The sequence below is a fragment of the Acinetobacter sp. C15 genome, from assembly GCF_013420645.1.
GTDB lineage: Bacteria > Pseudomonadota > Gammaproteobacteria > Pseudomonadales > Moraxellaceae > Acinetobacter > Acinetobacter indicus.
The window spans coordinates 1-57,671 of sequence record NZ_VOXR01000008.1 but is presented as its reverse complement, the minus strand read 5'-3'; the positions used below and the strand labels follow the sequence as shown (position 1 = coordinate 57,671).

The window sequence follows — 57,671 nt, the reverse complement described above, 5'->3', positions numbered from 1 at the left end:
GGCCTCGCTAATTGTCATTGCGATGCTGGTGCCGCAAGGTATGGCTTATGCCATGCTGGCTGGTCTTCCACCGGTGATGGGACTGTATGCCAGTGTACTGCCGATGATCATCTATGCCTTTTTCGGCAGCAGTCCTACGCTTTCGATTGGCCCGGTGGCCATCATCTCCATGATGACCTTTGCCACTTTAAATCCCTTATTTGAAGTCGGCTCTCCGGTGTATATTCAAGCCGCCTGTCTGCTGGCGCTGATGGTTGGGGTCATTTCCCTATTGCTCGGTATGCTGCGCTTTGGCTTCCTGATCCAGCTGATCAGCCATCCGGTTATTAAAAGCTTTATTATTGCTTCGGCACTGCTGATTGCACTGGGCCAGTTAAAGTTTCTGTTTAATGTGCCGTTACAAGCCAACAATATTCCAGAATTTGTGCTGAGTGTCTTTGAATATATCGGCCTGATGCATTGGGAAAGCCTGATCTTTGGTATCGCATCCATTCTGTTTTTGGTCTTCATGCCGAAGTTTTTTAATCTGGAAGCAGTCAAACAGCGCCTCGGGGCCAGCGGATTTATTATTAAATCTTTACCGCTGGTGCTGGTGGTGGTCTCCATTGCCCTGGTCTATTTCTTCAATCTGCAACAGGTCGGCATTAAAACTGTCGGTGAAATTCCTTCCGGTTTCCCGGCGCTGTCGATGCCGTTCTGGAATCTGGAGCTGGTACTGCAACTGTTACCCGGCGCCGCGATGATTGCCATGATCAGCTTTGTGGAGTCATTATCCATTGCCCAGGCCACCGCCTTGCAGCAACGTAGCCAGCTGAATAGCAATCAGGAACTCATTGCCTTGGGTGCAGCCAATATTGGGGCCGGCCTCAGTTCAGCCTTTCCGGTGACCGGCAGCCTATCACGTACCGTGGTCAATGCCGATGCTGGCGCCAAAACCTCTATGGCTGGCGTGCTGTCATCTTTGTTTATTGTGCTGGTCAGTCTGTATTTCACCGGTTTTTTCCGTGATCTGCCACTGACTGTACTGGCGGCAACCATTATTGTGTCAATCTGGAAACTGGTCGAGCTAAAACCGTTTATCGACACTTGGCGTTATTCCAAGGCTGATGGTCTGGCGATGTGGATTACCTTCTTCGGCGTGTTATTTATTGATATTTCTACCGGGCTGATTATCGGGATTGTTTCAACCTTTATTCTGCTGCTGTGGCGTATTAGCCGGCCGCATATTGCCGAAATTGGACTGGTCGAAGGCACCCAGCATTTCCGTAATATCCAGCGTCATCAGGTCATCACCTCGGCCAAAGTGCTGTCGATCCGGATTGATGAAGACCTGACCTTTTTAAACTCCAATACCTTAAAAGGTTTCCTGATTAATGCAGTCAGCCAGAAACCGGAACTGGAGCATGTGGTAATTAACGGTTCCAGTATTAGTGCCATTGATTTAAGTGCGCTGGAAATGCTGGAAGATCTGGACAATGAACTGAGAAAACTGAATATCCAGCTGCATTTTTCCGAAGTTAAAGGCCCGGTCATGGACAAACTGCAACGCTCTAAATTACTGAATCATTTAAGCGGTAAAATTTTCCTGACCCATTATCAGGCCATTCGCGAGCTGAGTCCGGACATCACCTAAAATGCCGATCCTGTCTGCTTTTCAGGCAATTATTCGCCCTAAAAAGCAGGCATAAGCATAAAAATATGAAAAAATCATGACTTTTGAATGGCTTAATTTTTCGAATATTCTATTTAAAAACAGCCATTTGATTTTTATATGATTTTTTTTGTAAGCTATTTAAATTTTCGGTATAAAATACATCGCTAATTTTCCCCTATATTGTCCGTAATTCAGACAAGGCCTTCCTATGTTCTCAGCATTTCTGCGCTTGAGCTTAGTCACTCGAATTCTGATCGCTATCATTTTAGGTGTGATAGTTGCGGTGGCTTTTCCACAATTTGCGCCCTACTTAAGCCTGCTCGGCGATTTATTCATTAAAGCGCTTAAATCCGTGGCACCAATTCTGGTGTTTGTCCTGGTGTTATCCTCTATTGCCAATTTCAAGGTTGGCCATAGTGCGCATATCCGCCCGATTATGCTGATGTATGCCGCAGGTATGTTCCTGGCTGCCCTGGCCGCAGTAATTGCCAGCAGCCTGTTCCCAAGCACGCTGTTCCTGGATATTCCGGCCAATACCGACATGCAACCACCGGGCAGTCTGGCTGAGATTTTAAAGAATCTGCTCTTAAGTTTTGTGGCTAACCCGGTAACAGCAATTAGTGAAGCCAACTTTATTGGTATTCTGGCCTGGGCTGTGGCTTTAGGTGTGGCCTTCCGTCATGCAACAGACAATACCAAAGCCTTCCTGACCGATGCTGCAGATGCTGTGAATAAAGTAATCCGTCTGGTGATTAACTTTGCGCCGTTTGGTATTTTTGGTCTGGTGGCGGTGACTTTTGCCGAATCTGGTATGAGTACCTTGGTTAGCTATACGCAATTATTAACTGTGCTGATTGGCACCATGATTTTTGTGGCGCTGGTGATTAACCCGATGATGGTGGGCTTTGTCACTCGTTCCAATCCATATCCACTGGTATTCAAATGTTTACGTGAAAGTGGTATTACCGCCTTCTTTACCCGCAGCTCTGCCGCTAACATTCCGGTGAACCTTGATTTGGCCAAACGTTTAGGCGTACAGGAATCAACTGCCAGTGTCGCCATTCCATTGGGTGCTGCGATTAACATGGCTGGTGCTTCTGTAACCATTACTGTGCTGTCACTGGCGGCGGTGAATACTTTAGGCATTCAGGTTGACTTTAGCACCATGCTGATTTTATCCGTGGTCGCGACGGTTTCGGCTTGTGGTGCATCTGGTGTAGCCGGTGGTTCATTGCTGCTGATTCCGGTGGCATGTGGCCTGTTCGGAATTTCATCGGACATCGCCATGCAAGTGGTGGCCATTGGTATGGTGATTAGCGTGTTGCAGGATTCGGCGGAAACTGCACTGAACTCATCTACCGATGTATTATTTACTGCCGCAGTTGATCGTAGTTTGCGTTAATATATGCACGACGTCTGTTGATTAATCAATGAATTATGCCATTTCAAAAATTACCGCTCTGGGTTCAGCTGGGTGCATTTTTTCTTTCTGTGAATGCAGGAATCATTAATGTTCTAGGACTGGTGACTGTATTGCACCAGTCTGTTTCCCACATGACCGGTAATGTCAGCATGCTGGCAATGGCACTTTTAGACTGGCAATGGTCACAGGTAATTTATCTGTTTCTGGTCGTTGTCTGTTATGTGATTGGTTCATTTTATAGTGGACTTATCTTGGGAAATAGCCACTTTCTCCTTGGACGCCGTTATGGGCTGCCGCTGAGTTTAGTGGCTATTTTTATTCTGCTGTGCTGGATTTTACTGCCGTATTTCCCGCGTTATGCACTGCTCTGGGCCTGTGTAGCGATGGGCGTTCAAAATGCCATGATCAGCTATTACAAAGGCACCATCATCCGGACCACGCATTTATCCGGGGTATTGACCGATTTGGGTCTGGCCTTGGGCTATCGCGTGCGTGGCCTGCATGTTGGCAAACGCCGGGTGATTTTGCACCTGCTGATTTTAATTGGCTTCTTTATTGGCGGTCTGGTTGCGACAGCGGTTTATCCTTTATTACAATTAAACTCTTTCCTGGTGCCGGTGGCTTTAAGCTTTAGCTTAAGTCTGGTGTACTGGGTGATTTATTTTCGTTATCGACATTTTCAGAAATAGTTCGGACATTTTCTCATGGTCAAAAATGCATTACAGGCACAGTTACTCAAAGCAGGTTTAGTCGATAATAAAAAGGCTAAAAAACTGTCTAAACAGGCGGTACATGAGCAGCGCACAGGTGTGAGTAAAGATGCTGAAGTAAAAGCCAAAATCGAGCAGGACAAACAGCAGAAAATGGCCCGTGATCAGGCGCTGGAACAAGAGAAAAAAGCCGCCTTGCAGGAAAAAGAGCTGAAAGCTGCCATCATGCAAATGATCAACCAGCATAAAATCCGCGACACCGATGGCGACAGCGTGTATCAGTTTATTGATGGCACCATTAAAAAAGTCTACATCAACCAGCAGATTTATAATGCACTGGTGGCCGGAAGTCTGGTGATTGCCAAGGAAAATGAAGCTTATGCCTTCTTGCCAAAAGCGTTGGCGGAGCGTATTAACCAGAAAATGGAAGGCTTTATTCTGGTGAATAATTCACAAAGCAACGCGGATACCACCGATGAAGAAGATCCGTATGCTGCTTATGTCATTCCTGATGACCTGATGTGGTAAGCACTACAAAGAAAACCGGCTTGGGCCGGTTTTTTTATGGGCTGTTTCATGTGATTCAGACCCGATTGAACGTAAGCAGATGCACAGGATATGTATAAAAATTTTATTAGAGGTTATAAATTTAAACATAAACCTTTAAACTCTATCACATTTTTAAAATGAATTAAGCGAGGATCACTTGGAACAGTTTGACGTCATCCAGAATCTGCAAGACTGGATAGATCAATACCCATGGCTAGAAATGCTGTCATCTCTCAGTATTGTGATTTTATTGGCGATTATTGCCAATTTTATTGCCAAGCAAGTGGTGGTACGCGGCATTCGCAAGCTTATTTCCAAACTTCCTTTTGCCCACAACGAAATTATTGCCGAACACAGCGTTATCCGCCGTATTGCCAATATTGTGCCGGCGATTGTGATCATGAACGGGATTACCACCGTTCCGCATTTGTCCGATAAAGCCATCACCTTTGTGCAGATGGGCGCGCAGGCCTTTATCTTCCTGACCATTGCTCTAGCCATTGGCGAATTGCTGAATATCTTTAATCTGATTTACCAGCGTAATCCCAAGTCACGCAATAAACCGATTAAGGGCTATTTGCAGCTGGTCAAGCTGATTATCTTTATTGTCTGTGGTCTGATGATTCTGGGCACTTTCCTGAAAAAAGATGTATTCACCTTGCTGGCCGGTTTTGGTGCCATGGCTGCGGTGCTGATGCTGGTGTTCCAGAATACGATTTTATCGCTGGTGGCTTCGGTACAGATTGCCTCTTATGACATGGTGCGTTTAGGGGACTGGATTGAAATGCCGTCTTTAAATGCCGATGGTGATGTCATTGATATGTCATTACATACCGTCACGGTACAGAACTTTGACAAGACCATTACCACCATTCCGACCAATAAATTAATTACCGACACCTTTAAAAACTGGCGCGGTATGCAGGAAGCCGGTGCGCGCCGGATTAAACGTTCGATTCATATTGATCAGAGCAGCGTGCATTTCATGAGCGCTGAGGAACAGGCCAAGCTGAAAGAATTTATTTTGCTGGATCAGTATTTAAATACCAAGGCAGAAGAACTGGAAAAGTTTAACCAGCAACTGAACAACCATGCCCAGTACAATCATCGTCGTCTGACCAACTTGGGGACGTTCCGTGCCTATGTTGAGTTTTATCTTCAGCAGCATCCAGGGATTAGCAAAAACCAGTCCCTGATGGTGCGTCAGCTACAACCGACCAGCGAAGGTTTACCACTAGAGATTTATGCTTTTACCAATACCACGGTCTGGAAAGAGTATGAAAATATCCAGTCAGATATTATGGATCATTTACTGGCAATTATTCCGGAGTTTGGTTTACAGGTGTATCAGGCGCCATCTGGAACCGATTTTAAAGAGTCGTTTAAAGCATCTTAAGTTTTTAGACTGAAACTAAACACATGAGAACCCACCGCTTGGTGGGTTTTCTTTTTCATCTTCCCTTTCGAATGTATCAGACTCATTTCCCTGTTCTTTCTTACCTAAACACTGCCCGCTGATGTTTACAATGACACAGCATTGCAGCACGCTGTTTTTACGTATACTGAAATTAAGTTTATAAAAGAAAGAGGTACATCCTGCATGAAAATTAAAATGCCGTTAATCTTCGCCAGTGTTCTGCTTGCACTTTCAGCTCCTGCCTTTGCGGATGATGACCAGAAAATTATTGCGCAAGCAGCAAAAAATATTATGACCACTGCGCAGGCACTGAAAGCCGCAGATGAAACACCAGTTACGGTGTATGGCACTATTCATAAACATATTAAAGATGAAATGTACCAGCTTCAGGATCAGACCGGCATCATCCATGTCGAAATTGATCATGATCTGGCGACACCGGCGCAATTGCTGAATCCAGGTAAAAAAGTCCGGGTGGTCGGTGAAGTGGATACACACCGTTATAAACCAACCGATATTGATGTAGTCGAGATTGAAATTCTGTAAGTTTCAGGCAGATATTTTCTGATCGAAGCTCGCAAAAAATATGAGGTTTCTTTCAACTGCAAAGCCTTATTTATCTGCCTGATTTTAAAGCAGCACCGCCCTGAAAAGTTTTACTTTTCTTTTAAACTGGGTATTCTTGGCAATAAATCTGTTGTTTATCTCGCAAGCGGTAATCGTGATCAGTAGCGCATTGAATAGAACATGCTCTTCGTCTGTACAAGCCGCATGGCCGATACCAATGATGATCATCAATCTGCTTGCTCAAAAGGACATTGTGTATGTTTAAGTGGTTCGAGAGCCTGGTTAATCCATACCCCACCAAAGGTTTAAATAAACCACTACCTACCCGTTTTTTTCCTTTTGTCTGGCAGGCCGCGCGCGGTGTTCGTCCGTACTTATTGCTATTGGTGCTGTGTACCGCAGGTGCGGCAAGTTTTGAAGCCCTGCTCTATGCCAAAATTGGCGAGCTGGTGAACTGGCTCAGTCAAAGTCAGCCAGATACCTTTCTGGCCGAACATCAAACCAATCTGACTATTCTGACTTTTATCCTGCTGGCCAATATTTTCTTTGCTAGTTTGCAATCCATTATCAAACATCAGATTTTATATAGTAATTTCCCGATGCGCCTGCGCTGGCGTTTTCACAACTTACTGCTGCGTCAAAGTCTGGATTTTTTCCATAATGATTTTGCCGGGCGGCTATCGGCCAAAGTCATGCAAACAGCGCTGGCGGTACGAGAATTCTGGATTATTCTGGGCGATATGCTGGCCTATGTGGTGATTTACTTTATTACCATCAGCGTGGTGTTAGGCGCCATTTCACCTATGCTGATTATCCCGTTGCTGGTATGGCTGGGCCTGTTTATTGCCGCAGCCAGTTATTTTATTCCACGTTTAAGCAGAATCTCCAATAGCCAGGCTGATGCCCGCGCCGTCATGACCGGCCGCGTGACCGATGCCTATACCAACATCCAGACCGTGAAACTGTTTGCCCATGCCGGCCGCGAAAGCCAGTATGCCAAAGAATCCATGCAGGAATTTATGGTCACGGTCTATAAGCAGATGCGTTTGGGCGCACAGTATGAAATCAGCATTAACCTGCTGACGGTTGTGCTGTATGTCGGTGTGCTGGGTACGGCGCTGTGGTTATGGATGAATGGCCAGGCAGAACTCGGCATTATTGCCGCCACCACCGCCATGATTCTCAAGCTGAACAGCATTGCTGAATTTATGATGTGGCAAACCTCGGCGCTGTTTGAAAATGTCGGTACCATTCAAGACGGGATGAAAACCCTCGGCCGCCCGATCACAATTGAAGATAAACCGGATGCCAAAACCTTGAATGTCGCGCAAGGTGAAATCAAATTTGAAAATGTCAGCTTTGCCTATAATGACAAAAACGTAATTGAGCAGTTTAACCTGACCATCCGTCCGGGTGAAAAAATCGGGATTGTCGGACGTTCCGGTGCCGGGAAATCGACCCTCATCCAGCTGTTACTGCATTTTTATCAGATTAATCAGGGCCGGATTCTGATTGATGGTCAGGATATTGTCGATGTCACCCAGGACAGCCTGCGTAAGAATATCGCGCTGGTAACACAGGACACGTCGCTGCTGCATCGTACCGTGGCTGAAAATATTAAATATGGCCGCCCTGATGCCAGCGATGAAGAGATGTATGCTGCAGTGGCCAAAGCCAAGGCTGAAGAATTTATTCCGCAGCTGACCGATTTACGTGGCAAACGCGGTTATGAAGCCTATGTGGGTGAACGCGGCGTGAAACTGTCGGGCGGACAACGTCAGCGGATTGCGATTGCCCGGGTATTCTTAAAAGATGCGCCCATTTTAATTCTGGATGAAGCCACCAGTGCGCTGGATTCTGAAGTTGAAGCCGCAATTCAGTCCAGTCTGGATGAACTGATGCAAGGTAAAACCGTTATTGCGATTGCTCACCGTTTATCGACCATTGCGCAGATGGATCGCCTGATTGTGCTGGATCAGGGTCAGATTGCCGAACAAGGCACGCATGATGAACTGGTGGCACTGAACGGAATTTACGCTCAGCTGTGGCAACGCCAAACTGGTGGCTTTCTGATTGAGCAACAACAATTAAAGCAAAAACAAGGAACCTGATATGTTGTATCTGGAAGATTTGAAGGTGGGTGATCACTTTGTCAGTCGTGACTACGAAATGACTTTAGAAGAAATTCAGCAGTTTGCCCACCTGTATGACCCACAAATTTTCCATACCGATGTGCAGCAAGCCGCGCAGCATCCGGTATTTCAAGGCATTGCCGCCAGTGGCTGGCATACTGCCGCGGTAACCATGCGTTTATGGACCGAATGTTTTCCGGTGGCACATGGCCTGATTGGTTCAGAATCCAGTCTGCGCTGGCCGCGTCCGACCCGTCCGGGTGACCTGATTCATGTTGATGTTGAAATTACCGCCATCAGTCCATCAAAAACCAAGCTGGACCGTGGTCTGGTCAGTTATGTGACACAGGCCTTAAACCAGCATGGTGAAGTTTTACTGATTTCGACCACCAAAATTGTGGTGTTCCGGCGGGATGCACAGGTGGCCTAAGCAGTCATTTTGTCAAACAATTTTTCTAGTTTTCCGGTTTTTTTCATGCCAATATAGGCAAGCAAATTTAAAAAATAATACTCATTAGTGCAATGGACCGTGCATGAAAACACTTTTACCGCGTCAGGATCAGGGTGTTCCTGGTGTTTATGGCTTACTTATTCTGGATGTTGTTTCCCGTTGGGGATATAACGCTGAAACCTTTTTTGCTCCCTTCCATCTGACCACTGAACAACTGGCCGATCCTGACTTTCGGATTCCGACCAGCATGGCCAATGACATGGTCAAACATGCGCTGTATCTCACCGGTGAATCGACGCTGGGCTATCATTTAGGCACGCAAATGCGCATCTCGATTCATGGCTTTATCGGCTATGCGATTATGACTGCCAATGATATTAGTGATGCTTTAATGCTGGCCAACCGCTTTATTCAGCTGCGGATGCCCTTTTTACAGCTGTTTTTCTCTACCTTTGGTGAAAAAGCCACCCTGCAGCTGCAAGGTGAAATTGATCTGGAACCGCTCAGAACCGAAATTGCGATTGCACTGATTATTGGCATGATCACCATGGCCAAAGCCATTACCGGCATGGAGCATCTTTCTGGTGAAGTCGATTTTGATTTCCCGGAACCGCTGGGCTTTGAAAAATATGCAGCCAAATTCCCGAATCACAGTTTCCGTTTTGACCAGCCCTATCTGATCTTGAGTTTTGACAAGCAGTATTTGGGGCTGAAAATGATTCATGCCGATCCTATTGCCAGCCAGATTGCCATTAACCAGTGCGAAGCCGAACTTTCTGCCTTGGGTGAACAGCGCCGCCTGTCGATGCGCGTGCGCGATATTCTGACCAATTCCGAACAGCATTATTTAAGTATCGAGCATGTCGCCGACCAGCTGCATATGTCAGATCGCACCCTGAAACGCCAGCTGGCAGCCGAAGGCACCTCTTTTTCTACCCTGGTTGATGAAGTCCGTTACCGGCATGCCACCTCGCTGCTGTCACGTACCGATTACACCCTGGAACAGATTGCCGATGAACTGGGTTATAGCGATGTCGCCAATTTTAGCCGCGCCTTTAAGCGCTGGAGTGGCCGCAGTCCAAGCAACTGGCGTAAAGATCCGTATTTATAAAACTTTTGTTTTTCTGCAAAAGCATGTATAAACATGCCAAAAATGATTTAAATAGTTAAGGAGTCATCATGAATCACCCTTCAGAACTGAAATATGCACGTACACACGAATGGGTACGCATTGAAGGTGATCTTGTTGTTACAGGTATTTCTGATCATGCTCAAGATGCACTGGGCGATCTGGTCTATGTCGAAGCACCTGAAGTGGGCCAGCAAGTGACCGCGGGTGAACAGGCCGGCGTGGTGGAATCTGTGAAAACTGCGTCTGACATTCACGCGCCAGTATCCGGCACAGTGGTTGAAATTAACCCGGCGCTGGAAGATGACCCGGATTTTGTGAATGATGAGCCGTATGGCAAAGGCTGGATTTATAAAATCAAGCCAGACAACCTGGCCGATGTCGAAAAACTGCTTTCAAGCAGCGAATATGAAGCCGGCTTATAAAAAATAATCTTGCAAGAAGATCAGCCTACGGGCTGATTTTTTTAGCTCAAAACCCCATTAAATGAATATAATTATCACAATAAGATAATTTTATTAATTAAATTTATTAAATAACATTAAAATTTACATAAATTATAGCAATACTATATTTTTACCATAAAATAATTTAAGATAGGCCTTGTCTCTCCCATATATCAATAGCGGCAGATCAGCACAACAACAAACGCCCTATTGATCCCAGCACAAAGGTTTAATATGTCAAACACCGCGTCACAGCCTTTATGGAACAAACCTTTTCTTCTGTGTTTTTCCAATAACCTGTTTCTGTTTATTTTCTATTTTGCCCAGACCACCATTTTGCCAATTTATATCCTGAATGAGCTGAACGGTTCACTGGCACAGGCCGGTCTGGCCATGACCCTGTTTATGGTGTCCTCTATTCTGGTGCGGCCATTTAGCGGGTTGATTATTGAAAAGCTGGGCCGTAAAAAGACCTTGTTCCTGTCCGAAAGCATGTTCTGCCTGCTGTCTTTTGCCTATATTTTTGCTGACAACCTGACCCTGCTGCTGATCATCCGTTTTATTCAAGGTATCTGGTTCAGTATTTTAACCACCGTTACCGTACCAATTGCCAATGACTTTATTCCGGAGCAGCGTAAAGGTGAAGGTATGGGTTATTTTGTTATGTCGGTGAATTTAGGGATTGTCCTCGGACCTTTGCTGGGCATTTCCTTAATCCAGACTTGGTCCTATAGCATTATTGCGACTGTATTGGCGGTGATTATCAGCCTGGGCTTTGCCTTCTGTTTTATGATCCCGCTGCGTGAGCCAGAAAAAACCGATACTGCTGCAACTGTTCGCCGTAAGCTATCGCTGCATGACTTTATGGAGAAAAAGGCTTTAACAGTTTCAGTGATGGCGATGCTGGTGGCCTTTTCCTATGCCAGTATCATGTCTTTTATTTCCACCTATGCCGAAGAAAAAGACCTGCTCAGTTATACCAGTATATTCTTTATTGTGTTCGCCATTTCCATGATGAGCCTGCGCCCGATTACCGGGAAAATTTATGACCGTTATGGTCCGCGCTATGTGATTTATCCTTCAATCTTAATGTTTGCCGCAGGTCTGGCATTGCTCAGCCAGATGCAGGGTGTGGTCAGTTTTATGGTCTCTGCGATCTTTATTGGGATGGGATTCGGCACCTTGCAACCATGTTTACAAACCTTGGCGATTCAGCGCGCGCCTAAATCGCGGATTGGCCATGCCACCTCAACTTTCTTCACCTGCTACGATATTGGGATTGCCCTCGGTTCGCTACTGGTCGGCTTACTGATTAGCTGGCAAGGCTATAGCATCACCTATCTGGTCTGTGCCGGGGTGGTGTTGTCGAGTCTGGTCTTTTATAAGTTTGTGGTTAATCACCCAGCCACAGCCTAAATTAAAAAAACGCCCCAATTGGGCGTTTTATTTTTTAAGTGATGCTAGATAAATTGCAGCTTAAGCACTCTGTTGAGGAGCAGATTCCGTATCTTCATCTTCCGGTTTTGGCTCTTCCAGCATGCTAAAGCTCATAGCTGCCGAAGCTTCGCTTGGCCGGTTACTTTTCAATTTAATCTGTAAGCGCAATTCATTCATCGAATCGGCATTACGAATTGCTTCTTCATAGGAAATCGCGCCTTCGTTATACAAATCAAATAGAGCCTGATCAAACGTCTGCATGCCCAGTTCACGCGATTTGCCCATAATCGACTTTAACTCATGGAACTGGCCTTTTAAAATCAGTTCAGAAATCAGCGGCGTATTCAGCATAATCTCGACTGCCGCACGGCGGCCTTTACCATCTTCGGTACGCACCAGACGCTGGGAAATAATGGCCTTCATATTGGACGACAGATCCATCAGCAACTGGTTACGGCGCTCTTCCGGGAAAAAGTTGATAATCCGGTCCAGCGTCTGGTTGGCGTTATTGGCATGCAAGGTGCCCAAACATAAATGCCCGGTTTCAGCAAAGGCAATCGCATGTTCCATGGTTTCGGTGTCGCGGATCTCGCCAATTAAAATCACATCCGGTGCCTGACGTAAGGTATTTTTCAGCGCATTGTGCCAGGAATGGCTGTCGACCCCGACTTCACGATGGGTAATCATCGACTTTTTATGCTTGTGCACATATTCCACCGGGTCTTCCACGGTAATAATATGCCCGGCTGAATTTTCATTACGATGATCAATCATCGCCGCCAAAGAGGTCGATTTACCTGAACCGGTTCCCCCCACCACCAGCACCAGACCGCGCTTTTCCATAATAATATGCTTCAGTGATTCCGGCAGTTTCAGCTGGCTAAAGTTTGGAATTTCCGCGCTAATGGTTCGAATCACCATCCCGACATGCAGCTGCTGTTGAAACACATTGACCCGAAAACGCGATACCTCCGGCACACTAATGGCAAAGTTGCATTCCAGATCAGTTTCAAACTCGCTACGCTGTTTTTCATTCATGAGGCTGTAGGCAAACAGCTTGGTTTTTTCTGCGGTCAGCGCCTGTTGTCCCAGCGCTTTCATCATGCCCTGATGTTTAATGCTCGGTGGAAAATCCGCGGTAATAAATAAATCTGATCCCCCAAATTCAACCACTTTGCTGAGCATATGAAACATAAACTTACGCGCATCTTCGAGTAATTCTGCACTGTACATCATCAATTATTCACTATCTGTTCTGTCATCATTTTTGGCCCCAACGCGCCGGTATTCAACCGATTGGCAGCGCTGAGCATGTTGTCGATATTGCATCAATCATCCTGATTTCACAATCAATAAAAATTTCAACTTATTCAAAAAATTCAAGATAATCTGCCAATTTCATCAAACTTTTCTATTTTAATTTTAAGGTGCTGATAAAAAATAAGCCCCTGAGGTTCAGGGGCTATTCATTCAATACAATTGCAGTTTAAGCACTACGTTTTAACGGTCGTAAGACCAGTTCTTGTGCGACCTGAAACAATAACTGTTCAGTCTTGTTCCAGCCTAAACAACCATCGGTCACGGACTGGCCATAGGTCATCTGATCCGAGATTTTCTGTTGTCCATCGACCAGATGACTTTCCAGCATGACACCGCGAACCTGAGTTTGTGCACGCTCTGCCACAATGGTTTTTAACACCTCTGGTTGTAATAACGGATTTTTACTGCTGTTGCCATGACTGCAATCAATCACCAGCGCTGGCATCTCGCCTTTGACTTTGGCTTTGATTTTTTCAATTTCAGCCAGCTGGTAGTTCGGGCCAATATTGGCGCCACGTAAAATCAGATGTGCTTTCGGGTTGCCCTGTGATTCTAAAATACACGGTAAACCTTGCTGGCTCATGCCTAAGAACTGATGCGGATGTGAAGCCGATTGAATTGCGTCTAAAGCAATTTGTACCGAACCATCGGTACCATTTTTGAAGCCAATGCTGTACGGCATGTGGCTAGAAATTTCACGGTGAATCTGAGATTCACTGGTACGCGCGCCAATCGCACCCCAGGCCAGTAAATCGTCAAAGTAGGCCGTTGCCATCGGACTTAGAATTTCCGAGGCAATAGGCAGCCCCATTTCAATAATTTGCAAGTACAGTTCACGTGACTTTTCCAGTCCCAATTGCATATTGGATGAACCGTTTAATTCTGGATCGTATAAGAAGCCTTTCCAGCCAACCGTGGTGCGCGGTTTTTCAATATAGGCACGCATTACCAGGAAAATCTGGTCTGCCACCTGGCTTTGCAGTTGTTGTAATTTTTGTGCGTATTCCAGTGCTGCCGCAGGATCATGGATGGAGCATGGGCCGGTAATCACCAGCAAACGTGAATCGGTACCGTTAAGAATATTCTGAATGGTTTGACGCTGCTCGGCAATTTGCTGTGCCAACGCGCCAGAAAGCGGCAATTGCGCCTTGAGCTGATAAGGTAAGCTTAAAATTGTTTCTTTGGCTGAGGATTGTTGTAATGCAGTATTTAAAGCGTTCATTGATTCTTCCTTTGGACTGTGGTTTGACAGTCCGAACTTTTATTTGAGCGATATGGGTCTAATACAGGTCAGGTTGGTCATAGCTTGACTAAAGTAAAACCAATAAAAGTTGCTAAAGTATGAATAGTTAAATGTACGCATGAGAATCTCCAAAAGATTGATTAAATTCAAGATATAAAAAAACCTGATCAGGGTTGCCGATCAGGTATCAACTGGTGGGCAACCTTATTTTGCCCGAACGCGTTCAGGCAATTATCTAAACTGCCAGAAGTAATAGTATGCGTTTGAGATTACAGGTTGCTTTAACATCTTTATTTCTTCAAAAAGTATGTGTCTGAAAAATAAAATACGCGCTATTTCCAGCTTTGACAATAGTTTTCTGGATGTTTTTTAGCATTCTTCCGGATTTCCTTTCACATTTAGCAAAACACAGCTTTCCTCCAATTGATCTCCTATCTTCCGGGTTAAATCACGTCGAAAGACTCAAATTACTTTTGGATAAAAAATTATCCGCATTAAAATTACCTTCTATTGGATATTTACAGTCAAAACACCACCATTAAAAACCTTTTAAAATCATTAACTAATTCATTAAAAATCATAGCCCACCCACCATAATTTACAAAAAGTTACAATTATATTTCTTCCTATTCACCAATAAAACAAAAAACAATATTTTATAAATATCATTACTTTAATTTATCATTAAGCCTGATTTGAGTTATAAGTTACGAAATGCGTAATCATATTACGTATTGAACAGAGATTAACTCTTGCTAAGATATTTTCATCTGGAACTCCCTGATTTCAGGAAATTCCTGCAAAAACAACAAGTGAAGCAATTGGATTGCTCACCATACATGAGGATGGAACATGCACAACTTAGCTAACCCTTTAGAGCTATGCGGATTTGAATTTATTGAGTTTGTCTCGGAAAATGGCGCTCTGGATTCAGTTTTTCAAACGCTCGGTTTTACCCAAGTGGCTAAGCACAAATCCAAAAATGTCTACTTATGGCGTCAGGGCGACATCAATATCATTCTGAACTATCAGCCAGAATCCTATGCATCGTATTTCTTTAATGAACATGGTCCATCGGCCTGTGCCATGGGCTTTAAGACCAAAAATGCAACCCGTGCCTATCAGAAAGCGCTCGAACTCGGTGCCGAACCAATCAAAAACGTGATTGGTCCTATGGAACTGAATATTCCAGCGATTAAAGGCATTGGTGGCTCACCAATCTTTCTGGTCGACTGCGATATTTATCAGCAGGATTTCGAGTTCTTTGAAGGTGTTGATCCGCGCCCGGTGGGTACTGGTTTAAAAGAAATTGACCATTTAACCCATAATGTCTACAAAGGCCGGATGCAGTACTGGGCCAATTTCTATGAAAAAATCTTTAATTTCCAGGAAATCCGCTACTTCGATATTAAAGGTGAATACACTGGTTTGACCTCAAAAGCGCTGACTGCACCAGATGGCAAAATCCGTATTCCACTGAATGAAGACTCGGACAAAGGCAACGGACAAATTGCCGAGTTCCTGTCAGAATTTAACGGCGAAGGCATTCAGCATATTGCCTTCTCAACCGATGACTTACTGGCGACCTGGGACAAGCTCAAAGCCATGGGTGCCAAGTTTATGACTCCACCACCGGCAACCTATTATGAAATGCTGGCAGAACGTTTACCTGAACATGGCGAACCGACTGCAGAGCTGCAACAGCGTGGCATTTTGCTGGATGGTAATACCAAAGATGGTGAAAAACGCCTGCTGCTACAGATTTTCTCGGAAAATATGATTGGCCCGGTGTTCTTCGAGTTTATTCAACGTAAAGCAGATGATGGCTTTGGCGAAGGAAACTTCAAAGCCCTGTTCGAATCGATTGAGCGCGACCAGATTAAACGTGGCGTGCTTGACGTCTCTGCCTGATTTTCAGGTGTTCTAAATCCCGACAACGCCGCTCTTGCACATGCGATTTGGCATGTGTCAGGGGCGGCGCATGTTTAAATTTCAGCAATTACATCACCTGCGCCAAAACAATAACAACACAGTGATGTCGATTTTACATGGATGATAAAAGATGCAACAACATGATGGCAAACTACATAAGGGTTTGAGCAACCGGCATATTCAGCTCATTGCCCTCGGTGGCTCAATTGGCACCGGATTATTCCTCGGCATCTCCCAGACCATTAACCTGGCCGGCCCCTCGGTCATTCTGGGTTATGCCATTGCCGGCCTGATTGCATTTTTAATGATGCGTCAACTGGGTGAAATGATTGTCGAAGAACCTGTCAGTGGTTCTTTTAGTCATTTTGCCTATAAATACTGGGGCAAGTTTGCCGGCTTTATGTCGGGCTGGAATTACTGGGTACTGAATGTGCTGGTCTGTATGGCCGAACTGAGTGCCATTGGCCTGTATATCCATTACTGGTGGCCGGAAATCCCGACCTGGATCTCAGCGCTGGGCTTCTTTATTTTTATTAATGTGATTAACCTGCTGCATGTCAAACTGTTCGGCGAAATGGAATTCTGGCTGGCGATTATTAAAGTGCTGGCGATTGTCGCCATGATTGCTTTTGGGAGCTATCTGCTGGCATCCGGAAACGGTGGTCCGCAGGCGCATTTAAGCAATTTATGGGAACTTGGCGGCTTTTTCCCCAATGGTGTGATGGGCCTGGTGATGGCAATGGCCATGATCATGTTTGCCTTTGGCGGCATTGAGCTGGTCGGTATTGCCGCAGCAGAAACTGACAACCCGAAAAAGACCTTACCGAAAGCGGTCAATCAGATTGTATACCGGGTTTTATTATTCTACATTTTAACCCTGCTGATTATTCTGGCCTTATATCCATGGAACCAGATGGCACAAGGCGGCAGCCCGTTCGTGATGATGTTTGACTCCTTAGGCAGTCAAGGCGTTGCCACAGTATTGAATTTCGTGATCTTGACTGCTGCGGTGTCGGTCTATAACAGCACCAACTACTGTACCAGCCGTATGCTTTTAGGTCTTGCGGAACAAGGCAATGCGCCGAAGTTTTTAAGCAAAATCAATACACGCGGTATTCCGGTAAATGCGGTGATGGTTTCGGCCTTTTTCACCCTGCTCTGTGTGCTGCTGAATTACCTGTTCCCGGAAACGGCGTTCAGCCTGTTGATGATGCTGGTGGTGGCAGCCATTGTGATTAACTGGGTGGTGATTTCCTATACCCATCTGAAATTTAAACGTCAGATGCTGGCGCAGCAACAGCAAACCCTGTTCCCAAGTATTGCCTATCCGTTTACCAATTACCTGTGTATTGCCTTTATGCTCGGTATCTTGGTGATTATGAGCCAGACCCCATCGATGCGTATTGCAGTCGGTCTGCTGCCGGTATGGATTGGCCTGTTATCGCTGGCCTATTACCTTAAACAGAAAAAACTGGCGCGCGATCCTGCGCTCATCAAAGCCAAAAGCTATTAATTCAGGAAGATTGTATGTTTCAACATGTCGATACCTATGCCGGCGATCCGATTCTGTCCCTGATGGAAGAATTCCAGCATGATCCGCGTCCGCATAAAGTTAATCTCAGTATCGGGCTGTATTATAACGAGGCCCAGCAGGTTCCGCAGTTGCGTGCCATCCAGCAGGCTTATCAGGACCTAAATGCCGAGCAGCAGAAGGTCAAACTGTACCTGCCAATGCAAGGTATGCCGGCTTATAACAGCGCCGTCCAAGCACTAATTTTTGGCGAAGATAGTCCGGCTTGTCAGGCCGGTCGTGTAGTGACCTTACAAACGCTGGGTGGTTCGGGCGCGCTAAAAGTGGCGGCAGATTTCTTAAAACGCTATTTTCCAGCCTCTGAATTATGGGTTAGCCGCCCGACCTGGGATAACCATATTGCGATTTTCCAGGGCGCCGGCATTCGTTGCCATGAATATCCGTATTTTGATCCGCATAGCGGTCAGGTGGACTTTGCTGCCATGCTGGATTGCCTGCAACAGCTGCCGGCGCAAAGTATTGTCCTGCTGCATCCCTGCTGTCATAACCCGACCGGTGCCGACTTGTTGCCAGCGCAGTGGGATCAGCTGATTGAGCTACTGGCGCAGAAGCAGCTAATTCCGCTCTTGGATATGGCCTATCAGGGCTTCGCCGAAGATTTTCACGCAGATGCTTATGCCATCCGGGCGATGGACAGGGCCGGCCTGAATTTTCTGGTCAGCCATTCATTTTCCAAAATTTTCTCTTTATATGGCGAACGGGTTGGCAGCTTAAGTGCGGTCTGTGATGATGCCACCACCGCCCAAAGCGTGTTAGGCCAGCTGAAAGCCACCGTACGCCGGATTTATTCCAGCCCGCCGACTACCGGCGCGATGCTGATTCAGCATGTGTTACACACGCCGACGCTGTACCAAAGCTGGCAGGACGAACTGACCGAAATGCGTGAGCGCATTCAACAGATGCGTGAGCGTTTAAAACAGCAGCTCGAACTTGCCTTACCGGGGCAATCTTTTGACTATCTGACCCGGCAGCGCGGCATGTTCAGCTATACTGGCTTGAGTGCAGCCCAAGTCGATCAGCTCAAGCAGGAGTTTAGTATTTATCTGGTGCGTAGTGGCCGGATGTGTGTGGCAGGACTAAACCAGAACAATGTCGATGCAGTGGCACATGCCATGGCACAGGTATTACAGCATAGTGATACTGCTCTCACTGCTTAGGCCTCTGTTCCCTCGCAAATAAAAAACGGGCCATGTGCCCGTTTTTATATTTTTATACCGTAAAAATTTGAAGATTATAAAGCGGCTTTTAACATCTGCTTGGCTTCATGCTGATTGACGGCATTGCTGAACAAATAGCCCTGACCAAAATGGCAGCCAAACTGTTTCAGGGTTTCAAACTGCTCTTTGGTTTCAATACCTTCGGCAATAATATCCAGGGATAAAACCGGCCCCAGTTTGATAATCGCCTCGACAATGGCCTGAATTGATTTATCACTATTGATGCGGTTGACGAAATCACAGTCAATTTTCAGGCTATCTACCGGATAATCACGTAAATGGGTTAAGGAGGAATGTCCGGTGCCAAAATCATCCAGCGAAATGCGAATACCGGCCTGTTTCAGTTTATAGATGGTACGAATCACACATTCAGAGCCACGCTCGGCCAGCGATTGCTCAGTAATTTCAATTTCAATTAATTGCGCCGGAATCTGATAATGCTGCATCCGTTTTAACAGCACTTCTGCGTAGTTATCGCGCATCAATTCCACCGGCGAAGCATTAATTGACACCGGCACCGTCTGTAGACCCTGTTTGATCCAGCTTTGTAAATCACTAAAAATGGCCTGCTGCATCAATTCACTGATTTTTGTAGTCAGCTCATAATCGCTAAAGGCTTCTAGCAGCTCTTTCGGATAACGGTAACGCTGCTGTGCATCCTGCCAGCGTAATAAAGCCTCAAAGCCAATCAGCTCACCGGTTTCAATACACACTTTCGGCTGATAAAACGGTACAATCCGCTGTTCACGAATAATCATGCGTGCAGTCTGCAACTGCTCTGCCTTGCTCTGGACCGCCGCCAGCATAGAATGATCAAACATGCGGATGCCACCTCGGCCACCGGCTTTCAGGTCATTCAGCGCGGTATCGGCACATTTCATCAGTTCGGGAATTTCTCTGGCATCTTTGGGATACATCGAACAGCCAATGCTCATGCCGCAGTTAATGACCCGGCCGCTATAGGTAATGGGTGCATCCAGCAGTTTGGCAAACTTCTTGGCCAGTTCAATCAGCTGCTGTTCATTTTCAACCGAATGCACCACCACGGCAAACTCATCACCACCCAGGCGCGCAATACTGACCTGTTCTGAAATATATTTTTGAAAGCGTTTGGACAATACTTTTAATAAATGATCGCCGGCCTGATGGCCCAGGGTATCGTTAATATTTTTAAAATGATCCAGGTCAATCAGCATGACCCCGACCAATGTGCGGGTTTCTTTGGCGACCTGAATTGCCTGTTTGGTTTTTTTCCGGAAAGTTCGGCGGTTAATCAGCTTGGTCAGATCATCGACTTCACTGCTGAGTCTTAATTTATCTTCGGCAATTTTTTGCAAGGTCACATCACGCGACACACATAAAATACTGGTGGTTTCGCCGTGTTCGTTCAGCACTGGGGTCAGCATGTTGTCCCAGTATTTCACTTCATCCTGATTAATGCTCATACCCGGGAAATGGGAATTTTTGCCTTTAATCGCCTCACGAATGGCCTGCTGACCTTTTTCACGAGCTTCGGGTGGTAACAGGTCAAGCCATTTCATGCCGAAGTTCTTTTCCCGCTCTTTGCCTAGCAAGGCCTGGCAACCTGAACGGTTCATATGCGACAGTGAGCCATCCGGTTTGACAATCTTGATACAGTCAACACTGACATCCAGCATATGGGTGTGGGCACGTAAGGTATCTTTGGTTTCCCGATATTTCACCGCACTGTCATGAATATTGGTACAGCTGATCATCCACTGGTCACAACCCTCGAGCTGCTGCGAATTTCGGGCAATTAACAAAAACCAGTGATAGCGCTGCTGGCGATCCCGAATCCGGCATTCTTTTTCAAAACTCTGACCACTTTTTTGCGCACTTTCCCATAAAAAACACAGATGCTCGGCATCTTCCGGGTGAATGGCATTCAGCCAGCTTTGAGCAGTCAGGCTTTGCTCATCTGAAGCAAGATACTGTTTAAAATTAGAATTATATAGATGATGTCCGGCTGAACTAACCCAAATCAGTTGTGGCATCATTTCAATGGCGCGAATAAAGTCTTTCTGAAAAGGAGATTTCTCAAGTTTAGGCGTGACCTGTTTGGACTTGTCTTTTAATACCTCAAGCAGATTAATATGACTCATATCGCATTTTCCAAGTTATAGTGCCAATAAGATCACACCTCTATACAAATATGTATTATAAGAGCTATAAAAATTATTTTTAACCCACGGTAAATAAAAATACCCAGTTTTTGTATATTCTTTTTGTAATTAAAATGGCTTAAAAATATACAATTTTCTGTGCATATTCCTGACTTTAAGCATGCAGCCTAGTTCTACTTTGTAGCGAGACTGGGCAATTTTGATAGAAAAAAGATATCAGTTGTGATGGTTTCTGTGAGTGCAGATACAAAAAAACACCGGGTCTAAGCCCGGTGTTTTTTAGATAAGGTCATTACGACTCGAAATGAATTACACTACGAATTGATTTACCTTCATGCATTAAGTCAAATGCTTCATTAATCTGTTCTAACGGCATGGTATGGGTAACAAAAGGCTCCAGCTGAATATCACCTTTCATGGCCTGCTCGACCATGCCTGGTAATTGTGAACGGCCTTTAACGCCACCAAATGCAGTGCCCATCCATTTACGGCCCGTCACCAATTGGAATGGGCGGGTCGAGATTTCTTTACCGGCACCAGCCACACCAATAATCACCGATTGGCCCCAGCCACGATGGGCACATTCCAGCGCGGAACGCATGACGTTGACATTGCCGATACATTCAAAGGAATGATCAACACCCCAACCGGTCATTTCAACAATCACTTCCTGAATTGGGCGCTCATAATCATTCGGGTTAATGTAGTCAGTCGCACCAAACTGTTTGGCCAGTTCAAATTTTTCCGGGTTGGTATCAATTGCAATAATACGGCCGGCTTTGGCCTGACGCGCACCTTGCACCACGGCCAGACCAATCCCGCCTAAACCAAACACGGCAACGCTGTCACCTTCCTGCACTTTGGCAGTGTTATGCACCGCGCCAATACCGGTGGTTACACCACAGCCCAACAAGCACACCTGTTCATGGTTGGCTTCCGGGTTAATTTTGGCCAGTGACACTTCGGCCACCACAGTATATTCACTGAAAGTTGAGCAGCCCATGTAATGATAAATGGGCTGACCATTATATGAAAAACGGGTGGTGCCATCTGGCATCAAACCTTTACCCTGGGTAGCACGCACCGCCACGCACAGGTTGGTTTTACCCGATTGACAGAACAGACATACACCACATTCCGCGGTATACAGTGGAATCACATGATCACCCGGTTTAAGGCTGGTCACGCCTTCACCGACTTCCACCACCACACCCGCGCCTTCATGACCCAACACGGCTGGAAACACCCCTTCAGGATCATCACCTGACAAGGTAAAGGCATCCGTATGACATACACCGGTATGACTAATTTTAACCAAGACTTCTCCAGCTTTTGGCGGAGCCACGTCTATTTCTACAATTTCAAGGGGTTGACCCGGACCAAATGCGACCGCAGCTCTTGATTTCATGAAATTGATCATCCTTTTGATACGTCTTTAACAGATGTCTTACAGTAACCGCTTTTTATCAACAGATTCAACCTATAACATCATGATAATCTATATGAATCAGTAAAAATTTACTTCATAAAAATGATGCCATTAAAATATTACAACATGATCTGGTTGTGCTGTCTGATTCTGGCATGTACCGGTTGTAATTCGCTTGAACAGAACTATGCTGCGCAGGATGCGCCAATTGAACCAGATTTTGAACACTGGATGCCGCGACCAGAGGCACAGGCACAACTACAACGCGGACAAACCGCCTATTTACCGCTGTATGACGGATTTATCAGTATTGCTTCACGTTTACATTTAATTCATAACGCCAAACATCATTTAGACCTGCAATATTACATCTGGACCGATGACGAAATTGGTCATTTAGTGCTGGCCGAATTACTCAAAGCCGCCGACCGCGGGGTACAAGTCCGGTTACTGATTGATGACCAGAATGGCACCCAACTGGACGATACCTTGCTGGCACTCAGCCATCATCCGAACTTTAAAATTCGCCTGTTTAATCCTTATAAATTCCGTCATTTTCGGGCACTGGATTATGCCTTCCGGATGCAGGCAGTGAATCACCGCATGCACAACAAACTGATTATTGCCGATGGCGCGATTGCCGTGACCGGTGGCCGCAATATCAGCCGGGAATATTTTGATGCCAGTGATGACTTTCAGTTTACCGATGTAGATATTCTCTTTGCCGGTAATGCGGTCAAAAAAGCCAACGATAATTTCGGTGCTTTCTGGAACCATGAACTGAGTTTTAATCTGGTCCAGCTGATGGACCAGAACAGCAATAAATACCATCGTAATAGCTTGACCTTGCTGCGGGAAAAATATGCCAGCCAGCAACTGGATGAACAGGAGGTGCAACGTCGGATCAGTTTTGCCGAGCAACAGGTGGCGCAGTATTTAAAACAGCGTTCCTATCATTGGGCCAAAGCGCATTTTGTGGCTGACCCGCCAGAAAAAATCCAGGGCAAAGCCAAAGATGAAGAGATGATTTACCATCAGATGATCCAGATTATGGGCACGCCCGATCAGCATCTGGAATTAGTATCTGCCTATTTTATTCCGACTCAACGCGGTACGGATTATATGAGCCGTCTGGCAGAAAACGGCATTGATATCCGGGTTTTGACCAACTCGTATATGGCCAATGATGTACCGATTGTACATGCCTTCTATCAGCAATACCGGCCGCAGCTATTGGCCAGTGGCATTCGACTGTATGAGTTCAAGCGTTATATTCAGCGCGAAGAACGTACCTGGTATGAAATTATTACCGGTAACGTGATTCCAGCCAAAGGCCGCAGTGCTTCCAGCCTGCATGCCAAATTCTTTGATATTGATGGCAAGGTATTTATTGGCTCTTTTAATTTTGATCCGCGCTCGGCTTTTTTAAATACCGAAGTCGGGCTGGTGCTGGAATCTGATGAACTTCAAGATGAAATTTCAGATTCATTGAATCAGTACCTGCCGCAAATTGCCTATGAACTAAGGTTAGATGAGAAAGGACAGATTATCTGGCTGGATTATCAAAAAGATGGTTCAGTGATTCAGCACAAGGTTGATCCGGAAACCACCAGTTTCCAGCGTTTTGTGATGAATTTAATGACCCATGTCCCAATCGAGTGGATGATGTAATGACATCCACATTACAGTAAATATACATTGACCAAGATAATTGAATACGAGTTGCTCTATGGGTTTGCAGCAAACCCGATACCCGGAGAGATTGTGTGATCTCTCACTTCGTATTTATCGCCAGAAGGTTTTACTCTTCTGCTACATTACTTTAAAATTCACGCTTTATTTTTCTTCTTTTTTAGATCTCTCCTCATGCAATTTTTTGATTTAAGCCGTCAATTTAAATTAAGTGATATTCTCAGCCCGACTAAAACCCTGAATGAATTGGGCCAGCAAGAGTGGTTTCTGGCCAAAGTGCGGGTCGAACATGATTGCCTGTCCGACTCGGAGCAGCTTGAAGGTCAGGTAGTGTTGCAATCGAATGAGAATATTCAGCTGGAACTGGAATGGCTGATTCAGGACACCGGTTTTGAATTGCAGGTGTTGTTTAAGGGTGTAGAAACTGCGGCTGAACAGGAAACCTTGGTGATGGTCAAAGGTGCACAACTGGTGGATGATGCACAGCAACCGCTCTCAGCCCAAGCCCTCAGCTTATGGATTGATGGCACTTTATTACCGATGTTGCCGCAAATCCGCAAGGAAATTAAAGCCCGCCTGAATTTATGGGATTATGTGGAATACGGAGCTTAAGTCCTTTTATTCTGCTTTTACTGCTGAAACATGAAAAAAGAGCGAAGTTTTTCGCTCTTTTCTGAGCTGTGCTCGTCAGATTTCCTCTCGTTCTATTTTTAAATCCAATTTATGATGAATATGCAGTTGCGCTTTCACGCATAACAATAGTTCTGGTCTTTATTATGCTGGTTTTAACTATAAAATGAGTATAAAAATGAACAAGAATATGGATGCTCAAACCTGGGGGCAAATACGACAAGTGGTTGCGCAGGCGCAGCGCGCCAGTATGCACTGCTCCATCGCCAGTGTGAGTCCGGAAGGTATCCCGAATATACCCCGATTGGCACCTTATTTTTAAATGACAGCTCTCCCACCGGTTTCTTTTTTGACACCTACTCTGCCACGCTGCAACCGCATCTCAAACATAATGCGCAGGCCTGTATTCAGGCCGTAAACAGTAGCCGCGGGTTCTGGCTAAAATCAATGATGTCAGGTCAATTTCGTACTTATCCGGGTGTGCGTTTATATGCTGAAATTGGTGAGTTACGCCCGGCCACTGCCGAGGAAATGCATCAGGTGCGCCGTAGAATTGCGCCGTTAAAATGGACACGCGGCAGCAAGCTGATCTGGTCGGATTTCACCCAGGTCCGGGAGGTGCATATTCATGCATTTAGATGGGTAGAATATCCATCAATGATGCCAAAGACATCCTCTCTTTTTTAAAGCAGGCCGACATCCTTAAACAGACCGCAATAAAGTTCAGCCTTTTTCTCCACCGCTAAGGGATAGGCGCGAGATGAAGATGGCATACGGTATAAATGCAGCTCTCGACCAGCAAAGATCGCCTGTGAAGATTGGCCAATTACCGGTTTCGGCGTGCCTTCCGGCATTGATTCCATCAAGGTATCAGTAGCTTTATCACCCGTGGTCATAATGTACTGGCACAGCGGCATTTGCTGGAGCAGCCGATTTAAATCGGTCGGGGTGTGAATATGCAGAAATTTATCTGAAGCATTGCCCTTTAAACGGCTGATCCGGTAGGCGGTATCAAACAGCGCAATACCGGTATCTTTTAAAAAGTTTTGAATCAGTTCGAGCTGAAAGTTTTTATTCGGCAGGTCTAAAAAATAGTTTTTATCCTGAAAAAAGCAGATACCAAAAATCCGCCACATATCATTCTGATAATTCGGATAATAAAATTCCATTTTCCAGCGATTTTTGGGCGGTGGAAAACTGCCCATCATCAGCAGTTTGGCATTGGAGGGTAAAAAAGGCTCAAAGGGATGGGTTTCAATTTCAAGATCATCAATCATAAGGCAGCAAACTCAATTCACTTTATTCATCTTAAGCCGTTGTTTAATTTTGAGTGTTACTTCTTTGCCCCATATTTGATAAATTTCTTTACTCGGATGAAAGCCATCTTCGGCCATTTCCAGTTGCATCTGCTGATATTGTGCAATGTCATATTCAATCCAGTCCATGTTTGGCTGCTTTTGAATAAATTTATGCAGTTCACGGTTCATCTGCTTGGCATATTGGCCAAACAGCCACGCCAGCGGATTCGGTAAAGCCGGGAAAAGTTGCATCGGTGGTACACCTGCTGCAAGGATGAGCTGTGGCTGGAATTTAGCTGCAATCAGTTGATACAACCGCGCCTGTTTTTGAATCCAGATATCGGCCGGCATCAGTTTGGTGACATCATTCACCCCGACCGAGGTGACCACTACATCAAACTTTTCAGTGTCCAGCTGCTGAACGCTTTGAATGACCTGACCCGTGGTATTGCCTGTTTTGGCATGCAGTTTCCAGCTGACCTGAAATTCGGAAGTGAGTCCGGCCAGAATCGCGCCGAGCAAGGCATCTTCCTGATGGCTAACGCCAACGCCGGCAGCGGCTGAATCACCCAGAATCAAAATGGATAAGGCCTGTCCCTGACCGTTCGTGCCCTCACGTTCCCCTTCTGGCTCTGCCAGTCTTAAGGTATTTTTCTTGACCCAGCGGCCTTGAATAATCAGGGCTGGAATTAAACCCAAGGTTGCAAGCTTCAGAAACATCGCATTGTCGATCATCTTCAAAAAAATCGGGCCTATTTTAACCAAAATAAGCCCTCTATTTTTATCTTTCTATGAAATATTTTTAAATTTTCAAATATTTAAAACAAACATTTAAAATAAAAAGTGAAAAGCGCCAAATGGAACTTTTCACTTGATATACATGTGGATTAACCGAGTTTATTGACCAGTTTTAATGGTAAGACTTTCATGGCCAAGCCCAGCGGTAACCATGGCCATTTCGGCACATAGGCTTTTACCGGTGCTTTTTCAATTTCTGCGGCCAGTAAACGTGAACCGGTTTGCTCATCCACTTCAAATGGTAATTTTTTCGCGCCTTCGTTAATTTCGGTACGGATATAGCCCGGGAAAATGGTGGTAACTTTAATTGGCGTATCAATCAGCTCGGCACGGATGCCTTCGGCCAGATGTGCCACGCCGGCTTTACTGGCACCATACGCCGTCAGATGTTTTGGCATACCACGCATTGCACTCATGGAAGAAATCATCACCAGATGGCCAGAATTTTGAGCACGGAAAATTTCCACCGCAGCTTCACATTGCGCCAGCGCTGAAATAAAGTTGGTTTCAACCGTGGCGCGGTTAATCGCAAAGTTGCCCTTACCGATCCGGCGGCCTTCACCCACCCCGGCATTGACAATAATCCGGTCAATTGTGCCGAGTTCTTCTTTAAAGGCACGAAATACCTCAAATACCTGATCATAATTGGTGACATCTAAAGTTTTTGCGGCCACGCTCACGCCGTACTTGCTTTCCAGTTCCTGTTTTAAGCTTTCCAGACGTTCCATACGACGTGCACAAATGGCCAGGTTATAGCCTTTTTGCGCAAATTCGCGGGCCATACCGGCACCAATACCGGAACTTGCGCCGGTAATTAAAATTGTTTTGGTCATCTGTCTATTCCTTGATTAAATCCAGGTTAATAATTCTGGATGTTGTGCTTTTATAAAATGATGTTCATTCAGACTTAACAGCTGTGGCTCATTGCCGACCAGACGCAAAGTGGTCATGCTGGTATTGGCGATGGCCCAGTTCAGTGCAAAAGTCCGGTTAGGATTCAGTTCCAGAATTTTTCCAGCGACAACCGAGATAACACCACCCGAAGTAAACACAATCGCGTAACGCGGTTTGATTTTGGCCAGTTCATCACACAGGTTTTGCAAGGCGGTTTCGACCCGAGCCTTGAAATGCGGCCAGGATTCTTCATATTCATGGTGATATTCACCGCCAGTCCAACGCTCAATGGCACCTTCAAAAATTTTTGCCAGATACGCCCGCGGATTAAGCTCTTTGGCTACATCGGCCTTTAATAAATGCGGTTCATTAAAGCGCGGTTCGTATTGGGCAAACACCTGCTGATGGTTAAACTCGTTCCAGTCCGGATTGGTGACCAGATGAGCTTCCGGGAAACATTCCGCCAGAGCGATCTGTGCGGTCTGCTGATGGCGCTGCATGGAGCCGGCCACCACATAGGGTTCTTCTTTTAAAATGTTGTCAAAATACTGACCCAGCAGTTTGGCCTGCAATTCCCCATTCGGTGAAAGCTGGTCATAGCTTTCTGCACCAAAAGAAGCCTGGCCATGACGGATTAAATAAATGGTCGTCATTTCGGCAGCAGCTCCTTAAATTTGGCCATATATTTTTGTGCCAGCTCATTGGCTTCAATTTTTTGCAGCCCAATCAGTTTTAATGCACGGATGTGCAAGGCATGAATCACAATCCAGAAATCTTTAAAGGCCGGATTATTGGTCTGTTTATGATAATAACGGTAGTAAATCTGCTGGGCGATCACTGCCAGACGGAAAATCCCGAACACTTCATAGAAAGTCCAGTTTTCCGGTTGCAGGCCGGTTTTTTCCAGATAGTAATCGACCACCTGTTTACGGGTGAACATGCCTTTTAAATGGGTCGGCTGACGGCGGGTGGCTTTAAAAATCTGGTTATCGGTTTCTTCTACCCAGTAGGCCAAAGCGGAACCAAGATCCATCAGTGGATCGCCCAGAGTTGCCATTTCCCAGTCCAGCACGCCAATCACTTCGGTTGGATGCTGCGGATTTAAAATCACATTATCAAAACGCCAGTCATTGTGAATAATGCAGGTGGTGGAATCTGCCGGAATATTCTCGTGCAACCATTTACGTACATATTTAAATGACGGCACATTCAGGGTTTTGGCTTTTTCATAACGACTGTCCCAGCCTTCTACCTGACGACGGCAATAGCCCTCACCTTTACCCAGTTTTTCCAGTTCGGTGCCCTGATACGGCACCTGATGCAGCTCGATTAATTTATCAATCACATTAATGCACAGTTCCTGAACCTGGGTTTCATCAAAGTTCAGTTCTGGCGGCAGTTTGGCCCGCGGGATAATACCTTCCACGCGCTGCATGATATAAAAATCACAGCCAATCACCGATTCATCCTGACACAGCGCCACCATCTGCGGTAACACCGGATAATACGGTGCCAGATTTTTTTGTACATGATATTCACGCGCCATGTCATGCGCAGATTTGGCTTTGGTGCCTTTGGGTGGACGACGTAAAATTAAATCGGCATTGCGATAGTTCAGACGATAGGTCCAGTTGGAGGCACCGCCTGAATATTGGGTCACTTCCACGGGTTCCTGAACATCAACCCCTTGTGCCTTTAACCATTGGCTTACTGCCTGAATATCCAGTTCCTCGCCTTCACGAACCTGACCGCCAACATCAATCACTGACATGTTATTTTCCTGATTTTTCACTTTTTTAGGTCTTGCCCTATTAGAGCATTTTCAGCTGTAAAGACCCACACTGTTTCTGGTGTTTTGCCACTTATTTTTTACGACGGGTACTGTAGCCACGTTTGGCCAGTTCCAGTTTGGCAATCATGCCTTTATGCACTTCATCGGGACCATCGGCCAAACGTAAGGCACGCGCCTGGGCAAAGAAACCGGTCAATGGCGTATCGCGGGACAGCCCGGCACCGCCGTGGATTTGCATGGCCATATCCACCACTTTTTCCAGCACGCTTGGCGCCACCACTTTAATGGCAGAAATTTCTGTTAAGGCGGCCATATTGCCTAAAGTATCCATTTTATAGGCAGCATAAAGTGTTAACAGGCGTGCCTGATCAATTGCCACACGCGCTTCGGCCACACGCTCCAAATTGCCACCGAGTTTCAGGATTTCCTTGCCAAAGGCAGTCCGGTTCATGCCGCGGTCAATCATCAGTTCCAGTGATTTTTCTGCCGCACCGATACAACGCATACAGTGATGAATACGGCCGGGTCCTAAACGGCCCTGGGCAATTTCAAAACCTTGGCCGGCACCGCCAATAAAATTGGCCACTGGCACGCGGACATTGTCAAAGCTGACTTCACCATGGCCATGCGGCGCATCATAATCGCCAAACACCGGTAACATACGTTCAATTTTCACCCCTGCAGTATCGACCGGGACCAGCACCATCGAATGTTGATGATGACGGTCTTTGCTTTCGTCCGGGGTATGCGCCATAAAAATAATGATTTTGGCATTCGGATCACCCAGACCCGATGACCACCATTTACGCCCGTTCAGGACAATCTCATCGCCTTCTACCACCGCCGTAGCCTGCATATTGGTCGCATCAGAAGAGGCGACTGCCGGTTCAGTCATACAAAACACCGAGCGGATTTTACCTTCGAGCAGTGGCATCAGCCATTGCTGTTTTTGCTGTTCTGAACCATAACGCCATAACACTTCCATGTTGCCGCTATCTGGCGCGTTACAGTTAAATACGGTCGGGGCAATCAGGCTACGGCCAGACAGTTCGGCAATATGTGCATATTCCTGTACTGACAGGCCCTGTCCCAATTCAAGACAAGGCAAAAACATATTCCACAGTCCAGCGGCTTTGGCCTTGGCTTTTAAACTTTCTAATTGAGCCGGCCACTGCCATTGCGTCCAGTCACCGCCCTGATTCAGTTCATGCACCTGCTGCCAAAAGTCGGCTTCAATTGGTTCAATTTCTGTTTGAATAAACTGTTGGGTTCTTTCGAGATAATCCTGTGCGCGTGCTGACAATTCAAACATGACTGTAGCTTCCTCAATCTGTTGTTATATTGGCTTTACAACACCTTAACCTAAAAATTATTATGCATGAAATGATTTTATTGAATTAAGCACTATGCACAATATTCATAATAATAGCCCAATGGATCTGGGTACTTTTCATCGTATTGATATTAATTTATACCCGCTATTTATTGCGATTTTTGAACAAAAAAATATTTCCAAAGCGGCGCAGCTCTTATGTATCAGCCAGTCGGCGACCAGTCACGCTTTACAAAGGCTTAGGTTACAGTTACAGGATGATCTGTTTATTCGCACCGGCCATCAGATGTTACCAACGCCGTTTGCCGAGCAGATTTATCCGACTATTAAAACTGCGCTGCTGTCTATTCAGCATATTGCCCGGCAAAAACAGCAGTTTGAACCGGCGATGGTACATACCCTGAAAATTGCCATACATGATGAAATTGAACCGATTATTTTTCCCAAACTGGTGCAGCACTTTCAGCAGCTGAACTTGGAGATTCAGTTTTTAAGCAGCAAGCTGGACCGTAAAACCATGATTAATGATCTGGCCACCCAGCAAATTGATTTTGTGATTGATCTGGAACACAAGCTGGGCGATAAAATCCAGTTTCAGGCGCTGGTCCAAGACCGTTTCGTGGTTTGTAGCCAGCGTTCATCCATAGATAAAGAATTATATTTGTCTGCGCCGCATATTGGTGTTTCTTCACGCCGTAGTGGTCTGCTGCTGGAAGATATTTATTTAAAGCGCAATCAGCTGTCTCGAACCCTATTATTACGCTGTCAGCATTATTCCACTGCCCTGCAAATTCTGGCGCAGCATGACACCGCGATACTGACTATTCCGGAAAGTATTTTGCGACATTTACATATTGACCCGAAGCTGCATATTTTTGAATCGCCTGTCGACCTGCCGCAAATTGATTTGGGGATGTTCTGGTATAAGGAGATGCAGGAGAATGCACGTCATGCATTTTTAAGAGCGGAGATTTCTAAAATTTTTGCTTAGGCTATTTCAGTAGATTAATCTTAATTATGCTTAGGCTATTTTAAATGAGGTCAGAAAATTTACTTAGGCTATTTAGATCACTCAAATTCAAGGCGCTTTATCTTCATTAAATTTCAAACATCGCTCAAGCCCTTGCCAGATCAGGCGTTGCAGCGTAGCTGATTTGTTAAAAACTAGCTAATTGGCGATTTAATCGACCGGCGAATTGCGCCATTTCTTTTACACTAGCACTTTTATTTTTCACGGTTTACAGCTGGCTGGTCTGTTCAGCTGAATTGAAAGCGTCTATGTTGACTGAACTCTCCCCTTTCTGGCTGCTGGCATTGGCCGCTGGATGCTGTCTTGTTGCGTTTATGCTGTTGGGTAAGATTTCCCGCTTTGTGCAGCAACTGTTTCGACCTTTTAAAAAAGGCAAAACCTATTGGGCGCGGGTCACTGCGGTCAGCGATGGCGATACCCTCACCCTGTACCGTTTTAATTTAAGACGTTCAGAAACCCGCATCCGCTTTGCCTATATTGATGCGCCAGAATCGAGTCAAAGTTATGGTCCGGAAACCCGGCGTCTGGTGAAAACCATGCTGCATCAGAAGGTGGTGCGAGTCAAAATTACCGATATTGATCGCTATGGCCGCCATGTCGGGGTGATTTATCGCTACCGTAAAAATGTCAATGAAGAACTGGTCAAACGTGGCGCCGCCTGGGTCTATGAAGATTATATTCGTGATCGCAAGCAGCTGGCGCATATGCGTGCCTTACAGACTCAGGCCAGAGCACGGAAAAAAGGCCTCTGGAAAAGTAGCCGCCCGGTGCGGCCAAGTGTCTATCGCAAACAGAACCGTAAATAAAATGCTCAAGCGGATTTTTAAAGTCCGAAGATGATTCAGCTTAATAAGCCCATTGCACCAGCAAACGAAAAGCCCCGGCAATCAGCGCCAAAGCCACAAAACCGGCCAGCCAGAGACCAATAAACCACAGCAGCTGTGTACGTTTCATTGCGGCTCCTTGATGACTAAGGGAATAACTGACCTATAATGATGTGCTTCATGTCGATTTTCTTTAATGATAGCCATCATCCCCCACCCGGACTTTATGGCGAAAAATCCAATAGGACATCGCGCTATACCCTAGAATAATCGGAATTAAAATCAGCGCGCCAATGAGGGTGAAACGCTGACTGCTTTCCGGCGCAGCAGCCTGCCAGAAGCTGACCGAGGGCGGAATAATATAAGGCCATAAGCTGATTAAAAAACCGCTATAGGCCAGAAATACCAAGGCCAGCGTATACAAAAATGGGCGAAACTGTTGCTGTTTCCGGCAGGCTTTTAAAGCCAGATAAGTAAAGATCAGCACCAGTATCGGCACCGGAGAGAAATACAGCAGCTGCGGCAGACTAAACCAGCGCTCGGCAATGTGCGGCTGGGTTATCGGGGTATAAATACTGACGGCTGCTAAAACAATCAATAGGCCGATCAGCATCTTCGGCATTAAACGGTACATACGCTGCTGTAGCGCCTAATCGGTTTTAAAAATGAGCCAGCCACAACCTAAAGTGGCGTACAACATTACCACGCCAGCACCAGTAAACAGGCTAAACGGCGTTAACCAGTCCAAGCCATGGCCCGCATATACCCCCTGCTCGGTACGAATACCCTGAATATAAGCGCCCAAAATTACGCCTTGTAAAAAGCTGCTAAAAACAGAGCCACCAATAAAAGCTTTGTCCCACCAGTGTTTGCTGCTGTTGGCCTTAAAACGAAACTCAAAGGCAACACCGCGAAAAATTAAGGCAATCACCATTAAAATGACCGGTAAATACAGGGCCGAAAGTACCGTGGCATAGGCCAAGGGAAAAGCAGCAAACAGGCTGGCGCCTCCCAGCACCATCCAGGTTTCATTGCCATCCCAAATTGGCGCGACGGTACTCATCATCACATCCCGCTCTGCCTGTTCGGGAAAAAATGGAAATAAAATCCCGATGCCCAAATCAAAGCCATCTAACACCACATACATCAGCACCGCGAAGGCAATAATCCCGATCCACAGCAAAGATAAATCTATCATGGCTCATGCTCCTGTTTGGGACGCTCGGCGGGCGGGTTAAGCCGCTCGGTGACACTGCTTAACGGCCGTCTGGAGGCTTGAGTAAGCTCAGCATCAGAGGCTGATGATGGCGCTGAATGAATCAGTTCCGGCCCTTTGTGCATCAGTCTGAGCATGTAATAAATGCCCATCCCAAACACCACAAAATACACCAGTACAAAAATCATCAAACTCAGGCCAACCTGCTCTGCAGATACTGGCGATAAGGCATCTTCGGTACGTAACACCCCATAGACCACCCACGGCTGGCGGCCGACTTCTGTGGTAAACCAGCCGGCCAATAAGGCAATAAAACCAGAGGGCCCCATCCACAGGGCAAAACGCTGAAAACGACGATGTTCATATAAACGCTGTCGTTTACGTAGCCACAATCCCCATAGCGCCAGAATCAGCATCAGCACGACTAAGCCGACCATAATCCGGAAACTCCAGAACACAATGGTCGAATTGGGCCGATCTTCCGGGGCAAATTCTTTTAAACCGGTCACGGTGCCATCCAGCGAATGGGTCAGAATTACGCTGCCCAAGTTGGGAATCGCCAGCACATATTTGGTTTCTTCGGCCTGCATATCTGGAATACCAAACAGATACAGCGGCATGCCTTTCTCATGATTGGTATTCCAATGCCCTTCCATCGCTGCCAGTTTGGCTGGTTGATGTTGCAGGGTATTCAAGCCATGTAAATCGCCCACCAGCACCTGTAAGGGAGTTAAGATCAGCATCAGCCACAGGGCCATCGAAAACGAGGTTTTTACCAGTGCATCCCGACGGCCTTTAAGTAAATGCCAGGCAGCCGTGGCAGCCACTAGCAAAGCAGAGACCCAAAAGGCGGCAATAGCCATATGCGCCAGCCGATACAGGAATGACGGATTAAAGACAATGGCCCACCAGTCCTGTGGCACCAGAATGCCATTTTCGATGCTGAAACCTTGCGGAGTTTGCATCCAGCTATTGGCTGATAAAATCCAGAACATGGAAATACAGGTGCCAATTGCGACCATTAAAGTCGAGAAAAAATGTGCTTTAGGTCCCACCCGTCCCCAACCAAACAGCATGATGCCGAGAAAACCCGCTTCCAAAAAGAAAGCGGTGAGCACTTCATAGGCCAATAATGGTCCGGTGACACTGCCGGCGATACGGGAAAATTCACTCCAGTTGGTGCCAAACTGATAGCTCATGACAATGCCAGAAACCACCCCCATGGCAAAGGCGACCGCAAAAATCTTGACCCAGAATTTAAACAGGTCCTGATAAATCGGATTACGACTGCGTAACCAGCGCCATTCCAGAATCGCCAGAAAACTGGCCAGACCAATGGAAATGGCCGGAAAAATGATATGAAACGAAACTGTAAAGGCAAACTGAATCCGGGCCAGTTCCAGCGCGGTAAAACTGAGGGTCATCATGCCACCTTTCAAAAGGTCGAGCTGCGCTCAGGGTGTAGAGTTTTAAATATAGCGTTTTGAATTTTTCTCATCGCGCTTCAGCATAGGACGAAGTTGTATAGGCCTTGTGTAGGCTTTTGATCAAGAATCTTTAAGCGAGTAATTTCTGCAACTGATGAGTTTTTTTGGAAGATAGAAGCGCTGATTTTTTATTCTTGCGGTTTATCAGCTGGATAGACAGGACTGGATGAGAGGAATTTTTGTAGTTCAGTTGATTGACCTTAACGCTGCTTAACAAATCTATAGCAATACACGTTGCCCCCTCATCTTTTATCATCTGTTTTTTTGAATCCTTCCCTGGCTTCCCTACTTGAAAAAAATTCCGAACAGGCGTACATTGACTTTGTTTTAGTTACCCTGGTTAACTATTTTTTTTATGCCAAGCTCTCCCTTAAAATTTCGTACCGCTTTATTACGCTGCGCACGTCTGTTCAGCGATGAAGTCAATACCCTGTTATTGCCGCATCAGCTTAATTATTCCTTGTGGCAGGTGTTATATGTCATTCATTTAAAACAGCAATGTACCCAGGTGGATATTGCCGCCTATTTAAAGGTGTCCAAACCGAGCATCACCAAACGTATTCGGGTGTTGCTGGACTTGGGTTTAATTCAGCAACTTGAAAGTAGTGATAAACGGCAGAAATGCCTGACTTTTAGCTCTCACGGGCAGGAACTTTTCAAGCATTGTTCCACCCAGATTGATCAGTTTGAACAACAGCTGCTGCAGTCTTTTACAGTTACGGACATCGCCCATACCCGCGAGATCCTTAATCAGCTGAGTGAACAGTTACAACCGACCCTACAAGGTGAAGACAAATGAGTTCAGCACAAGCACCGCTATGGACCAGAAACTTTATCCTGGTCGGCCTGATCAATTTTCAACTGGTACTGATTTTTTATCTATTGGTGATTGTGATTGTCGGTTATGCCGTGGCGGAATTAAATGCCAGCATTGCCGAAGCCGGTTTAATTTCAGGACTGTTTATTGTCGGCACCTTATTTGGCCGTCTGCTGATTGGCAAATGCCTACAGCGTTTCGGTTATCGTAGCACCCTGCTTTTTGGGCTGGCCGGTTTCTTGCTGCTTTCCTTAGGCTATTTTATAGAGATGGGGGTGACTGCCCTGCTCGGCATCCGTTTTATTCATGGCTTTATGATGGGAGTCGCCTCTACCGTACTCGGCACAGTCATCGCACAAACTCTGCCGCCCACCCGCCGTGGTGAAGGTATTGGCTATTACAGCATGAGCAGCACCCTGGGTACGGCGATTGGTCCTTTTGTCGCGATCTGGATGATGCTGCACACCAGTTATCAGACGATTTTTAGCTTATCCAGTGTCTTGGCGCTGGGCTGTCTGGTAGTGGCCTGTTTTATCCGGATGCCGAACCTGGCGCAGCCTAAACCTGCAGCCACCGCGACAGCAGGCAAAGGTTTTGGCTTCTGGACCCAGTATCTGGAAAAGAATGCGCTGCCCATTTCCCTGATTATGCTGTTTGCTTCCATCTGTTATTCCGGCGTGCTGTCATTTATTAACTTTTACGCCAAGGAAATTGATCTGGTCGAAGCCGCGTCCTTATTCTTTTTAATGTATGCCATCGCCATTTTGTTTTCGCGTCCGTTTACCGGGCGGCTTATGGATCGTAAAGGTGAAAATATCATTATGTATCCCGCCTTTATTGTGATGGCGATTGCCCTGTTTTTACTAAGTCAGGCGCATAACTCCAGTATGCTGCTGCTTTGTGCCGGCTTGCTCGGTCTGGGCTATGGCAATATTCAATCGGTCTGTCAGACTATTGCGGTCAAAAGTACCTCACTGGAACGTATGGGACTGGCGACCTCGACCTATTTTATCTGTCTGGATGCAGGGCTGGGCTTCGGGCCGTATTTGATCGGAATCGCGCTGAAATCGGTTAGTTATGCGCAGATGTATTTCTATAGTGCCATCGCCGCGCTGCTGTGTTTAGGCCTGTATTATCTGCTGCATGGTCGTCATGCTCAGCAGGTGCAGCCACAGTTATCACGCTAACGAAAGCAACACGCTTAAAACCGCCGGCCAAAGCGCTGGCGGTATTCCATTGGGGTTAGGCCGGTTTTCTTGCGAAATAAACGCCGGAATGAACTCGGATCTTCATAGCCCACCATTTGCATAATCCGGTCAATCGGCTGCTCGGTTTCTTCCAGCCGTTTTTGCGCAGCTTCAATACGAATAGCCTGCACATACTGATTCGGCGCCACATCTAACACTGCTTTAAAACGGCGAATGAGCGTGCGCGGGCTGATATTAAAACGCGCCGCCACATCTTCCATATTCAAGTTTTCCCTAAAATGCTGCTCCAGCCAATGCTGGATTTCTTTTACCAAACCATCCTGATGTGGCTTGCTCATACGCATCAAGGAATAGGACAACTGGTTGTCACGGCGAAAATCCAGCACAAAGGATTTGGCCGTCTGAATGGCAATTTCAAAGCCATAAAAACGTTCAATTAAATGTAGCCCCAAATCGAACCAGGCCAACCCGCCACCGGCACAATAGACATGATCGGACTGGGTAATCAGGCGATCCGCCTGCAAATGGACCTCCGGATAGCGCTGCTGGAACTGATCTTTAAAACCCCAATGCGTGGTGGCACTGCGGCCCTGTAAAATTCCGGCTTCGGCCAGAAAAAAATTCCCGGTACAGTTTCCGGCAATCAGGCATTGGGCTTGATCGGCCTGTTGCAGAACATTCATGAGAGACTGATTTTTTTCCAGAATCTGCTCGATGGAACCGGCCAAAGTCGGAATCACCAGCAAATCGGCCTGCTGGATTTCACTATAGGCCAGATGCGCCTCAATGCGTAAACCATTACTACATTGCACCGTTTTTCCCTGTGGCGAGGCAATCTGCACCTGAAACAAACGCTGGATGTCCTGTTTCTGAATCCGGTTCCAGCTGATGCCGGCCAGACTGAATAAGTCCGCCACACCGGTTATGGCCGAAGCCAGTGCACCATCATAGGCCAGAATAAAAACCCGCTTCATGCTTTCTTCCCAAATGTCGTTTTTAGCTCCTTGAGTGTCATTATTGACAATTTATCTGCCAATACAAGTCTTGTTAAGCTAGTGACAATCAATAAAAACAGGTAACGGCATCCCATGACCGCACTCATCAATCAAAAAGATCTGGATTTTTTACTCTATCAGGTATTTTCAGCCGAACAGCTGACCCAGCTGGAACGTTATCAGGAACATGACAAAGCCACCTTCGACAGCATTTTAGATACGGCGCGCGGCATTGCAGCAGACTATTTTGCCCCACACAATGCCAAAGGTGATGCGCAAGAACCGCATTTTGATGGTACACAGGTACATACCATTGCCGAAGTGAAACAGGCCTGGCAACAGTTTGCCCAGGCCGGTCTGTTATGTGCCCAGCATGATTATGATCAGGGTGGTATGCAGCTTCCGACGCTGATTAATATGGCTGCCAATGCCTATTTTATGTCGGCCAATCCTGCCACCGTGGCCTATTCGTTTTTAACCGCGGCCGCAGCCAATCTGATTCAGGCCTTCGGTACCGAGCAGCAGAAACAGACCTTTGTCCCGTCGATGTTCAATGGCCGCTTTTCCGGCACCATGGCCATGACCGAGCCGAATGTCGGTTCCTCTCTGGGTGATCTGACCACCAAAGCCATTCCACAAGCTGATGGCAGCTACAAAATTAAAGGCCAGAAAATGTTTATTTCTGGGGGTGATCAGGACATTACTGAAAATATTGTGCATCTGGTGCTGGCGCGGATTCAGGATGCGCCACAAGGTGTCAAAGGCATTTCCCTGTTTATTGTGCCGAAATTCCTGACCAATGAAGATGGCACGCTGGGTGAACGCAATGATGTCAAACTGGCTGGCCTGTTACATAAAATGGGCTATCGCGGGACAACATCGACTGTGCTGAATTTTGGTGAAAATAACCAATGCTTAGGCTATTTGATTGGTGAAGCTGGTCAGGGCCTGAAATATATGTTCAAAATGATGAACGAGGCGCGTGTCGGTGTTGGGCTGGGCGCCGCGATGATCGGTTATCGCGGTTATTTGGAATCGCTGGAATATGCCAGAAACCGTCCGCAAGGCCGACTGGCCAGTGAAAAAAATAGCGACAGCAAACCGGTCAATATTATTGAACATAGCGATGTGAAACGGATGTTGTTAGCGCAAAAGGCCTATGTAGAAGGAGCTTTGGCATTGTGCCTGTTTGCCGCGCGACTGATTGATGAACATCAGGCGGGTGGCTCGGAAGATAGCGCCATTCTGCTCGACCTGATCACGCCTGTGGTCAAATCCTTCCCGTCTGCCTATGGTCCGAAAGCCAATGATCTAGCAATTCAGGTACTTGGCGGTGCCGGCTATACCCGTGATTATCCGGTAGAACAGTATTATCGGGATAATCGCTTAAATCCGATTCATGAAGGCACTTTTGGTATTCAGTCACTGGATTTACTCGGGCGTAAATTATGGCAGCACAATGGCAAAGGCTTAAATCTGCTGATGCAACGCATCAACACCACGCTGGAACAGATTCAGCATCCGGCCATTCTGGATCTGTCTAGCAAATTCTGCAAACATCTGGCTACGGTACAAAGCACCACACAAAAACTGGGACAGGCGCTTATGCAAGGTCAAACCAATGAGGCTTTGGCCAATTCTGCCCTGTATTTAGATATGATGGCTAAAGTGATTATTTCCTGGTTATGGCTGGATATGGCCAACAAGGCGCAACAGCAGTTTGGCCAGTCTGAGTTGGCAGAAGATCAGCAATTTTTAGCAGGCAAGTTGCAAGCGGCGCGCTATTTTATTCGCTGGGAATTACCGGAAATTGAACATCAGGCCAAATTACTCAGTGAATTTGATGATACTTGCCTGTCGATGCACAGTGACTGGTTTTAAAACCGGATGATGGAAAGCAGGTTTTAAATATCTACCTTCTAAAGAAAATCCCCATGTAGTTTATTACATGGGGATTTTTTATATACTTCTAGAATGCAGATGCCGTTTAGAATTGTGCATTCAAGACATTGGCCGCCACTTTACCCTGCCACAATTCACGTAGGGTCGGTAAATAGAATTTTTCACCCAGCTCGACCAGTTCTGCATCAATTTGCGCATGAACTTCATGCATAAACAGATAGTCCAGCTCTACCGTCGCCAATTGGCTTTGTGATTTTTTATAGTCCTGACGTTTTTGCTGTGCTTGCTTCACCAAACGGTCTGCAAAAGCGCGATCTTTATATTTCGCAATAGCATTTAAACGCAGCTCAATCAGGCCCCAACCACTGAGCAGCAATTTAAACAATTCCAGATCTGCCGTGGTTGATTCCCAGGTCATGTCTTCCAGGTTTTCATTTTCAGGCAGCACCGGCAGCAGCAACTCCATCACACTTGGGAAAATTTTCTTAAAATTTAAAATAAATTTAACAGGATGCTCACCCGGATAATCGGTAAATTGCACCTTTTTCTGAACATCCGTTAAATAGATATCAAGCATTGAAAATTTTCCTAGATAGATTGCTGTTTTACAAAGCTTTATTTCTTAGCTTGTAAAACTGTAATAAAAAACGAATCGCATTTTAGCAATTATGACATCTTATTCAATGTTATTTAAGCCATGCGTCTACATGAGGACGGCTTTAGCTCTAAAATTCTTCAATCTGAAAAGATGGCTTTAAACGGTTCGACGGCTTGTAATTCTTTTTAAGAACATTGATTCAAGGTTAATGGATGGTTCTTTTCTTTATTGGGTTCTTGAGTTTGAATCTTATATTAATCAACATCTAGTTAGTAGTTAGTAGTTCAATAAGCACGAACGCTCCAAATTAAAATGACACGCTGTTTTGCCTTCAATGCACTCTCCTCTATTATGCTGAGATATCTCATACTTAAAGAATAACGATGCTTTTTCTTATTGCGATCCTATTTTTAGTTTTTATTCTCTATTACTACAGACTTGATCAGGCCAGCGCGACGAGCAGCGAGTTTGTGTTCTACCTTTGCCTTTCCTTAATCATCCTCTGCATCGTGAACGCTTGGCGTGTGTTGACTTAAGCATCGAGTAAGCATCAAAAAAACCTTCTCATCTCCCAGCGATCACAACACTACGTATAGCGTGACCCTCTAGTTATACCTATATTTTTTCCTTTCACAAGCGGTTCATAGTACAGGTATATCATCACGGGATTAAAAAAATTAATGTGAGATGTATCGTGAAATACGGAATTTTAATTGTTCTACTGTTAAGCTGTGTAGTCAGCAGTGGCCTGAGTTTCTGGGTTGGATTCAAGGCAAATGATTCATTATTATTGATCATTGGCGGACTGCTCATTTTTGCCTCAATCTTGATTGCCCTTGAAATTAAAAAAGTCAAAAAAGATCCGTTCTAAGCCAAGCCGGCAATTTTTCTATGCTCTATGGATGCGGGTATAGCGCCTATTCACGCTCTTTTAGACAATCCTGACAACGCCGAATTTCTTCATCATCACCCGTGTATTCGACTTCAGTTGCGCCATGAAAGCTAAACAGACAAAGAAGGAACTGGATCATAATATTCTGCTCTTAATAATCTGCCTCCTGTTCTTGAGGACGGAGATGGGAGAAAATCAGAAGCTAGCCCTGATACAAATTTTATATAAATAGAAATTTTAAAAGTTGTCATAATATGACACTAATAAAAATTAATATTCAATTAAATTATCCTATTTCGATAATCTAAATAAAAAATTACCCACTAAACCCAGAAGTCCTGAATAACGACTTTGTGGATGCTTTCATCGAAATCCGTATTGGATAGATTTAAGTTTTTGTTCTTCATATTGATATAACAATAACTTGCTGCAAGTCCTACACCAATCAAAGCTAATAGTTTCATTGCTCACCTCACCTATTGGAAGATCTGGATTTAAACTATCATTCAAATTTGTAGCTTTCACATTCAATTTTGATCATTTTTTGTACATATTATAATTTCCGGAGCAATGTATAAAGCCATAAAAAAGCCCACCAGTGGGTTGAGCTTTTTAGGTCTTGACCAAGAGAAAGAAGCAATAGGGATGAGCGCTGTTAATACTCTTGATCTAAACCATTGCTACACGTTTCATTCTCTTCTTCATCGAGCAGGTAGTCGATTTCAGTCATCTCATGCAGGCCAAATAAAGTGAATAGAAGATGGAGCATAATTTTTCTCCTCAAAAAAATGCCTCCCTAGAGGAGGAGGCAGTAAAAAAAGAAACTACAGCGATAGATTCTGCTGAAAATTATATATAAATTTATAATTTATATATTTGCATAATATTACATATTTTATGCCAAAAATTAGCCAACCCAGTCTACTTTGAATGAATTATTAATAGAAAATTATTATAATTTTAAGCTGAATTTCAAAGTTAAGAGGACTTCTTATTCGGTGATCAGCAGAATATCTAGAATCCCTTAATTAACGTAAGTAAATGACTGCCCTTTTTGCCTAGATTCACTATTGGAGCCGGTTTTATACCAGCCATAAAAAGGCTCACCTGTTTCCAGATGAGCCTACCGATGTCGAACAGCGAATGCTCAACCTGAATATCTAATGTCTCCATCTCAATACATCAAGCAGTCCACCTACCAATGTATTCAAGGAAAATATTCAGATCATCCCACCCTTAAAGATGCATGGTCACACCCAGCTGAAAAGCGCGGCCCGGTAACGGCGCAATATATTTCAGGGGCGAATTATGTGGACGTGCCTCTTCATCCAGCAGGTTTGATCCATTCATAAACACATCAAAACTGGCATTTTTTAAAGTCACTTTTTTACGAATATCCAGATCCATCAGGTTATATGCCGGCAGTGGCACTTCCTCTGACACATTTTTTCCTAAATATCGCGGTTGATCATAATAAATACTTGCCAGACGCGCTGACCAATCTGCGCGTGTCCATTCAATGTGGGCACCATAACGATTGGTCGGCATATTCGGCAAATACACACCATCATTACTTAAACGTAAACTTTCCGGATTGGTGGCCTTATTTTTAACCAGATCGGCAAAACCACCGACCTGTACCTCACCAAAATGGTCTAAATCAAAAGTGTAGTTCATATCCACCTCAAAACCATTCACTTTAGTATCGGTTTGCTTCCAGTACTTCAGCGGTAAACGGTTTCTCATGGATGAACCGGAATGCGACAAATAAAAATAATCTTCAAAATCCATTTGATATAAAGCTACAGCGATATTCGCAGCATCCCAGTTCACATGCGTGATTAATTCCAGCCCCTGCATTTTTTCTTTGTTCAATGCCTGATTGCCTTCCTCCTGCGTCATAACCGAATAATGCGGATTGCTGGCATACAGTTCATTAATTTCAGGAGCCCGTTCTGACTTGGAATATTGCAGCCTAAAGTCCAGATAATCAGTCGCTTTAAAATTCGAACCGACATAAAAACTATTTAGAGCAAAAGATTTATTTTTTAGGGTGCTATTGGCCGCATTACGCGCCAGTTTAAAACTCTGATCCTGAATCTCATGCTGAACGTTCTCATGACGATAACCGGCATCCACTGAAAACCGCTCCCAATCCAATTTTTCCTGGATAAATACTGCCTGGGTCGTGGTTTTGACATTAGGGAGATAGCGCTGTGTTCCTGAACCCTTAACATCACGCACATTCAAAGCAGTGCCAATTTCACCGCTCAAATTTTTATAAGGCATCTGCTTTAGTACCAGTTCGGCAGCATGGCTATCAAACTGATATTCATTGGCTTTGCTTGCACCAATATATTCACCCGAGCGATTGGATAATTTTGATGCCTGAATTTGGAGATGATCAAGTACAGGCAGTGGGTCCCTGAGTAACGCATCAACCGCAAAACGGTTCTGTTTAATCTGCACCGTGACCGGCAAGCTATCATCATAAGCGCTCTGGAAAGATTTATTTTCCATTGAGAAACCCGGCACACCATAATCACTGGTTTTATAATCGGCACTAATTCCAATATAGCCATTGTCTAAAAAGTAAGTACTCCCGATTGCCATATTTTCATTTCTGGCATAGCTATTGCCCAGTTTTTTCTGATAATTGGGCGTAACATCCTGATTGGTTCGGCTTTCCACATATTTTGGCGTATTGGGCACATAATCCGGGTTGGGATCATTGACAAATTCCCGGTAGGCACCATTCACATAGCGGGTTAAAACCGCTTGATCAGTATATTTGGCCGACTCCAAGCCATCATAATAATCATAAAAATGCTGAGGATTCTGCGCGATATCTTCTAAAACATGCTTATTTAAATATTGATGATGTGCCTTATTAAAGACCTGTTCAATTCTGGCATCGCGCTGGCAGGCGCTTGCCAAAGCAGAATCAATCCCACCTCGCTCCGAGATAATCGCTGTATCACAGACGGCTGCTTTGCTCTTTCCGGGAATTTTATAAGATGAAATCTGTTGGGTAGAAAACTGGATATTGGTGCTCAGATTTTCCTGATTATTGACATTAATGCGAATACCATGCCCGCTAAAATCGTTAAAGCCCTTTTTATACACCACATCGACATTGGCGCTTTTCTCTTCCAGCATTTTTGAAATGATGCCCGAATCTATATCCACATAACCACCAATCGCCTGTCCGCCATAACGTACAATATTGGTCCCTTTATGTACGGTCACGCTTTTAGTAAATAGTGGATCAAATGGAATATTAATATCACCGCTGATAGCATTCATTCCATTGATCGCCTGACCATTCTCCAGAATCCCGACCCGATGACCGCTCAAACTGCGTATCACTGGTGCCCCCGAATTGGGACCGAATGCGCTACTTTGCACGCCAGACATATGTTTAACAGCATCGCCCAAGGTATTGGCTGTTTCAATGCGTTCTTTAGGCGCAATGTTCAGATTCTTGTCAGTATCATCCCCCTGAAAAATAAGTGGTTCCAGAATTGTAATCGGCTCTTCAGCCTGTGCCTGTTGCATCGCCAATAAAATTAAAGTCATGAGTGTGCTGTATTTCATGCGAGCCCCCTTTTAAAAAGTGTTATGTTATAACATAACTTTATGTCTATTTAAAAAATTATTCTGGTTTTTCTGGCAGATCGAGAAAATGCAGCAACTCAATTGAGAGGAAGAAAAATGGGGGAATTGAAATATTTTGAATTCTTAGATTCTTAAAAAAGAAAAACCATCTAACACGAAGTTAAATGGTTTTTAGAACCCGCTCAACAACCAGAGGTCATTAGAGCTTTTTCCAGGTCATGGCACTGGTTGTATTGCTCTGTTGCGCTTTACCAAATACTTTCATCTGGTCTTTAGCATCATTCAATTGCGCTTCAATGGTATAGGTACGGCCATCCTGGGTATTCAGCCATTGACCTTGCTTAAACTGCTTATGGTTGCCGGTCATGCCTTTCAGCACTTCCATACCAAAAATCGGCTGGTTCTTTAAAGCCCCTTCACATTTGCCACAAACGTCCGGATTCACCGCTCCCGCCGCCGGATAATGCTTGCTCACTACTGCACTATACTGCTGTGTTTTGGAGTTTTTACGAATCACAATTTCCGACACATAATACCCGGTTCGATCATCAATCACTTTCCATGTCCCGATTAAAGGATCAAACGGCATTGCCACTACAGTTTTGGTTAAACCCGCCAATAGAGCCGCAGCCCCCAATAATTTAAAATTCATAAGCAAAAAGAGTTTCAAAAGAGTCAATAAAGAAATGAGATACGCTTCCCAGCGGCCTGCATTATATTCATTTTCCTAAACTAAATCATAATAATTTCATAAATTTTAAATATCTATGTGGTATTTAGATCCAATTTTTGCTAGATACTTCACATTTCTTTTCCAGAATTTTAGCAATTCTTTTTATTGTCACATTCAGGGCTTATGATGCAGTCAAGGTCATTAAAAACGAGAAGATGGCCTGTAATAACTAAGTAGCGCAAACTAACCCAGCATATAGCAATCCATATGTTGGGTTTTCTTTTATAGGTACTTTGCACTTTCATGCACAGGTTCTGATGGAAAAATAGTTGTGATGAAGCAAGATTTTTTAGCCCACCGGGATGGCTGCTCATATTCCATCCCGGTAGATGCAACACTTATTTCGCATTCGGTGAAACCATATTTTCTGGTCGTACCACGTCATCAAACTGTTCAACAGTGACCAGATTCAGCTCCACCGCCACCTGTTTTAAGGTTTTCCCTTCTTTATAGGCCGTTTTCGCGACTTTGGCGGCATTTTCATAACCAATTACCGGATTCAGTGCCGTCACCAACATCAACGAGTTATGCAGGAAATGATCAATCTTGTCACGGTTCGGCTCAATTCCGACAGCGCAGTGATCGTTAAAGCTGTTGCAGGCATCTCCCAATAACTGAATCGACTGTAACAGGTTGTAAGCAATCACCGGCATAAATACATTTAGCTCGAAATTCCCTGAAGCCCCAGCCACATTAATTGTCGTATCATTGCCCAGCACTTGCGCCACCACCATGGTCATCGCTTCACTCTGGGTCGGATTGACTTTACCTGGCATAATGCTTGAACCCGGTTCATTTTCCGGAATACGGATTTCACCAAAACCACAGCGCGGCCCACTGGCCAGCCAGCGTATATCATTGGCAATTTTATTTAAGCTCACAGCCAGAGTTTTTAAGGCACCGGAAGCAAATACCGCAGCATCACGTCCAGCCAAAGCTTCAAACTTGTTCGGCGCAGTAACGAAAGCCAAACCGGTCAGGCTGGCCAGTTGCTGTGCGGCTTTTTCAGCATAGTCCGGATGGGCATTTAAACCGGTTCCTACGGCGGTGCCACCCAACGGCAGTTCATATAAACCGTCCAGGGCCTGATGCAAACGTTTCAAACCATGATCGAGCTGCGAGACATAGCCGCTAAATTCCTGCCCTAGGGTTAAAGGCGTTGCGTCCTGTAAATGGGTACGGCCAATTTTCACAATATCGGCAAAGGCATCGCTTTTGGCCTGCAAGGTATCTCTTAAACGGGTCACTGCCGGAATTAAGAGTTCATTGATCTGTAAACTGGCAGCCACATGAATCGCGGTCGGGAAAGAATCGTTGGTTGATTGGGCACGGTTCACATGGTCATTCGGATGGACTGGCTTTTGTGCACCCAGCGGATTGCCGAGTTTCTGGTTAGCAATATTGGCAATCACTTCATTACAGTTCATATTGCTTTGCGTGCCCGAACCAGTCTGCCATACCACCAGCGGAAACTGGCTATCCCATTTGCCTTCAATCACTTCTTCAGCTGCATCAACAATATAGTGCGACAGCTCTTGAGGAATCTGGTTCAGTTCTGCATTGGTCATGGCCGCGGCTTTTTTCACTAAGCCCATGGCGCGAATCATGGGACGAGGTAAACGTTCCTGCCCGATTTTAAAATTCTGTAAGCTGCGCTGAGTCTGTGCACCCCACATGGCCTCACTCGGGACTTCAACTTCTCCCATGGTGTCGTGTTCGATACGTGTTTGCATACTCAACCTCTATCTATTCTTGCTGTTCTCAATGCTGTTATAACGCTGCCCTGAGGCAGCGGCTATGGCGAATATAGTCATCTTAGGTCAGGCGGATAAAATTGTAAATGATAATTATTATCATGATTAAATTTATCATTGCCCGCGCAAGGTGTGCTGATAAAAGCGCCATTCATCTTCCAGCATCTGCTGAATCGAGCGTTTCGGCTGCCAGCCCAGTACCTCTTTGGCTTTACTAATATCGGCCGCAACCTGATCCAGTTCGGCATAGGGATATACATCAGCATCGACCGTTTTAATTTCAGTGCCGGTGACGCTCGAAATTTCATTTAACAGTTGCTGGATCGAAATCGCCTCGCCGGCAATATTAAAGGCTTCACAAACATGCTGTTGCTGGAATAGCCATTGCAGGGTTAAAGATACGGCCTCACAACAATCCAGTACATGCAGGAAACTACGCTCTACAGTCTTGTCTTCAGTTTGGGCCTGCTTGCGCAGCTCGATAAATTCGCGTTGCCGCGCCCCGACCTGCATCGCCAGGGGTACAATATTTTTTGGCAGTGGCGGTACCATCTCACCCAGCACCCCATGTTCAAAGGCACCAGCAATATTGCCCAAGCGCAATAAGGCAATTTTCCATTCATTGTCAGTTTTAAAGGTATCCTGAATAATTTCCTCAGCCATCTGCTGAGATTTGATATACGGATTCGGATAGGCATACTGAAATGGCAGATCTTCTTTCAGTTGCAGGCTGGATTGACCATACACGGTTAAGCTGGATAAATGCGCCAGCACACGTACCCCGGTACGCTGCATGGCACGCAGCAAACTCATGATACAGCTGACATTATCATTATAATATTCAAGCGGTTTCAGGACCGATTCTTCCAGCGATTTAAAGCTGGCCGTATGCACCACTGCATCGACCGAATACTGTTCAAAGACTTTATTTAAGGCCGGGGTGTTACGAATATCAATTTTGGCAAAAGGCACATACATGCCCGAAATATATTCAAGTCGTTCTAAGGTTTGTAAATTGGCATTGGATAAATTATCGACAATAATGACTTCTTGCCCTTGAGCCATCAGACTTAATGCAATATGCGAGCCTATAAAGCCTAAACCACCAGTCACTAAAATCATTGTATACTACCTTTTTCTTATGAAGTCTGAATGCCCCCTGTGTTGCGGGAACATTTCATTAGTGAATTTTGATGAGTACCTTATTACTAATTACCTCCGCGCCGACCTCGATTCATGCCTGGCATGCGTTGGGTCTGGCTCAAGCCTTGCAGAGCAAGAATGAAGATTTCCGGGTGTTCTTCTATCAGGACGCTGTTATGGTCGCTAACGATTTACAATGGCTACCCGATGATCAGCGACAGTTAAAATCGGAATGGCAAAAACTGTCGATTCGTTTGCCGGTTTGTGTCAGTGCGGCACTGTTACGCGGGATTACCGATCAGGACAATGCCAAACGTCATCAACTTCATCAACACAATTTAGCCGCGGGCTTTGAATTGGTTGGTCTGGGCGAACTTGCCGATGCAGTGCAATCTGCAGATCGCCTTCTTCAATTCTAAGTGGTTCTATTTGAGAATTTGTTGCATTTAAAAGGTAAATTGTGTGAAAACTGTACTCGTCATTTTAAGCCAGGCCAATTTAAGCAGCCAGCAGGTACATGAAAGCCTGTCTGCGACTATGGTACTGGCCACTTTTGGCTGTGAAGTCAAAGTGTTATTACAGGATGCTGCCCTAAGTCTGCTCAAAAGCGATTTGGCTTTTGACCAGCTCAAACACGCCTTCAAGCTGGCCTCGAATATGGTCGAAAGTTTTGAGTTTTATGATTTAAGCCCGATTCTGGTAGAACACCAGCATCAACATTCAGCTTATGTCAGCCAGTCGCAGCAGGAAATCGAGTTTATTGAACTGAATGCGGACTTTATCCAGCGTTTTGACCACGTGCTGTACTGGTAAGCCGGAAGGAATCTGTTATGTCACAAAATACTTTATATCTGCTGCAATCCGGCTTCCATACTACCCCGGCCATGCTGGACAAAGTTTCACGTCTGTATAGTGAAGGCGATGCAGTGGTGCTGATGGGTGATGCAGTATTGGCCATTGATCACCCATTTTGTCAGCAATTCGGCACCCTGTTTGCACTGGAGCATGATCTAGAGCTGCTGGTCCAGCCATTGCCTGCCCATCTGCACAGTTTAAACTATGCTACCTTTGCCGAGCTGTGTCTGGCTTATAGCCGTTGTATCTCTTTAAAATAAACAAGCTTTGAGTGTGTTATGAATCTTGAACTGGACCAAGATGGTCATTTGGTCGATTACACCATCTGGAATGAAACTGTAGCGCAAGAGCTGGCCAAAAGCCTGGAGCTGGAACTGGAAGATTGGCATTTTGAAATTTTGCAGGCTGTGCGCCATTTTTATCAGCAGTTTGGTCATTCTCCGGCGACTCGCCCGTTAATCAAGTTTCTGATGAAAACGGTCAGCCCTGAGATTAATAATGCCCTCTTGCAAGAGCGTTTTAACACCGGACTGGTGGCGCGGCATTTAAGCCGTCTGGCCGGTATTCCCAAACCGGCGAATTGCCTGTAATTGGAGGAAGATTCATCTGTTCAGAGGTTTAGCGCTGTAGATGAATCTGATTTCACACGATAATCCTTTAATTCTTACTTTAGAAATGAATCTCATCAGGATGCGTTTCAATAATTCTTAACCAGGCCCGGGTGGCTGGACTCATGGCGACTGTCGTATTCCAGGCCATTCGCAAGGTCCAGTTCAGCTCAGGCTGGCACAAACGGCTGATCTGATAACGCTCGGCAGGCAACTGCTCACAATAAACCTGAGGCAACAGCGCAATCCCCATGCCGGAATCCACCATTTTGGCAATAAAATCCCACTGGCTGCTTTTACAGACAATCTTCGGTTCAAAACCCAGCTGTTGTGCGGCCTGTAGAATCATCTGGTTTAAAGTAAAGCTGTCGGCAAACAGTAAAAAAGACTCATCTTTCAGTTCCAGCAACGATACCGTTTCACGTCCCTGCCATGCAGAATTCCGGGCAGATAACAAACACAGTGGCGAATCCATAATTGGAATTCCGCCCAATACCGGTTTTAAATGGCCGAGTACAATCCCGACATCAATCTGTTTATCCAGAATAGCGGCTTCAATCCCGCTGGCACCTACCTCTAAAAAGCTCAGTTCAATAGCCGGATACTGCTGATGAAACTTGGCAATTAACCGGCTTAATAGCACCGAACCCAAGGGCGGCAAACCGAGCGTCAATTTACCACGTTCTAGCGCATGAACTTCCGCCACCGAATCATAAATCGCCTGCTCCAGTTGCAGCATTTGTAGCGCATGCTGATAAATCTGCTCGCCCAGGTAAGTCAATTGCACTTCACGTTTACGCCCAGCTTCACCTTTATGAAACAGCGCAGTGCCCAACTCATCTTCCAGCCCCCGAATGGCCTTGCTAATTGTAGGCTGGGTCAGACACAAAGCATCTGCTGTGCGGGTAAAACTTTGCAATTGCACCAGTTTGACCAGTATTTTCAGACTTTTTAAATCCACCATCATTCCCAATAGGCATAATTATTTTTTTATTATTCATAATCATCCAGACAGGTCAAATCTAAAATACAGTCGTGTTTAACCTTTAGGGTAATTCAGCGATGTGGTCACTTTCCCGTGTTGCCGTCCTCAGCATACAAATTGCGCTGCTAATCCTGATCTGGTGGCTCGGTGCGCTGATCCAACAGATATTCCAGCTGCCGGTTTCAGCGGGTGTGATTGGCCTGATCCTGTTACTGCTGGCGCTGTTAAGTGGCATATTTCAACTGCAATGGATCAAGCAAGGTGCCGATTTTATGCTGGCCGAGCTGATGCTGCTGTTTATTCCCTGTGTGGTCGGCATTATCAATGATCTCGACTTACTGCTGAGCCAAGGCTGGCAACTGCTACTCTCGATTACGCTCGGCACCTGTGCGGTAATGGTCGCCACAGCCTATAGCGTGTGCTGGGGTTTTAAACTGGAACAGCGGCTCAGGAAAAATACCAACAATACTGCATATGTGTCAGGAGATTAAGATGAACCTGATCGCAAGCCTGTGCTTTATCTTCACCCTGCTGGGCTATATCGTGGCCAAACAGCTGTATCGTCGTTATCCGGTGCTGCTGTTTTTGCCCTCCATTTTGGTTCCGGCTGGATTAATCTGCATGCTGCTCTATTTCGGGATTTCCTATGACAGCTATATGCAGTACAGCCACTGGATTGTCTGGATGCTCGGGCCAGCCACGGTGGCTTTTGCCATTCCGATTTATGAATATCGCGCGCTGATTCAACGCCATCTGCTGGCCATCAGCATGGGTATTGTGATCGGTATGTGTGTCGGCATTATCAGTGCTTTTTATCTGGCGCAGCTGTTTCAGCTGAATCAGGAAACCACATATAGCCTGATGGCGCGCTCTATCTCTACACCCTTTGCGATGGAGTTAAGTACACAGGTGGGCGGCTCGGTTGAACTGGTAATCCTGTTCACCATGATGACCGGCTTTGCCGGCGGTTTTATGGCAGATGCCGTCTTACTCGCACTCAAACTGAATTCACATTTTGCTCAAGGTGCAGCCTTAGGTAATGCCGCGCATGGTTTTGGTACTTCTAAAGCCTTTATGCGCCATCGTGAAGAAGGTGTGGCCGCCTGCTTAAGTATGGTACTGGCTGGCATATTTATGGTGATTTTTGGACCTGCCCTGATTCATGGCGTGGTCCGGTTTTTATAACTGAATCCGCTGCTAAAATAAAATCAGTGCAGATTAAGACTCATCCACCACATCGGCAAACTGGGCATTTAACACCCCGGCCAGATCATCCGGCTTTAAACCAATGTCCAGTCCACGTTTGCCACCGCTGACATAGATTTTTGCCAGACTTTGCGCGCTCTGGTCAATCACAGTTTTTAAACGTTTCTTCTGCCCAATCGGGCTAATTCCGCCAACCAGATAACCGGTTAAACGTTCAGCATCTTTAGGCTCTGCCATATGCAGTTTTTTACAGCCCACCGCGGTAGCAACTTTCTTTAAATTTAACTGCACATGCACCGGTAAAATCGCCACATAATACTGTTTATCATCAGTTACCAATAAGGTTTTAAATACTTCGGCCAGGGCTAAACCCAGCTTTTCCGCTGCTTCCAGCCCAAAACTTTTGGCGTTCGGATCATGCTCATATTCATGAATACTATAGTCAATTTTATTGGATTTTAAAATTTTACAGGCCGGTGTCATTTTAGTTGCCCAGTGATAAACATCCTCGCAGTATAAAAGCTTCTGCTGCAGAAGTTAATCACTGTATAGCTTAGGCTATTGAGTGGCAGTATAATATTTCCGCTTTTCCACATCATCCAGCATACTCTCGGTTTCCTGCAAGACATTGGCCAAACGCTGGGTATGCGCAATCAAACGGTCCAGCCAGCGCTGTGCGGCCAGTAATTCCAGACTGCGCGCGGCACTCAGATGTTGCACCGTGGCATATTCAATCACTTTTTCACGCGCTTCGGCACGCTGCTCTTCCACCCATTGTTTCAGGTTTAACAGCTCACGATTTAAAGATGCCACTTCGGTCAGGCGGTTAAACTCATCGACATACTGAAAGTGATTGTCCAGCACATGAATATAATCCAGCCCCATCTGATAAATAGTCGGCTGGGTGCGGATATGCTCGGCATGTTCCACCGCTTCCAGATCGCTGCGCAGCACACGTAAATACACCATCAGGCGCAGCATCGCCATTAAACGCTGCTGATCCAGCTCATTTTCACTAACCGATAAATCTTCCAGATACTGCTGCACCCGTTTTAAGATTTCATCCAGCTGCTGTAATTCGCTATTGGAAGGCAAACGACCTTCCTGAATCGCACGTTTCAGTAAAATCAGGATATGCCCAATCGACCAATAAATCACTTTAGAAGCAGCATTAATCGCTAAAGCCGGCACCGAAAAACTGGCCTGATCCAGATAACATAAAATTGAAGGGGTACGATCTGGAATTAAACCTACAATCAACTGTTCAAACTGTTTTAAAAAGGGCAATAAAAATAAGGTTCCCAGCACACTAAAAGCGGTATGAAACGCAGCGACAATAATCACATCATCCCAAGTGCCGACCTGTGAATGTTCCGCCAGCCACAAAAAAGCCGGTTTCAACAAGATAAAAGCCAACACGGCCGAAATTACGTTAAACACCACATGCACGGCTGCGGTGCGTTTGGCATTGGCAGTCGAGCCCATGGCCGCCAGAATCGCGGTCGCCACCGTACCAATATTTTGTCCAATCACCAGGCCTAAGGCTTGGGACAAATCAATCGCACCACTGGCTAAAGCGGCCAAGGTCGCAGTAATGGCTGCACTGGAAGATTGCAGCAGCACGGTCATCACCAGCCCGACCAGTACCAGAATCAGCTGTGTGGTAAAAGAATTATTGGAGAAAACCGATAAATCGACCCGCTCGGCAAAACCGGACATTGCCACCTGCAGCAAGTCAATTCCAAAGAAAATCAGGCCAAAACCGGCAATAGTTAAACCGAATAAAGACAGTCGCCCACGGCTGAATAATTTAAAGATCGCCCCCAACCCAATGAGTGGCAAGGCAATATGGGCAATGGAAAATTTAACCCCCAAAAAAGCCACCATCCAACCGGTGCTGGTGGTGCCAACATTGGCGCCAATAATCACACCAATGGCCTGACTAAAAGTCAGAATACCAGCACTCACAAAGCCAATGGTGGCCAATGTGGTTGCCGTTGAGGATTGCACAGCCAAAGTCAGGCCGATGCCAGAAAAAATGGCTTTAATCGGTGAACCGGTAAATTTAGACAGCCATAAACGCAATGACTCCCCAGCCATCTCTTTCAGACTGTCTGTCATTAAGGTCATTCCAATCAGGAACAAACCGATCCCGCCACACAACTGTGCAATCACTTCTAACATGCAACTACCCAATAAATATTTTTATTTTCAACCATCTAAGTATATAAGAGATTATGCAATGAAAGCCGCTTTATACCCTAAAAGTTGCATAGTGACATCAACATGAACAGCACAATAAATAGAAACATGATCTTCCAATGCACTCTAAAGATATTTCAAACACGTAGTATTGGAGCGAAAACTTAACAAAACAGCGGCGGTTCCAGGCCGCCGTTGGCTTGACGGATATCGCCCAGCTCACTAACATCCTTAAAACATATTCGCGAGCACTGGCTAATCTGGTGCAGCATCACTGCTTTTTTCTGATTTTAAAATGAAACTGACCATCCCATTATTATTGAAAACCTCTTTTATTGGCCTCAGTGCCCTTAGCCTGATTGCCTGCTCACCTTTAGGAGGCGGCTCCGTTGCCAAACGTTCCGCTAAACTTTCAGTCGGGATCCAAAAAGCCTATTCGGTTGCACCTGACACCGCTAACCGTGTTGCGCCGATGATTGTGCAACATGCAGAACGTTATGAAATTGATCCACTGTTACTGGCCGCGCTGATTCGCCAGGAATCCAGCTATCGCAGTCATGTGGTATCACCGGCTGGTGCGGTGGGCTTAACCCAAGTCATTCCGCGTTATTGGCAGCAAAGCTGTGGCAGTAATTTGTTTGATGAATCTTCCAATATTCAATGTGGTTCTTACATTTTAAATCGCTATAACACGAAAGCCGGCAGCTGGCCTAAAGCCCTAGCTTATTATAATGTTGGTCCTACCGGTTATCATTCCAGCTGGAAGATGAAACGCCAAGGCAAACGTTATGCCAAACAGGTTAAACAGCACCAAAATGATTTAAAAGGCGCGCTATAAACCTTTTTATCCTGCGATTTTTTTTAAAGCTCCTGATGGAGCTTTTTTTTTACATCATTGCCAAGCAATTACATATTCCCGTCAAAACCAGTACAGTGCCTTGAGCCTCAGTTGTTAACGTAGCAAAAGAATTCATGAAACGAGGATGGGAAAATGCCAAAGAAAGTATTATTCATTACGTCCAATCAGGGTGTGGAGCAGGATGAGCTGATCAAACCCTTTGAATATTTGAAATCTAAAGGCATTGAAGCCATACATGCAGCAGAAGAACAAAAAGAAGTTCAAACGGTCAAGGCTGATAAAGATCCTGGTCTAAGTACCGAACCGGAAACAACGCTCGATAAGGTCAATCCGGAAGATTACGATGCACTGGTCATTCCCGGTGGAACGGTCAATGCCGATACGCTGCGGATCAACCCCGAAGCGCATAAAATCATCCAGCACTTTACTGATCAGGGCAAACTAATTGCCGCAATCTGTCATGGTCCGTGGGTTTTAATTAATGCCGAACGGATTCACGATAAAAACCTAACGTCTTATAAAACCATCAAGCTGGATCTGGAAAATGCCGGCGCGAAATGGGTCGATGAAGAAGTCCATCGCTGCAATACCGGTGGATGGGTACTGATTAGCTCACGTAATCCGGACGATATTCCTGCATTTAACCAGGCGATTGTGCAAGAACTGGAAGCCGAAACCTAAAGATTTTTAATCATATCCATAAAAGAAACCTCATCTTCGGATGAGGTTTTTCACAAGTAAATTAAGACAACCCTTTGAGCTGTTTTAAATAGGCCACCACTTCCTCATTACCGGCCATTTCAGCAAGTTCCAGTGCCGTATGTGGACTACGATGTTCCATATCTGCCCCTTTGCTCATCAGCAATTTCACCACATCCAGATGATCATTTTCTGCCGCAGCCTGCAAGGCACTATAGCCTTCCTCATCACTACCATTGGCATCAGCACCTTGCTGTAAGGCTTGCTGTACCTGTTCTAGCTCACCGAGTGACGCCCAATATACAACTTCAGGAAGATGTAGCTCATCGTCATCTTCAGGAATCGGAGAGAATGAATTCAGTTTCATAAAGTGCTCTTAGAATCGTAATTTGATCATATTGATCTTAAGATTTTAGCTGAATCTGGGGATATATATGGATTTAAATTGTTAGCTTTAATTTTTAGATAAAAATTGGGTTCTATGCGCTGGCTGATGAGGCATTTATTTAAATAGAAGCAGGAAGGAACAGCAAAAAATCAAAAGCGACCTTAAACAAGATGAGGAAGCCCAGATAAATTTTACCCATAAAAAAATCCCCCTGCTGTTTAAGCTCGGGGGATTTTGAATTAATGAGCTGGCGATGACTTACTCTCACATGGGTAACCCCACACTACCATCAGCGCGAAGAGGTTTCACTTCTGAGTTCGGGAAGGGATCAGGTGGTTCACTCTTGCTATTGTCGCCAGCACAACTGTTATGGACTTGTTCGGGTCTTAGTTACTTTGCTTAAGCTTGATGCTTTTGCATGTAA

52 protein-coding genes, 1 rRNA gene and 2 pseudogenes (1 of these 55 running past the window's edge) are annotated in these 57,671 nt (G+C 45.5%); 30 read left to right on the top strand and 25 right to left on the bottom strand.

What is annotated here, in order from left to right:
- The 6 genes from FTT63_RS05040 to FTT63_RS05015 form a co-directional block, all read left to right on the top strand.
- Positions 1-1,633 carry the 3' portion of a SulP family inorganic anion transporter gene (locus FTT63_RS05040; RefSeq protein WP_104471368.1) on the top strand. The gene continues 92 nt to the left of window position 1, outside the view, so only the last 1,633 of its 1,725 coding nucleotides appear in the window; its start codon lies beyond the left edge, outside the window; the stop codon is at positions 1,631-1,633.
- Between the two features lie 229 nt (positions 1,634-1,862).
- Complete coding sequence (sstT, locus tag FTT63_RS05035) at positions 1,863-3,056, top strand: serine/threonine transporter SstT (RefSeq protein ID WP_180192041.1); 1,194 nt, start codon at positions 1,863-1,865, stop codon at positions 3,054-3,056.
- A gap of 35 nt (positions 3,057-3,091) precedes the next feature.
- Positions 3,092-3,766 (top strand): YoaK family protein, encoded by a 675-nt coding sequence (locus tag FTT63_RS05030; RefSeq protein ID WP_005178167.1) that lies wholly within the window; start codon positions 3,092-3,094, stop codon positions 3,764-3,766.
- A 15-nt stretch (positions 3,767-3,781) separates the two neighbouring features.
- Positions 3,782-4,315 (top strand): DUF2058 domain-containing protein, encoded by a 534-nt coding sequence (locus FTT63_RS05025; protein WP_016658090.1) that lies wholly within the window; start codon positions 3,782-3,784, stop codon positions 4,313-4,315.
- A gap of 178 nt (positions 4,316-4,493) precedes the next feature.
- A complete protein-coding gene (locus FTT63_RS05020) occupies positions 4,494-5,732 on the top strand; it encodes a mechanosensitive ion channel family protein (protein ID WP_016658089.1) in 1,239 nt (412 codons plus the stop codon).
- Between the two features lie 204 nt (positions 5,733-5,936).
- The gene (locus FTT63_RS05015) at positions 5,937-6,299 is read left to right on the top strand and encodes a NirD/YgiW/YdeI family stress tolerance protein (RefSeq protein WP_075166578.1); all 363 of its coding nucleotides are present in this window, start codon (positions 5,937-5,939) and stop codon (positions 6,297-6,299) included.
- An 84-nt stretch (positions 6,300-6,383) separates the two neighbouring features.
- Here FTT63_RS05015 and FTT63_RS05010 read toward each other — a convergent pair whose 3' ends face one another.
- Complete coding sequence (locus tag FTT63_RS05010; RefSeq protein WP_155757083.1) at positions 6,384-6,548, bottom strand: hypothetical protein; 165 nt, start codon at positions 6,546-6,548, stop codon at positions 6,384-6,386.
- A 29-nt stretch (positions 6,549-6,577) separates the two neighbouring features.
- Here FTT63_RS05010 and FTT63_RS05005 point away from each other — a divergent pair, with 29 nt between their 5' ends.
- From FTT63_RS05005 to FTT63_RS04985, 5 genes are all read left to right on the top strand, one after another.
- Positions 6,578-8,431: an ABC transporter ATP-binding protein gene (locus tag FTT63_RS05005; RefSeq protein WP_005178171.1), complete on the top strand. Its 1,854-nt coding sequence runs from the start codon at positions 6,578-6,580 to the stop codon at positions 8,429-8,431.
- A gap of 1 nt (position 8,432) precedes the next feature.
- Complete coding sequence (locus FTT63_RS05000; RefSeq protein ID WP_016658087.1) at positions 8,433-8,882, top strand: MaoC family dehydratase; 450 nt, start codon at positions 8,433-8,435, stop codon at positions 8,880-8,882.
- Positions 8,883-8,985: 103 nt separating this feature from the next.
- On the top strand, positions 8,986-10,014 hold the full coding sequence (locus FTT63_RS04995; protein WP_180192040.1) for an AraC family transcriptional regulator: 1,029 nt from the start codon (positions 8,986-8,988) through the stop codon (positions 10,012-10,014).
- 68 nt (positions 10,015-10,082) lie between these two features.
- Complete coding sequence (gene gcvH / locus FTT63_RS04990; protein WP_005178176.1) at positions 10,083-10,457, top strand: glycine cleavage system protein GcvH; 375 nt, start codon at positions 10,083-10,085, stop codon at positions 10,455-10,457.
- A gap of 255 nt (positions 10,458-10,712) precedes the next feature.
- Entirely contained in the window at positions 10,713-11,894 is a 1,182-nt protein-coding gene (locus FTT63_RS04985) for an MFS transporter (protein ID WP_180192039.1), read from the top strand.
- 60 nt (positions 11,895-11,954) lie between these two features.
- Here the strand turns inward: FTT63_RS04985 and FTT63_RS04980 are convergent, their stop codons facing one another.
- Complete coding sequence (locus tag FTT63_RS04980; RefSeq protein ID WP_045794791.1) at positions 11,955-13,148, bottom strand: PilT/PilU family type 4a pilus ATPase; 1,194 nt, start codon at positions 13,146-13,148, stop codon at positions 11,955-11,957.
- A 253-nt stretch (positions 13,149-13,401) separates the two neighbouring features.
- Positions 13,402-14,457 (bottom strand): 3-deoxy-7-phosphoheptulonate synthase, encoded by a 1,056-nt coding sequence (locus FTT63_RS04975; RefSeq protein WP_104471376.1) that lies wholly within the window; start codon positions 14,455-14,457, stop codon positions 13,402-13,404.
- 873 nt (positions 14,458-15,330) lie between these two features.
- Between FTT63_RS04975 and hppD the strand changes: the two genes are divergently transcribed.
- From hppD to FTT63_RS04960, 3 genes are all read left to right on the top strand, one after another.
- Positions 15,331-16,389, top strand: coding sequence for a 4-hydroxyphenylpyruvate dioxygenase (gene hppD / locus FTT63_RS04970; protein ID WP_168383124.1), 1,059 nt, complete (start codon positions 15,331-15,333; stop codon positions 16,387-16,389).
- A gap of 151 nt (positions 16,390-16,540) precedes the next feature.
- The gene (locus tag FTT63_RS04965; RefSeq protein ID WP_180192038.1) at positions 16,541-17,923 is read left to right on the top strand and encodes an amino acid permease; all 1,383 of its coding nucleotides are present in this window, start codon (positions 16,541-16,543) and stop codon (positions 17,921-17,923) included.
- 14 nt (positions 17,924-17,937) lie between these two features.
- Positions 17,938-19,158: an amino acid aminotransferase gene (locus FTT63_RS04960; protein WP_180192037.1), complete on the top strand. Its 1,221-nt coding sequence runs from the start codon at positions 17,938-17,940 to the stop codon at positions 19,156-19,158.
- 74 nt (positions 19,159-19,232) lie between these two features.
- On the opposite strand, the gene FTT63_RS04955 is transcribed toward FTT63_RS04960, so the two are convergent.
- Entirely contained in the window at positions 19,233-21,341 is a 2,109-nt protein-coding gene (locus FTT63_RS04955) for an EAL domain-containing protein (protein ID WP_180192036.1), read from the bottom strand.
- A 313-nt stretch (positions 21,342-21,654) separates the two neighbouring features.
- Entirely contained in the window at positions 21,655-22,770 is a 1,116-nt protein-coding gene (locus FTT63_RS04950; protein WP_180192035.1) for an S-(hydroxymethyl)glutathione dehydrogenase/class III alcohol dehydrogenase, read from the bottom strand.
- A gap of 123 nt (positions 22,771-22,893) precedes the next feature.
- Here FTT63_RS04950 and FTT63_RS04945 point away from each other — a divergent pair, with 123 nt between their 5' ends.
- The 3 genes and pseudogenes from FTT63_RS04945 to FTT63_RS04935 all read left to right on the top strand — a co-directional run bounded on the left by FTT63_RS04945 (position 22,894) and on the right by FTT63_RS04935 (position 25,800).
- On the top strand, positions 22,894-24,462 hold the full coding sequence (locus FTT63_RS04945; protein ID WP_180192034.1) for a phospholipase D family protein: 1,569 nt from the start codon (positions 22,894-22,896) through the stop codon (positions 24,460-24,462).
- Positions 24,463-24,657: 195 nt separating this feature from the next.
- Positions 24,658-25,095: a hypothetical protein gene (locus FTT63_RS04940; RefSeq protein WP_005178205.1), complete on the top strand. Its 438-nt coding sequence runs from the start codon at positions 24,658-24,660 to the stop codon at positions 25,093-25,095.
- Between the two features lie 196 nt (positions 25,096-25,291).
- Positions 25,292-25,800 (top strand): annotated as a pseudogene (locus FTT63_RS04935) (pyridoxamine 5'-phosphate oxidase family protein).
- On the opposite strand, the gene FTT63_RS04930 reads toward FTT63_RS04935, so the two are convergent.
- The 6 genes from FTT63_RS04930 to FTT63_RS04905 form a co-directional block, all read right to left on the bottom strand.
- Positions 25,797-26,387 carry a uracil-DNA glycosylase family protein gene (locus FTT63_RS04930; RefSeq protein ID WP_171065083.1) on the bottom strand — a complete coding sequence of 197 codons (591 nt, stop codon included), beginning with the start codon at positions 26,385-26,387 and terminating at the stop codon, positions 25,797-25,799. The pseudogene FTT63_RS04935 and the gene FTT63_RS04930 sit on opposite strands and share 4 nt — an antisense overlap.
- 15 nt (positions 26,388-26,402) lie before the next feature.
- On the bottom strand, positions 26,403-27,131 hold the full coding sequence (locus FTT63_RS04925; RefSeq protein ID WP_180192033.1) for an SGNH/GDSL hydrolase family protein: 729 nt from the start codon (positions 27,129-27,131) through the stop codon (positions 26,403-26,405).
- Positions 27,132-27,298: 167 nt separating this feature from the next.
- Positions 27,299-28,042, bottom strand: coding sequence for an SDR family oxidoreductase (locus FTT63_RS04920; RefSeq protein ID WP_016658074.1), 744 nt, complete (start codon positions 28,040-28,042; stop codon positions 27,299-27,301).
- Positions 28,043-28,057: 15 nt separating this feature from the next.
- Positions 28,058-28,756, bottom strand: a complete 699-nt coding sequence (locus FTT63_RS04915) for a histidine phosphatase family protein (protein ID WP_180192032.1) — start codon at positions 28,754-28,756, stop codon at positions 28,058-28,060.
- Positions 28,753-29,874 carry a phosphotransferase family protein gene (locus FTT63_RS04910; protein WP_104487283.1) on the bottom strand — a complete coding sequence of 374 codons (1,122 nt, stop codon included), beginning with the start codon at positions 29,872-29,874 and terminating at the stop codon, positions 28,753-28,755. Before FTT63_RS04910 ends, FTT63_RS04915 begins: the two co-directional genes overlap by 4 nt.
- Before the next feature lie 91 nt (positions 29,875-29,965).
- Complete coding sequence (locus tag FTT63_RS04905) at positions 29,966-31,207, bottom strand: acyl-CoA dehydrogenase family protein (RefSeq protein ID WP_180047041.1); 1,242 nt, start codon at positions 31,205-31,207, stop codon at positions 29,966-29,968.
- Positions 31,208-31,301: 94 nt separating this feature from the next.
- Between FTT63_RS04905 and FTT63_RS04900 the strand changes: the two genes are divergently transcribed.
- Both FTT63_RS04900 and FTT63_RS04895 read left to right on the top strand, forming a co-directional pair.
- Entirely contained in the window at positions 31,302-32,219 is a 918-nt protein-coding gene (locus FTT63_RS04900; RefSeq protein WP_005178217.1) for a LysR family transcriptional regulator, read from the top strand.
- 287 nt (positions 32,220-32,506) lie between these two features.
- Positions 32,507-33,064 carry a thermonuclease family protein gene (locus FTT63_RS04895; protein ID WP_005178218.1) on the top strand — a complete coding sequence of 186 codons (558 nt, stop codon included), beginning with the start codon at positions 32,507-32,509 and terminating at the stop codon, positions 33,062-33,064.
- A gap of 40 nt (positions 33,065-33,104) precedes the next feature.
- Here FTT63_RS04895 and FTT63_RS04890 read toward each other — a convergent pair whose 3' ends face one another.
- The 3 genes and pseudogenes from FTT63_RS04890 to FTT63_RS04880 form a co-directional block, all read right to left on the bottom strand.
- Positions 33,105-33,212: a hypothetical protein gene (locus tag FTT63_RS04890; RefSeq protein ID WP_005178219.1), complete on the bottom strand. Its 108-nt coding sequence runs from the start codon at positions 33,210-33,212 to the stop codon at positions 33,105-33,107.
- 63 nt (positions 33,213-33,275) lie between these two features.
- Positions 33,276-34,280 (bottom strand): annotated as a pseudogene (cydB, locus tag FTT63_RS04885) (cytochrome d ubiquinol oxidase subunit II).
- Positions 34,277-35,722: a cytochrome ubiquinol oxidase subunit I gene (locus tag FTT63_RS04880; RefSeq protein ID WP_180192031.1), complete on the bottom strand. Its 1,446-nt coding sequence runs from the start codon at positions 35,720-35,722 to the stop codon at positions 34,277-34,279. Before FTT63_RS04880 ends, cydB begins: the two are co-directional and overlap by 4 nt.
- Positions 35,723-36,140: 418 nt before the next feature.
- Between FTT63_RS04880 and FTT63_RS04875 the strand changes: the two genes are divergently transcribed.
- Together FTT63_RS04875 and FTT63_RS04870 are read left to right on the top strand one after the other, a co-directional pair.
- The gene (locus FTT63_RS04875; RefSeq protein WP_016658066.1) at positions 36,141-36,584 is read left to right on the top strand and encodes a MarR family winged helix-turn-helix transcriptional regulator; all 444 of its coding nucleotides are present in this window, start codon (positions 36,141-36,143) and stop codon (positions 36,582-36,584) included.
- Positions 36,581-37,789, top strand: coding sequence for an MFS transporter (locus tag FTT63_RS04870; RefSeq protein ID WP_016658065.1), 1,209 nt, complete (start codon positions 36,581-36,583; stop codon positions 37,787-37,789). The genes FTT63_RS04875 and FTT63_RS04870 overlap by 4 nt, the downstream gene beginning before the upstream one ends.
- Before the next feature lie 14 nt (positions 37,790-37,803).
- On the opposite strand, the gene FTT63_RS04865 is transcribed toward FTT63_RS04870, so the two are convergent.
- Entirely contained in the window at positions 37,804-38,784 is a 981-nt protein-coding gene (locus tag FTT63_RS04865) for a GlxA family transcriptional regulator (protein ID WP_180192030.1), read from the bottom strand.
- 114 nt (positions 38,785-38,898) lie between these two features.
- Between FTT63_RS04865 and FTT63_RS04860 the strand changes: the two genes are divergently transcribed.
- The gene (locus FTT63_RS04860; RefSeq protein WP_168400113.1) at positions 38,899-40,686 is read left to right on the top strand and encodes an acyl-CoA dehydrogenase; all 1,788 of its coding nucleotides are present in this window, start codon (positions 38,899-38,901) and stop codon (positions 40,684-40,686) included.
- A gap of 106 nt (positions 40,687-40,792) precedes the next feature.
- Here FTT63_RS04860 and FTT63_RS04855 read toward each other — a convergent pair whose 3' ends face one another.
- The 5 genes from FTT63_RS04855 to FTT63_RS04835 form a co-directional block, all read right to left on the bottom strand.
- Positions 40,793-41,284 carry a hypothetical protein gene (locus FTT63_RS04855; RefSeq protein ID WP_104471392.1) on the bottom strand — a complete coding sequence of 164 codons (492 nt, stop codon included), beginning with the start codon at positions 41,282-41,284 and terminating at the stop codon, positions 40,793-40,795.
- 2,149 nt (positions 41,285-43,433) lie between these two features.
- Entirely contained in the window at positions 43,434-45,794 is a 2,361-nt protein-coding gene (locus FTT63_RS04850; RefSeq protein ID WP_180192029.1) for a TonB-dependent receptor, read from the bottom strand.
- 220 nt (positions 45,795-46,014) lie between these two features.
- Positions 46,015-46,467, bottom strand: a complete 453-nt coding sequence (locus FTT63_RS04845; RefSeq protein WP_104487297.1) for a DUF2147 domain-containing protein — start codon at positions 46,465-46,467, stop codon at positions 46,015-46,017.
- A 419-nt stretch (positions 46,468-46,886) separates the two neighbouring features.
- Positions 46,887-48,281: a class II fumarate hydratase gene (gene fumC, locus FTT63_RS04840; RefSeq protein ID WP_180192028.1), complete on the bottom strand. Its 1,395-nt coding sequence runs from the start codon at positions 48,279-48,281 to the stop codon at positions 46,887-46,889.
- 135 nt (positions 48,282-48,416) lie between these two features.
- Entirely contained in the window at positions 48,417-49,424 is a 1,008-nt protein-coding gene (locus FTT63_RS04835) for an SDR family NAD(P)-dependent oxidoreductase (RefSeq protein WP_075167041.1), read from the bottom strand.
- A gap of 71 nt (positions 49,425-49,495) precedes the next feature.
- Between FTT63_RS04835 and tusD the strand changes: the two genes are divergently transcribed.
- From tusD to FTT63_RS04815, 4 genes are read left to right on the top strand one after another with little or no spacing between them, the layout of a single operon-like run.
- On the top strand, positions 49,496-49,864 hold the full coding sequence (gene tusD / locus FTT63_RS04830) for a sulfurtransferase complex subunit TusD (protein ID WP_005178259.1): 369 nt from the start codon (positions 49,496-49,498) through the stop codon (positions 49,862-49,864).
- 43 nt (positions 49,865-49,907) lie between these two features.
- Complete coding sequence (locus tag FTT63_RS04825) at positions 49,908-50,258, top strand: hypothetical protein (RefSeq protein ID WP_005178260.1); 351 nt, start codon at positions 49,908-49,910, stop codon at positions 50,256-50,258.
- A gap of 17 nt (positions 50,259-50,275) precedes the next feature.
- Complete coding sequence (locus tag FTT63_RS04820; protein ID WP_180192027.1) at positions 50,276-50,560, top strand: DsrH/TusB family sulfur metabolism protein; 285 nt, start codon at positions 50,276-50,278, stop codon at positions 50,558-50,560.
- 18 nt (positions 50,561-50,578) lie between these two features.
- On the top strand, positions 50,579-50,890 hold the full coding sequence (locus FTT63_RS04815) for a TusE/DsrC/DsvC family sulfur relay protein (protein ID WP_180192026.1): 312 nt from the start codon (positions 50,579-50,581) through the stop codon (positions 50,888-50,890).
- A gap of 79 nt (positions 50,891-50,969) precedes the next feature.
- Here the strand turns inward: FTT63_RS04815 and FTT63_RS04810 are convergent, their stop codons facing one another.
- On the bottom strand, positions 50,970-51,869 hold the full coding sequence (locus tag FTT63_RS04810) for a LysR family transcriptional regulator (RefSeq protein ID WP_180192025.1): 900 nt from the start codon (positions 51,867-51,869) through the stop codon (positions 50,970-50,972).
- A 101-nt stretch (positions 51,870-51,970) separates the two neighbouring features.
- Between FTT63_RS04810 and FTT63_RS04805 the strand changes: the two genes are divergently transcribed.
- Positions 51,971-52,384 (top strand): CidA/LrgA family protein, encoded by a 414-nt coding sequence (locus FTT63_RS04805; RefSeq protein WP_005178267.1) that lies wholly within the window; start codon positions 51,971-51,973, stop codon positions 52,382-52,384.
- A 1-nt stretch (position 52,385) separates the two neighbouring features.
- The gene (locus tag FTT63_RS04800; RefSeq protein ID WP_160255566.1) at positions 52,386-53,078 is read left to right on the top strand and encodes an LrgB family protein; all 693 of its coding nucleotides are present in this window, start codon (positions 52,386-52,388) and stop codon (positions 53,076-53,078) included.
- Positions 53,079-53,111: 33 nt separating this feature from the next.
- Here FTT63_RS04800 and ybaK read toward each other — a convergent pair whose 3' ends face one another.
- Together ybaK and FTT63_RS04790 are read right to left on the bottom strand one after the other, a co-directional pair.
- Positions 53,112-53,582: a Cys-tRNA(Pro) deacylase gene (gene ybaK / locus FTT63_RS04795; RefSeq protein ID WP_180192024.1), complete on the bottom strand. Its 471-nt coding sequence runs from the start codon at positions 53,580-53,582 to the stop codon at positions 53,112-53,114.
- Between the two features lie 75 nt (positions 53,583-53,657).
- Complete coding sequence (locus FTT63_RS04790) at positions 53,658-55,283, bottom strand: Na/Pi cotransporter family protein (RefSeq protein WP_180192023.1); 1,626 nt, start codon at positions 55,281-55,283, stop codon at positions 53,658-53,660.
- A gap of 313 nt (positions 55,284-55,596) precedes the next feature.
- Here FTT63_RS04790 and FTT63_RS04785 point away from each other — a divergent pair, with 313 nt between their 5' ends.
- Both FTT63_RS04785 and FTT63_RS04780 read left to right on the top strand, forming a co-directional pair.
- A complete protein-coding gene (locus tag FTT63_RS04785) occupies positions 55,597-56,139 on the top strand; it encodes a lytic transglycosylase domain-containing protein (RefSeq protein WP_005178276.1) in 543 nt (180 codons plus the stop codon).
- Positions 56,140-56,292: 153 nt separating this feature from the next.
- Positions 56,293-56,841 (top strand): type 1 glutamine amidotransferase domain-containing protein, encoded by a 549-nt coding sequence (locus FTT63_RS04780; RefSeq protein WP_075166982.1) that lies wholly within the window; start codon positions 56,293-56,295, stop codon positions 56,839-56,841.
- A gap of 61 nt (positions 56,842-56,902) precedes the next feature.
- Here the strand turns inward: FTT63_RS04780 and FTT63_RS04775 are convergent, their stop codons facing one another.
- A complete protein-coding gene (locus FTT63_RS04775; RefSeq protein WP_180192022.1) occupies positions 56,903-57,226 on the bottom strand; it encodes an ankyrin repeat domain-containing protein in 324 nt (107 codons plus the stop codon).
- Between the two features lie 266 nt (positions 57,227-57,492).
- A 5S ribosomal RNA gene (gene rrf, locus FTT63_RS04770) occupies positions 57,493-57,607 on the bottom strand.
- Positions 57,608-57,671: the final 64 nt, after the last annotated feature.

Bases quoted from the DNA above. Each gene is read 5' to 3' on its own strand.
- FTT63_RS05015 (WP_075166578.1), top strand. From the start codon at position 5,937: ATGAAAATTAAAATGCCGTTAATCTTCGCCAGTGTTCTGCTTGCACTT.
- FTT63_RS04835 (WP_075167041.1), bottom strand. From the start codon at position 49,424: ATGATTTTAGTGACTGGTGGTTTAGGCTTTATAGGCTCGCATATTGCA.
- FTT63_RS04995 (WP_180192040.1), top strand. From the start codon at position 8,986: ATGAAAACACTTTTACCGCGTCAGGATCAGGGTGTTCCTGGTGTTTAT.
- FTT63_RS04895 (WP_005178218.1), top strand. From the start codon at position 32,507: ATGTTGACTGAACTCTCCCCTTTCTGGCTGCTGGCATTGGCCGCTGGA.
- gcvH (WP_005178176.1), top strand. From the start codon at position 10,083: ATGAATCACCCTTCAGAACTGAAATATGCACGTACACACGAATGGGTA.
- FTT63_RS04800 (WP_160255566.1), top strand. From the start codon at position 52,386: ATGAACCTGATCGCAAGCCTGTGCTTTATCTTCACCCTGCTGGGCTAT.
- FTT63_RS04875 (WP_016658066.1), top strand. From the start codon at position 36,141: ATGCCAAGCTCTCCCTTAAAATTTCGTACCGCTTTATTACGCTGCGCA.
- FTT63_RS04870 (WP_016658065.1), top strand. From the start codon at position 36,581: ATGAGTTCAGCACAAGCACCGCTATGGACCAGAAACTTTATCCTGGTC.
- FTT63_RS04820 (WP_180192027.1), top strand. From the start codon at position 50,276: ATGTCACAAAATACTTTATATCTGCTGCAATCCGGCTTCCATACTACC.
- sstT (WP_180192041.1), top strand. From the start codon at position 1,863: ATGTTCTCAGCATTTCTGCGCTTGAGCTTAGTCACTCGAATTCTGATC.
- FTT63_RS04945 (WP_180192034.1), top strand. From the start codon at position 22,894: ATGATGCCATTAAAATATTACAACATGATCTGGTTGTGCTGTCTGATT.
- FTT63_RS04900 (WP_005178217.1), top strand. From the start codon at position 31,302: ATGCACAATATTCATAATAATAGCCCAATGGATCTGGGTACTTTTCAT.
- FTT63_RS04920 (WP_016658074.1), bottom strand. From the start codon at position 28,042: ATGACCAAAACAATTTTAATTACCGGCGCAAGTTCCGGTATTGGTGCC.
- FTT63_RS05000 (WP_016658087.1), top strand. From the start codon at position 8,433: ATGTTGTATCTGGAAGATTTGAAGGTGGGTGATCACTTTGTCAGTCGT.
- FTT63_RS04975 (WP_104471376.1), bottom strand. From the start codon at position 14,457: ATGAACGCTTTAAATACTGCATTACAACAATCCTCAGCCAAAGAAACA.
- FTT63_RS05005 (WP_005178171.1), top strand. From the start codon at position 6,578: ATGTTTAAGTGGTTCGAGAGCCTGGTTAATCCATACCCCACCAAAGGT.
- FTT63_RS05030 (WP_005178167.1), top strand. From the start codon at position 3,092: ATGCCATTTCAAAAATTACCGCTCTGGGTTCAGCTGGGTGCATTTTTT.
- FTT63_RS04925 (WP_180192033.1), bottom strand. From the start codon at position 27,131: ATGTTTCTGAAGCTTGCAACCTTGGGTTTAATTCCAGCCCTGATTATT.
- FTT63_RS04775 (WP_180192022.1), bottom strand. From the start codon at position 57,226: ATGAAACTGAATTCATTCTCTCCGATTCCTGAAGATGACGATGAGCTA.
- FTT63_RS04915 (WP_180192032.1), bottom strand. From the start codon at position 28,756: ATGACGACCATTTATTTAATCCGTCATGGCCAGGCTTCTTTTGGTGCA.
- FTT63_RS04780 (WP_075166982.1), top strand. From the start codon at position 56,293: ATGCCAAAGAAAGTATTATTCATTACGTCCAATCAGGGTGTGGAGCAG.
- FTT63_RS04815 (WP_180192026.1), top strand. From the start codon at position 50,579: ATGAATCTTGAACTGGACCAAGATGGTCATTTGGTCGATTACACCATC.
- FTT63_RS04965 (WP_180192038.1), top strand. From the start codon at position 16,541: ATGCAACAACATGATGGCAAACTACATAAGGGTTTGAGCAACCGGCAT.
- FTT63_RS05025 (WP_016658090.1), top strand. From the start codon at position 3,782: ATGGTCAAAAATGCATTACAGGCACAGTTACTCAAAGCAGGTTTAGTC.
- FTT63_RS04950 (WP_180192035.1), bottom strand. From the start codon at position 22,770: ATGAAATCAAGAGCTGCGGTCGCATTTGGTCCGGGTCAACCCCTTGAA.
- FTT63_RS04980 (WP_045794791.1), bottom strand. From the start codon at position 13,148: ATGTACAGTGCAGAATTACTCGAAGATGCGCGTAAGTTTATGTTTCAT.
- FTT63_RS04785 (WP_005178276.1), top strand. From the start codon at position 55,597: ATGAAACTGACCATCCCATTATTATTGAAAACCTCTTTTATTGGCCTC.
- FTT63_RS04845 (WP_104487297.1), bottom strand. From the start codon at position 46,467: ATGAATTTTAAATTATTGGGGGCTGCGGCTCTATTGGCGGGTTTAACC.
- tusD (WP_005178259.1), top strand. From the start codon at position 49,496: ATGAGTACCTTATTACTAATTACCTCCGCGCCGACCTCGATTCATGCC.
- FTT63_RS04955 (WP_180192036.1), bottom strand. From the start codon at position 21,341: ATGAGTCATATTAATCTGCTTGAGGTATTAAAAGACAAGTCCAAACAG.
- FTT63_RS04850 (WP_180192029.1), bottom strand. From the start codon at position 45,794: ATGAAATACAGCACACTCATGACTTTAATTTTATTGGCGATGCAACAG.
- FTT63_RS04860 (WP_168400113.1), top strand. From the start codon at position 38,899: ATGACCGCACTCATCAATCAAAAAGATCTGGATTTTTTACTCTATCAG.
- FTT63_RS04865 (WP_180192030.1), bottom strand. From the start codon at position 38,784: ATGAAGCGGGTTTTTATTCTGGCCTATGATGGTGCACTGGCTTCGGCC.
- FTT63_RS04805 (WP_005178267.1), top strand. From the start codon at position 51,971: ATGTGGTCACTTTCCCGTGTTGCCGTCCTCAGCATACAAATTGCGCTG.
- FTT63_RS04910 (WP_104487283.1), bottom strand. From the start codon at position 29,874: ATGTCAGTGATTGATGTTGGCGGTCAGGTTCGTGAAGGCGAGGAACTG.
- FTT63_RS05010 (WP_155757083.1), bottom strand. From the start codon at position 6,548: ATGATCATCATTGGTATCGGCCATGCGGCTTGTACAGACGAAGAGCAT.
- fumC (WP_180192028.1), bottom strand. From the start codon at position 48,281: ATGCAAACACGTATCGAACACGACACCATGGGAGAAGTTGAAGTCCCG.
- FTT63_RS04960 (WP_180192037.1), top strand. From the start codon at position 17,938: ATGTTTCAACATGTCGATACCTATGCCGGCGATCCGATTCTGTCCCTG.
- FTT63_RS04855 (WP_104471392.1), bottom strand. From the start codon at position 41,284: ATGCTTGATATCTATTTAACGGATGTTCAGAAAAAGGTGCAATTTACC.
- FTT63_RS04940 (WP_005178205.1), top strand. From the start codon at position 24,658: ATGCAATTTTTTGATTTAAGCCGTCAATTTAAATTAAGTGATATTCTC.
- FTT63_RS04790 (WP_180192023.1), bottom strand. From the start codon at position 55,283: ATGTTAGAAGTGATTGCACAGTTGTGTGGCGGGATCGGTTTGTTCCTG.
- FTT63_RS04985 (WP_180192039.1), top strand. From the start codon at position 10,713: ATGTCAAACACCGCGTCACAGCCTTTATGGAACAAACCTTTTCTTCTG.
- hppD (WP_168383124.1), top strand. From the start codon at position 15,331: ATGCACAACTTAGCTAACCCTTTAGAGCTATGCGGATTTGAATTTATT.
- FTT63_RS04890 (WP_005178219.1), bottom strand. From the start codon at position 33,212: ATGAAACGTACACAGCTGCTGTGGTTTATTGGTCTCTGGCTGGCCGGT.
- FTT63_RS04880 (WP_180192031.1), bottom strand. From the start codon at position 35,722: ATGACCCTCAGTTTTACCGCGCTGGAACTGGCCCGGATTCAGTTTGCC.
- ybaK (WP_180192024.1), bottom strand. From the start codon at position 53,582: ATGACACCGGCCTGTAAAATTTTAAAATCCAATAAAATTGACTATAGT.
- FTT63_RS04905 (WP_180047041.1), bottom strand. From the start codon at position 31,207: ATGTTTGAATTGTCAGCACGCGCACAGGATTATCTCGAAAGAACCCAA.